This is a genomic window from Lentibacillus kapialis (assembly GCF_014646635.1).
In the GTDB taxonomy this organism is placed as follows: domain Bacteria; phylum Bacillota; class Bacilli; order Bacillales; family Amphibacillaceae; genus Lentibacillus; species Lentibacillus kapialis.
The window spans coordinates 1-55,123 of sequence record NZ_BMNQ01000014.1 but is presented as its reverse complement, the minus strand read 5'-3'; the positions used below and the strand labels follow the sequence as shown (position 1 = coordinate 55,123).

At 42.2% G+C, this 55,123-nt stretch carries 54 protein-coding genes; 2 read left to right on the top strand and 52 right to left on the bottom strand.

Annotated elements, in window-relative coordinates; all coding sequences use genetic code 11:
- Positions 1-185: 185 nt before the first annotated feature.
- The 3 genes from IEW67_RS07330 to IEW67_RS07320 are packed head-to-tail and all read right to left on the bottom strand — an operon-like array spanning position 186 to position 2,695.
- Complete coding sequence (locus IEW67_RS07330; protein ID WP_188632415.1) at positions 186-434, bottom strand: YlmC/YmxH family sporulation protein; 249 nt, start codon at positions 432-434, stop codon at positions 186-188.
- Positions 435-474: 40 nt separating this feature from the next.
- Positions 475-1,704 (bottom strand): M16 family metallopeptidase, encoded by a 1,230-nt coding sequence (locus tag IEW67_RS07325; protein WP_188632414.1) that lies wholly within the window; start codon positions 1,702-1,704, stop codon positions 475-477.
- 34 nt (positions 1,705-1,738) lie between these two features.
- Positions 1,739-2,695: a polysaccharide deacetylase family protein gene (locus IEW67_RS07320; RefSeq protein ID WP_188632413.1), complete on the bottom strand. Its 957-nt coding sequence runs from the start codon at positions 2,693-2,695 to the stop codon at positions 1,739-1,741.
- Between the two features lie 44 nt (positions 2,696-2,739).
- Between IEW67_RS07320 and IEW67_RS07315 the strand changes: the two genes are divergently transcribed.
- Positions 2,740-2,877: a hypothetical protein gene (locus tag IEW67_RS07315; RefSeq protein WP_188632412.1), complete on the top strand. Its 138-nt coding sequence runs from the start codon at positions 2,740-2,742 to the stop codon at positions 2,875-2,877.
- Positions 2,878-2,990: 113 nt separating this feature from the next.
- Here IEW67_RS07315 and IEW67_RS07310 read toward each other — a convergent pair whose 3' ends face one another.
- From IEW67_RS07310 to smc, 40 genes are all read right to left on the bottom strand, one after another.
- Complete coding sequence (locus IEW67_RS07310; protein WP_188632411.1) at positions 2,991-5,105, bottom strand: polyribonucleotide nucleotidyltransferase; 2,115 nt, start codon at positions 5,103-5,105, stop codon at positions 2,991-2,993.
- 439 nt (positions 5,106-5,544) lie between these two features.
- Complete coding sequence (gene rpsO / locus IEW67_RS07305) at positions 5,545-5,814, bottom strand: 30S ribosomal protein S15 (RefSeq protein ID WP_188632410.1); 270 nt, start codon at positions 5,812-5,814, stop codon at positions 5,545-5,547.
- Between the two features lie 133 nt (positions 5,815-5,947).
- Positions 5,948-6,892, bottom strand: coding sequence for a bifunctional riboflavin kinase/FAD synthetase (locus IEW67_RS07300; protein WP_188632409.1), 945 nt, complete (start codon positions 6,890-6,892; stop codon positions 5,948-5,950).
- Positions 6,893-6,913: 21 nt separating this feature from the next.
- A complete protein-coding gene (gene truB / locus IEW67_RS07295; protein WP_188632408.1) occupies positions 6,914-7,813 on the bottom strand; it encodes a tRNA pseudouridine(55) synthase TruB in 900 nt (299 codons plus the stop codon).
- 333 nt (positions 7,814-8,146) lie between these two features.
- Positions 8,147-8,488 (bottom strand): 30S ribosome-binding factor RbfA, encoded by a 342-nt coding sequence (rbfA, locus tag IEW67_RS07290; RefSeq protein ID WP_188632407.1) that lies wholly within the window; start codon positions 8,486-8,488, stop codon positions 8,147-8,149.
- Between the two features lie 38 nt (positions 8,489-8,526).
- Entirely contained in the window at positions 8,527-8,805 is a 279-nt protein-coding gene (locus IEW67_RS07285) for a DUF503 domain-containing protein (RefSeq protein ID WP_188632406.1), read from the bottom strand.
- Positions 8,802-10,958: a translation initiation factor IF-2 gene (gene infB / locus IEW67_RS07280; RefSeq protein WP_188632405.1), complete on the bottom strand. Its 2,157-nt coding sequence runs from the start codon at positions 10,956-10,958 to the stop codon at positions 8,802-8,804. The genes IEW67_RS07285 and infB overlap by 4 nt, the downstream gene beginning before the upstream one ends.
- Before the next feature lie 20 nt (positions 10,959-10,978).
- A complete protein-coding gene (locus tag IEW67_RS07275; RefSeq protein ID WP_188632404.1) occupies positions 10,979-11,278 on the bottom strand; it encodes a L7Ae/L30e/S12e/Gadd45 family ribosomal protein in 300 nt (99 codons plus the stop codon).
- Positions 11,268-11,552, bottom strand: coding sequence for an RNase P modulator RnpM (rnpM, locus tag IEW67_RS07270; RefSeq protein ID WP_188632403.1), 285 nt, complete (start codon positions 11,550-11,552; stop codon positions 11,268-11,270). Before rnpM ends, IEW67_RS07275 begins: the two co-directional genes overlap by 11 nt.
- A gap of 102 nt (positions 11,553-11,654) precedes the next feature.
- The gene (gene nusA, locus IEW67_RS07265; RefSeq protein ID WP_188632402.1) at positions 11,655-12,767 is read right to left on the bottom strand and encodes a transcription termination factor NusA; all 1,113 of its coding nucleotides are present in this window, start codon (positions 12,765-12,767) and stop codon (positions 11,655-11,657) included.
- Positions 12,768-12,782: 15 nt separating this feature from the next.
- Complete coding sequence (rimP, locus tag IEW67_RS07260) at positions 12,783-13,250, bottom strand: ribosome maturation factor RimP (protein ID WP_373288500.1); 468 nt, start codon at positions 13,248-13,250, stop codon at positions 12,783-12,785.
- 337 nt (positions 13,251-13,587) lie between these two features.
- Entirely contained in the window at positions 13,588-17,880 is a 4,293-nt protein-coding gene (locus IEW67_RS07255; protein WP_188632400.1) for a PolC-type DNA polymerase III, read from the bottom strand.
- Positions 17,881-18,111: 231 nt separating this feature from the next.
- A complete protein-coding gene (rseP, locus tag IEW67_RS07250) occupies positions 18,112-19,371 on the bottom strand; it encodes an RIP metalloprotease RseP (RefSeq protein ID WP_188632399.1) in 1,260 nt (419 codons plus the stop codon).
- A gap of 92 nt (positions 19,372-19,463) precedes the next feature.
- Entirely contained in the window at positions 19,464-20,261 is a 798-nt protein-coding gene (locus IEW67_RS07245) for a phosphatidate cytidylyltransferase (protein ID WP_188632398.1), read from the bottom strand.
- 15 nt (positions 20,262-20,276) lie between these two features.
- Positions 20,277-21,038: an undecaprenyl pyrophosphate synthase gene (gene uppS / locus IEW67_RS07240; RefSeq protein ID WP_188632397.1), complete on the bottom strand. Its 762-nt coding sequence runs from the start codon at positions 21,036-21,038 to the stop codon at positions 20,277-20,279.
- A 213-nt stretch (positions 21,039-21,251) separates the two neighbouring features.
- Positions 21,252-21,809 (bottom strand): ribosome recycling factor, encoded by a 558-nt coding sequence (frr, locus tag IEW67_RS07235; protein WP_188632396.1) that lies wholly within the window; start codon positions 21,807-21,809, stop codon positions 21,252-21,254.
- Positions 21,810-21,811: 2 nt separating this feature from the next.
- A complete protein-coding gene (gene pyrH, locus IEW67_RS07230) occupies positions 21,812-22,534 on the bottom strand; it encodes a UMP kinase (RefSeq protein ID WP_188632395.1) in 723 nt (240 codons plus the stop codon).
- Positions 22,535-22,655: 121 nt separating this feature from the next.
- Complete coding sequence (gene tsf, locus IEW67_RS07225) at positions 22,656-23,540, bottom strand: translation elongation factor Ts (protein ID WP_188632394.1); 885 nt, start codon at positions 23,538-23,540, stop codon at positions 22,656-22,658.
- Between the two features lie 94 nt (positions 23,541-23,634).
- Positions 23,635-24,402: a 30S ribosomal protein S2 gene (gene rpsB / locus IEW67_RS07220; RefSeq protein ID WP_188632393.1), complete on the bottom strand. Its 768-nt coding sequence runs from the start codon at positions 24,400-24,402 to the stop codon at positions 23,635-23,637.
- A gap of 349 nt (positions 24,403-24,751) precedes the next feature.
- Positions 24,752-25,531, bottom strand: coding sequence for a GTP-sensing pleiotropic transcriptional regulator CodY (gene codY, locus IEW67_RS07215; protein ID WP_188632392.1), 780 nt, complete (start codon positions 25,529-25,531; stop codon positions 24,752-24,754).
- Between the two features lie 16 nt (positions 25,532-25,547).
- Positions 25,548-26,948, bottom strand: a complete 1,401-nt coding sequence (hslU, locus tag IEW67_RS07210; RefSeq protein ID WP_188632391.1) for an ATP-dependent protease ATPase subunit HslU — start codon at positions 26,946-26,948, stop codon at positions 25,548-25,550.
- Between the two features lie 17 nt (positions 26,949-26,965).
- A complete protein-coding gene (gene hslV / locus IEW67_RS07205) occupies positions 26,966-27,499 on the bottom strand; it encodes an ATP-dependent protease subunit HslV (protein WP_188632416.1) in 534 nt (177 codons plus the stop codon).
- Between the two features lie 36 nt (positions 27,500-27,535).
- Positions 27,536-28,444, bottom strand: a complete 909-nt coding sequence (gene xerC, locus IEW67_RS07200) for a tyrosine recombinase XerC (RefSeq protein WP_188632390.1) — start codon at positions 28,442-28,444, stop codon at positions 27,536-27,538.
- 440 nt (positions 28,445-28,884) lie between these two features.
- Positions 28,885-30,963, bottom strand: a complete 2,079-nt coding sequence (topA, locus tag IEW67_RS07195) for a type I DNA topoisomerase (RefSeq protein WP_188632389.1) — start codon at positions 30,961-30,963, stop codon at positions 28,885-28,887.
- A 105-nt stretch (positions 30,964-31,068) separates the two neighbouring features.
- Complete coding sequence (gene dprA, locus IEW67_RS07190) at positions 31,069-31,962, bottom strand: DNA-processing protein DprA (protein ID WP_188632388.1); 894 nt, start codon at positions 31,960-31,962, stop codon at positions 31,069-31,071.
- A gap of 69 nt (positions 31,963-32,031) precedes the next feature.
- Positions 32,032-32,934 (bottom strand): succinate--CoA ligase subunit alpha, encoded by a 903-nt coding sequence (gene sucD / locus IEW67_RS07185; protein WP_188632387.1) that lies wholly within the window; start codon positions 32,932-32,934, stop codon positions 32,032-32,034.
- 128 nt (positions 32,935-33,062) lie between these two features.
- Positions 33,063-34,223 carry an ADP-forming succinate--CoA ligase subunit beta gene (gene sucC / locus IEW67_RS07180; protein ID WP_188632386.1) on the bottom strand — a complete coding sequence of 387 codons (1,161 nt, stop codon included), beginning with the start codon at positions 34,221-34,223 and terminating at the stop codon, positions 33,063-33,065.
- Between the two features lie 107 nt (positions 34,224-34,330).
- Complete coding sequence (gene rnhB / locus IEW67_RS07175) at positions 34,331-35,101, bottom strand: ribonuclease HII (protein ID WP_188632385.1); 771 nt, start codon at positions 35,099-35,101, stop codon at positions 34,331-34,333.
- Between the two features lie 195 nt (positions 35,102-35,296).
- Positions 35,297-36,151, bottom strand: coding sequence for a ribosome biogenesis GTPase YlqF (ylqF, locus tag IEW67_RS07170; protein WP_188632384.1), 855 nt, complete (start codon positions 36,149-36,151; stop codon positions 35,297-35,299).
- Between the two features lie 11 nt (positions 36,152-36,162).
- Positions 36,163-36,723 (bottom strand): signal peptidase I, encoded by a 561-nt coding sequence (gene lepB, locus IEW67_RS07165; RefSeq protein ID WP_188632383.1) that lies wholly within the window; start codon positions 36,721-36,723, stop codon positions 36,163-36,165.
- 152 nt (positions 36,724-36,875) lie between these two features.
- Entirely contained in the window at positions 36,876-37,220 is a 345-nt protein-coding gene (gene rplS / locus IEW67_RS07160; protein ID WP_188632382.1) for a 50S ribosomal protein L19, read from the bottom strand.
- 223 nt (positions 37,221-37,443) lie between these two features.
- A complete protein-coding gene (gene trmD, locus IEW67_RS07155; protein ID WP_188632381.1) occupies positions 37,444-38,124 on the bottom strand; it encodes a tRNA (guanosine(37)-N1)-methyltransferase TrmD in 681 nt (226 codons plus the stop codon).
- On the bottom strand, positions 38,124-38,636 hold the full coding sequence (gene rimM / locus IEW67_RS07150) for a ribosome maturation factor RimM (protein ID WP_188632380.1): 513 nt from the start codon (positions 38,634-38,636) through the stop codon (positions 38,124-38,126). The genes trmD and rimM overlap by 1 nt, the downstream gene beginning before the upstream one ends.
- Positions 38,637-38,647: 11 nt before the next feature.
- Complete coding sequence (locus IEW67_RS07145) at positions 38,648-39,037, bottom strand: YlqD family protein (RefSeq protein WP_188632379.1); 390 nt, start codon at positions 39,035-39,037, stop codon at positions 38,648-38,650.
- Positions 39,038-39,120: 83 nt separating this feature from the next.
- Positions 39,121-39,348: a KH domain-containing protein gene (locus IEW67_RS07140; RefSeq protein WP_188632378.1), complete on the bottom strand. Its 228-nt coding sequence runs from the start codon at positions 39,346-39,348 to the stop codon at positions 39,121-39,123.
- Positions 39,349-39,369: 21 nt separating this feature from the next.
- The gene (gene rpsP / locus IEW67_RS07135) at positions 39,370-39,636 is read right to left on the bottom strand and encodes a 30S ribosomal protein S16 (RefSeq protein ID WP_188632377.1); all 267 of its coding nucleotides are present in this window, start codon (positions 39,634-39,636) and stop codon (positions 39,370-39,372) included.
- A gap of 157 nt (positions 39,637-39,793) precedes the next feature.
- Positions 39,794-41,137 (bottom strand): signal recognition particle protein, encoded by a 1,344-nt coding sequence (gene ffh / locus IEW67_RS07130; protein ID WP_188632376.1) that lies wholly within the window; start codon positions 41,135-41,137, stop codon positions 39,794-39,796.
- 13 nt (positions 41,138-41,150) lie between these two features.
- Positions 41,151-41,468 carry a putative DNA-binding protein gene (locus tag IEW67_RS07125; RefSeq protein WP_188632375.1) on the bottom strand — a complete coding sequence of 106 codons (318 nt, stop codon included), beginning with the start codon at positions 41,466-41,468 and terminating at the stop codon, positions 41,151-41,153.
- Positions 41,469-41,537: 69 nt separating this feature from the next.
- Positions 41,538-42,539: a signal recognition particle-docking protein FtsY gene (gene ftsY, locus IEW67_RS07120; RefSeq protein ID WP_188632374.1), complete on the bottom strand. Its 1,002-nt coding sequence runs from the start codon at positions 42,537-42,539 to the stop codon at positions 41,538-41,540.
- A 15-nt stretch (positions 42,540-42,554) separates the two neighbouring features.
- Positions 42,555-46,121 carry a chromosome segregation protein SMC gene (gene smc, locus IEW67_RS07115; protein ID WP_188632373.1) on the bottom strand — a complete coding sequence of 1,189 codons (3,567 nt, stop codon included), beginning with the start codon at positions 46,119-46,121 and terminating at the stop codon, positions 42,555-42,557.
- Positions 46,122-46,276: 155 nt separating this feature from the next.
- Here smc and IEW67_RS07110 point away from each other — a divergent pair, with 155 nt between their 5' ends.
- Positions 46,277-46,501, top strand: a complete 225-nt coding sequence (locus IEW67_RS07110) for a DUF1128 domain-containing protein (RefSeq protein ID WP_188632372.1) — start codon at positions 46,277-46,279, stop codon at positions 46,499-46,501.
- 223 nt (positions 46,502-46,724) lie between these two features.
- Here the strand turns inward: IEW67_RS07110 and rnc are convergent, their stop codons facing one another.
- The 9 genes from rnc to sdaAB all read right to left on the bottom strand — a co-directional run bounded on the left by rnc (position 46,725) and on the right by sdaAB (position 54,890).
- Positions 46,725-47,408, bottom strand: coding sequence for a ribonuclease III (rnc, locus tag IEW67_RS07105; RefSeq protein ID WP_188632371.1), 684 nt, complete (start codon positions 47,406-47,408; stop codon positions 46,725-46,727).
- Positions 47,409-47,501: 93 nt separating this feature from the next.
- On the bottom strand, positions 47,502-47,738 hold the full coding sequence (gene acpP / locus IEW67_RS07100; protein WP_188632370.1) for an acyl carrier protein: 237 nt from the start codon (positions 47,736-47,738) through the stop codon (positions 47,502-47,504).
- A gap of 56 nt (positions 47,739-47,794) precedes the next feature.
- Complete coding sequence (fabG, locus tag IEW67_RS07095; protein ID WP_188632369.1) at positions 47,795-48,535, bottom strand: 3-oxoacyl-[acyl-carrier-protein] reductase; 741 nt, start codon at positions 48,533-48,535, stop codon at positions 47,795-47,797.
- Positions 48,535-49,476 (bottom strand): ACP S-malonyltransferase, encoded by a 942-nt coding sequence (gene fabD / locus IEW67_RS07090; RefSeq protein WP_188632368.1) that lies wholly within the window; start codon positions 49,474-49,476, stop codon positions 48,535-48,537. Before fabD ends, fabG begins: the two co-directional genes overlap by 1 nt.
- 1 nt (position 49,477) lies before the next feature.
- Positions 49,478-50,479, bottom strand: coding sequence for a phosphate acyltransferase PlsX (plsX, locus tag IEW67_RS07085; RefSeq protein ID WP_188632367.1), 1,002 nt, complete (start codon positions 50,477-50,479; stop codon positions 49,478-49,480).
- Positions 50,463-51,056 (bottom strand): transcription factor FapR, encoded by a 594-nt coding sequence (gene fapR / locus IEW67_RS07080; RefSeq protein WP_188632366.1) that lies wholly within the window; start codon positions 51,054-51,056, stop codon positions 50,463-50,465. Before fapR ends, plsX begins: the two co-directional genes overlap by 17 nt.
- Positions 51,057-51,231: 175 nt before the next feature.
- Positions 51,232-53,265 (bottom strand): ATP-dependent DNA helicase RecG, encoded by a 2,034-nt coding sequence (gene recG / locus IEW67_RS07075; RefSeq protein WP_188632365.1) that lies wholly within the window; start codon positions 53,263-53,265, stop codon positions 51,232-51,234.
- Positions 53,266-53,281: 16 nt separating this feature from the next.
- Positions 53,282-54,157, bottom strand: coding sequence for an L-serine ammonia-lyase, iron-sulfur-dependent, subunit alpha (gene sdaAA, locus IEW67_RS07070; protein WP_188632364.1), 876 nt, complete (start codon positions 54,155-54,157; stop codon positions 53,282-53,284).
- A 70-nt stretch (positions 54,158-54,227) separates the two neighbouring features.
- Positions 54,228-54,890: an L-serine ammonia-lyase, iron-sulfur-dependent subunit beta gene (gene sdaAB, locus IEW67_RS07065; RefSeq protein WP_188632363.1), complete on the bottom strand. Its 663-nt coding sequence runs from the start codon at positions 54,888-54,890 to the stop codon at positions 54,228-54,230.
- Between the last annotated feature and the right edge of the window lie 233 nt (positions 54,891-55,123).

The window sequence follows — 55,123 nt, the reverse complement described above, 5'->3', positions numbered from 1 at the left end:
TTGCCGCCGACTTCCTTCCGATTCCACCTCGCAGTGGACACCCTTGTCTTTGGCTAGCGGTTCCTACTACCAAGCCCGCAGGAGACTTTCACTCCCTAGACATAGCACATGCCCGGCGCACTAAAAGGGTCGGTGTCAATACTTTGACACCGACCCTTTGGTTAAAAGCTCTACTGTTTGATATTTCACTTTAATGTGTAATCATCCAGCTCAATCATAATCATATCTTCACCGATTTTCCGAATTGATCGCCAATTAATCTTCGTCTCAGCGCCCTCTTTCTTTAAACCGAACCATTTATAATTCGGTATGACGAAGGATTCGATCTGTCCTGTTTTCTCATCAATTTCAAGATCTGTTTGACCAAGAATGCCAAGACGTGCTCCTTGATTAATATCAACAATCTCTTTGGCACTCATATCCTTATACCGCATAAAACCGCCCCCTATACATATATACGTCGGTAGTTGAGAATTATGCCTGCGGTACCGTCTCAGGTGCAATTAGCGCACTTGATGGAGCGTGGTGGAAAGTGGAATCAATGACATGCTGCATCTTGTCGTGATTAACTGCATCTATTTCCGCGATCATATCGTCCAGCGAACGGTGTTTATTCAACAGTAATTCATTTCTTCCATTGCGGCTCATCCGGCTGCTGGTACTTTCCAGGCTCAGCATGAGATTACCTTTCAATTGTTCCTTGCTGTTTGTCAGCTCTTTATCGGTCAAACCGTTTTGAATTAAGTCATCTACCGTTCTATTGATTGTATCCTTTAAGCGGGGGAGCTGATCTTTACCGGTACCGGCATAAATCGTTAATAAACCGTTATCTAAGAATGACGCATGATACGAGAAAACGGCATACGCCAAACCCTGTTTCTCCCGGACCTCCTGAAAAAGACGTGAGCTCATGCTGCCGCCGAGTACGTTATTTAAAATAATCAGACTGTACGTATTTTCATCGTCAACTGGAAGGCCGTTATAGCCAAGACATAAATGCGCCTGCTCTGTATCCTTATGACGTTCAATCCGATTACCCAAAAATGCCGGTTGTATCATATCCGTATCGTTAGCATTAGATTGAAAACCGTCAAAATAGTCACTCACCGTTGTCATAAATGAATAATCCACATTTCCGGCAACCGATACAACGACATTCTCAGGAGTATAACGCTCGTTTATATATCCTCGCAAGGCATCCGGTGTAAAGGACCGCAATTGTTTTTCCGTACCCAGAATAGGATATCCTAAAGGATGGTCACCGAACGAAGCACGTGCCAATATATCGTGGACGATATCATCCGGTGTATCCTCATACATTTTAATTTCTTCTAAAACAACTTTTTTCTCGCGTTCTATCTCTTCTTCATCAAACGAAGAATTAAAGAACATATCCGCCAATACCTCCAAAGCCTTTTCCTTATGCGTATCCATCACTTTTGCATAAAAGCACGTATACTCTTTTGAAGTAAACGCATTAACCTGCCCCCCAATGGCATCAAAAGCCTCGGCAATATCTTGAGCGCTTCTTGTACGGGTACCTTTAAAAAACATATGCTCCAGGAAATGGGAAATACCGTTTATGTCTACCGTTTCATTGCGCGATCCGGTCTTCACCCATATCCCGATTGTAACAGATCTGACTGAAGGTATCGTTTCCAGAACTATCCGCAGCCCATTTTCACTTGTGTATTTTTCTACCAATGTATTTCCTCCTAAGCTTGTATCAGCTTTTGCTTTACCGTTCCGAACTTAATAATGTATTGAGTGTTCCAATTTTATAACCTTTTTTCTTGATGCTTCCGATCATTGAATCAAGACCTTCCTCTGCCGAAGGGGTCGGGTGCATTAACAACGTTGCACCAGGATGGATCTTGTCGTTCACTCGATTCATCATAACAGATACAGATGGATTCTTCCAATCAATCGTGTCGACCGTCCAAAGAATCGTTTCCATGTCCTGTTCAGCCGCCACTTTCACTACCTGATCATTAAAATCGCCGCTCGGCGGGGCAAACCATTTAGGTGTTTCTCCTGTAATAGCTTCTATTATTTGATTGGTCCTCTTGATTTGCTCCATCATATCCTGTTTGGACAAGCGCGACATGGCGGGATGATTATAGGCATGATTTCCGATAGCATGTCCCTGCTCATGAATCATCTTAACGGTATCAGTATTTTCCATCGCCCACTTCCCTTCTATAAAGAAAGTTGCCTTAACATGATGATCCTTCAAAATACTCAGGATAGACGGGATATATTCTGTTCCCCAAGACACGTTGATTAAAAATGCAACCATATCCTTACCGGGATTCCCGCGGTATATCGGAGCGGCAGGCAAATCATCCATCGTAACTTCGGGGGCATTTTGCTCATAGACAAGCAGCGTTTCATCGAATGTCTCATTCTTTTTCATTTGTTCATAAGACTTTTCAATATCCACTTCTAAACCATTGAGGCCGGGTGTTTTTTTCCACACTTTGTCAATGACGGCATTTTTGGGTTCTTTTTCATATTCTTCGCTTTTCTCCTTTATTTCTTTATAAAGCGGATCATCCGTTTTGGCAGTTTCATCAACCAAAGTAAAAAAAGTCTCGGTTTCATTTGGCTCAAACGGATTATACGAATAATCAAACGAAACAGCAACAATCAGAATAAACACACAAACATGTACAAATGACCGATACCGATACATTCATAACCCCCCTCCCTAATGATTATGAAAAAGGTGGACAGGTTATGAAAAAATCAAAAGAGGAAGCATGTGGTAAGGAAAACGCAGCATTGCCTCGTCTTATAGCGGCGGAAGGTCGCTTTTTCTGCGGGGTCTTCACACTGCGCATTCCCACAGGAGTCTCCGTGTTTTTCCTCCGCTAGCTAGTTTCACTACTATATTCACTCATTCATTTCAACCATAGATTTTGGTGTTGACCCTCTGATATCATAAAAAAAGAAACTGGTTCTCCAGCTTCTTATTTCAGTATCAGTAATTATGATTGTTGCTTTTCACGTTGTTCTCGTTCTTCTTTCAATACCGCTTTTCTGGAAAGATTGATGCGGCCCTGGTTATCAATTTCTTTGACTTTTACCATGATTTGATCACCGATAGATACCGCGTCTTCTACTTTTTTCGTTCGCTCTTCCTGTAATTCAGAGATATGGACCAAACCATCTTTTCCTTTAAATAATTCAACAAATGCACCAAATTTTTCAATCCGTTTAACCGTTCCAAGATAAACTTCACCCGATTCCACTTCCCGGATAAGGTCCTCAATGATTTGTTTTGCTTTTTGATTCATATCCGCATCAGGAGAAGAAATAAAGACACTGCCATCCTGTTCGATGTCGATTTTGACGCCAGTCTCATCTATGATTTGGTTGATTTGTTTTCCGCTTGGACCGATCACATCACGAATCTTATCCGGATTGATATTCATCGTTAAGATCTTAGGTGCATACTGTGACAGTTCAGTCCTTGGCTCTTTAATTGTTGCAAGCATCGATTCAAGAATCTGCATCCGGCCTTTTTTAGCCTGTGACAATGCTTCTTCCAGAATTTCTTTGGACAAGCCTTCAATCTTAATATCCATTTGCAGCGCGGTCACACCTTGCTCAGTACCAGCCACTTTAAAGTCCATGTCACCGAGTGCATCTTCCATACCCTGTATATCGGTTAGAATCGTGTAGTCATCGCCCGATTTAACAAGGCCCATTGCAATGCCGGCAACCGGGGCTTTGATCGGCACGCCCGCATCCATCATTGCCAGTGTGCTGCCGCAGATGCTTGCTTGTGAGGTGGAACCATTTGACTCCAGCACCTCGGACACAAGCCTGATCGTATAAGGAAAATCTTTTTCAGTTGGGACGACTTTTTCAAGTGCACGTTCACCTAATGCTCCATGCCCGATTTCTCTGCGTCCGGGACCTCTAATCGGGCCTGTTTCACCGACACTGTACTGAGGGAAATTATAATGATGCATAAATCGCTTGGATTCTTCCAAATCAAGCCCGTCCAATATTTGAACGTCTCCTAATGCTCCCAGGGTACAGATGCTTAATGCCTGAGTCTGGCCACGCGTAAACAGACCTGAACCGTGAGTCCTCGGCAGAATACCGATCCTTGATGATAATGGGCGGATTTCATCGTTTTTGCGCCCGTCAGGACGGATTTTTTCTTTTGTGATCAACCGGCGGACTTCTTCTTTAACCATGTCTTCCATAATTGATTTAACCTGGCCAATGACTTCTTCTTCTTCATCTTCAAACGATGCAAGAATCTCATCTTTTGTTTGGCTGATTGCTTCTTCCCGTTCTTTTTTGCCCTCGGTCTGGATTGCTTCAAGCAACTTGCCTCTGGCCTGGTCTTCAAGTTTGGTAATCAGCTCACTGTCTGCAGTCTCAGCTTTGAACTCTTTTTTCTGAACACCAACTGCTTCAATGATTGATTCTTGAAATTCAATTAGTCGAATGATCTCCCTATGCCCGAACATAATTGCCTCAAGCATAATATCTTCCGGTACTTCCTCAGCGCCTGCTTCAACCATGTTAATCGCACTTTTTGTTCCGGCAACAGTCAAATCTATATCGCTTTTCTCCTCTTGCTCAACACTTGGGTTGATAACGAATTCACCATTAATACGCCCTACATGAACACCTGCGATCGGTTCTGAAAATGGAATATCCGATATGGAAAGCGCAATAGACGAACCGATCATAGCTGCAATTTCTGTGGAGCAGTCTTGATCAACACTCATTACTGTACTGATAACCTGTACTTCATTTCGGTACCCATCAGGGAATAGCGGACGAATCGGGCGATCAATTAGGCGGGAGGTCAATGTCGCTTTTTCACTTGGACGTCCTTCCCGTTTAATAAAACCGCCTGGGATTTTTCCCACCGCATACAGCCGTTCCTCATAGTTAACAGTCAGCGGGAAAAACGGGAGGTCTTTTGGTTCATTGGAGGCAGTTGCCACTGACAATACAGAAGTATCGCCATAACGGATCATACATGCCCCGTTTGCCTGCTTTGCCAGTTCTCCGGTTTCGACTGTGAACGTCCTGCCGGCTATTTCCGTGGAGAACTCTTTTTTCTCTTGTGTCATTCGTAATAAAACTCCCTTCCAAAACACTTACTGTCTTCATTTTATAGTTAATGAGCGTAAATGTAAATTTTATGTATACATTAGAAAAACTCAGGCCTAGGAGCCTTGGACAAAAGTCATTTTATTAAGGAAAAATCCAAACTAGTTAGGGCGTATACACCGCTATGGAAATATACTTCGCACACTTTAGGGCGGCTGGTGAGCCTCCTCGTGCTGAAGCACTGCGGGGTATCACCTATATCAATCTTCCCGCAGGATTCTACGTATATTTTCTCCGCTTAAGCGGATTATTGTTCGTCTTTAGCATTTTATATCTTAATTATGTCTAAGACTCCTAGCCTCGTCTTATAGTGGATCTCGACGTTTTTCTAATAAGGTCATCTATCATTTATATTTTCTGATGTTACGAAGAAAAAAGCAGGATTTCTCCTGCTTTTTCTTATCGGCGTAGACCAAGATTTTTAATTAAGTCACGATAGCGTGTAACATCTTTATTACGCAGGTAGTTAAGCAAGTGACGGCGCCTTCCTACCATTTTCAAAAGACCCCGTCGTGAATGGTGATCTTTTTTATGAACGCGCAAATGTTCGTTTAATTTAGTGATTTCCTCAGTCAGTACAGCAATCTGCACTTCCGGGGATCCGGTATCATTTTCATGTACCTTATATTCATTGATAATTTCATTCTTACGTTCTTTTGTGATAGCCAATTCGGCCCACCTCCATTAATTATTAATATCCCCAATCCCCCAGCAATCGCCGGAGTTACGATTTGCCGAGCGATGGTTTATGTAATAAAGGGTACATCTTTTTTTAAAAAAATGCAAGAGGGAACAAGCAATTTTACGAATCCGCATAGAAATAATTTCTAATACGCTTCTCGTCTTCCTCAATTTGCTTAATCAATTCTTCCGCACTGTCGAATTTGATTTCTTCTCGAATGTAGCAATGCCATTCCAGCGCGAGTTCCTCACCATATAATTCAGTATTATAGTCAAAAATATTAACCTCGATTATCGGCTCATCCCGATTTGCTGTAAAGGTCGGGTTATAGCCAAGGCTCGCCATACCTTCATATACGTCATTCTTAACACGGACTTTGACAGCATAGATTCCGATTTTTGGCAGCAGTACTTCGGAATCCACTTCTAAATTAGCGGTTGGATAGCCGATTTCCCTGCCTCGCTTATCGCCTTCTTTTACGATGCCTCGGACAACCAAAGGTCTACCTAATAATTCATTGGCTTTCTCAATCTGACCTGACTTCAACAGTTCCCTTATCCTCGTCGAACTTATTTTTTGATTTTCAGACTGCATTTGATCAATGACGGTATAGTTAAATAAACCGCGCGAATGCTCATGGATCGTTTGCATATTTCCTTTGCCCTTGTGCCCATATGAAAAGTCAAACCCGGCCACAAGGGATTTAATATTTAAATTAATGATAAAATGGTCAATGAAAGCTTGCGGCTCAAGTGAAGATAATTCTTTATTAAATGTGATGATATAAAGTCGGTCAACGCCCAAATCCTGCAGTATTTCCTGCTTTTCCCTTAAAGGGGTGATATATTGGACATGCTGGACGTCTTTTTTTAATATAATGGACGGGTGTGGATGAAATGTGATAACAGCACTTTTCATGTTCTTAGACTTGGCTTCGTGTACCGCCGTTTCAATCACCTTTTGATGTCCTTTGTGGATGCCATCGAAAAATCCGATAGCGGCCACTGTATCAGGTAATTCATCCAATATTAAGGTATGAGGATAGTCTAATCTGATTGTCCGCAAATTACGTCACCTGCACTTTTATTATTCATGGTTAAACACCCGCACCGGTTTCATGACAGTGTTATTGTCCGGATGTGCCTGATAAACTGCTAAAGCTTGTTTCCCGAACATCACCAGAAAAGGACCGGTTTCAGGGGCTTGCTCGGGCTTGGGCAGTTTTTGTCCATACAGAACTCTTTTTCGCGTATTCTCGTCCACATCGATACGTTGCATATGTGTTAAACAGTTTCCGATTGGCAGGAGCAAATTTTCGTGCTTTTCAGCCTTAACTGCTTGCTCTATCTCACTGAACGTAACAGTATCCACCTTATTGATTGTACCTACTGCTGTTCTAAGCAATTCAGACATATGTGCAGGACAGCCAAGACGTTTGCCGATATCGACGCAAAGCGTTCGAATGTACGTCCCTTTTGAGCATCTCACTTCAAGCCAAAAACGGTCGCGCTCGCTATTGTCATGTTGCAACTGCTCAAGCTTGTAGATGAACACACTGCGTTCAGGACGTTCAACATATTTATTTTCCCTCGCATATTCGTACAATTTTTTCCCATTGACTTTTACAGCCGAGTACATAGGAGGGGTTTGCTTAATTTTCCCTCTGAACAATTGTAACACGTTTTCGATTTCGTGTTTAGATGGAGGGTATATCATCTCTTTGGTTTCGACTACTTGACCTTGTCTATCATCAGTTTCGGTCGATGTTCCGAGTTTCATCGCAGCTATATAAGTTTTGGTGGTATCAGTAAGAAAAGGTACAATTCTAGTTGCCTGACCGATACACAAAGGTAAAACACCTTCAACTTCAGGATCAAGTGTCCCTGTGTGACCAATTTTTTTAAAGCGAAGTAGCTTCCTTGTTTTCAGGACACAGTCGTGCGATGTCATTCCTTTTGGTTTCCATAAGGGTAAAATACCATTCATCGTATCAGCTCCAGCCTCTTTCTTAAAACATATGAAAAACATAGATTATATCAAATGTTGCGATGAAACCATCGAATTAAAGTGCCATACTTTCAGACATTGTTAGAAAACTTGGCTTATCGCCAAGCTTTAATGGCGAAAGCCTTAGTTGCACTTATGCAGTAAGAAATAATCTATACTTTCTTAACTGCTTAGAAAAACTCGGCATTCGCCTCGCCTTATAGCGAATGCCGAAGCGTTTCTTATAAGGTCACCCATAATGTATACTTTCTGACGTTGTAAGGAAAAATCTGACCGTTTAAGAAGTCAGATTAATCTACCGTATTAGGGGCTTCATTTATTTAAATCGCGTAATATTTCCTCAATACGATTGCCGTGTTCTAAGGCCTCATCAAATTCGAATGTTATTTCAGGTGTTTTTCGCAGTCGTATCCGCTGGCCAATTTCCGAACGGATAAAACCTTTTGCTTTGGCGAGGCCTACAAGTGTTTCGTGTTTCTCTTCTTCACTACCAAGGACTGAAATAAAAATTTTGGCCTGTTGCAGATCACCAGTGACTTCGACATCTGTAACCGTAACAAACCCCACACGCGGATCCTTGATTTTCTGTCCTATAAGCTCTCCCAATTCTTTTTTCATCTGCTCTGCAACCCGATTTGCACGAATATCACTCATCTTGAATCACCTCATTCTATCAACGGTCTTTCTTCGGTCTAAAGCCATTCCACATTCGTGGTTGTACGTTCAAACTCTGTAAAGGTGTCAATGATTTTCAATGCCGCCTGAATCACCTGTTCGGCATGTTTTTTTTCATTGGACAATGTGACTATACCCAATTTTGCCCGCTGCCACAAATCTTGGTATTCCAACTCTGTGACAGCGACATTTAATTCGTTCTGCAATTTAGCAATGACACGTTTTATAATGGAACGTTTTTGTTTAAGAGAACGACCTTCGTATAGCATGCATTCTACTTCAGCAAAGATAATCATGTCCGTTCGATTTCTTCCATAACGAATGCTTCAAGTATATCGCCTTCTTTGATATCATTAAAGTTTTTAATTGTTATCCCGCATTCGTAATGTTGTGCGACTTCTTTAACATCGTCTTTATAGCGTTTTAATGTGTCAATCTCACCCTCAAATTGAACGACACCATCACGGATCAGACGCACACCGGCGTCACGCGTTACTTTACCATCGGTTACATAGCTGCCGGCAATTGTCCCAATTTTAGAGACTTTGAACGTTTCACGGACTTCTGCCTGACCAATCACTTTCTCTGCATATTCAGGATCGAGCATCCCCTTCATAGCTGACTCGATTTCCTCAATCGCTTTGTAAATCACACGGTGCAGCCGCACATCAACTTTTTCAGATTCAGCGGCTTTTTTTGCATTAGCATCCGGTCGCACATTAAACCCAATCACAATAGCATTCGATGCTGACGCTAAAATGATATCGGATTCCTTAATGGCACCGACCCCAGTATGAATAATCTTGATATTGACACCTTCGACATCAATTTTTTCAAGTGACGAAGCCATCGCTTCGGCAGATCCCTGGACATCAGCTTTAATGACAACGTTGATTTCTTTCATTTCACCTTGTTTAATTTGTTCAAACAAATCATCAAGGCTTACCTTCGTTGATTCTGACCGGTTCTCCCGAATGTGCTTTTCCTGACGGGCGTCACCTACCTGACGCGCTTTTTTCTCATCTTTAAATACAAGAAATTGATCGCCGGCTTGCGGTACGCCGTTTAACCCGGTTATTTCAACAGGTGTTGATGGGTCTGCTTTCTGAACGCGTCTTCCTTCATCATTAACCATTGCACGTACACGACCAAATGTATTGCCGACAACCACTGAATCACTGACATGTAATGTACCGTTCTGTATAAGCAGGGATGCAACAGGTCCTTTGCCCTTGTCAAGTTGGGCTTCAATAACCGTGCCGAATGCGTCGGCATTTGGATTGGCTTTCAATTCTTCCATTTCTGATACAAGCACGAGCATTTCCAGCAGATCATCAATACCCTTATGTTTAATAGCAGACAAGTTAACGAAAATCGTCTTGCCTCCCCAATCTTCAGGGATCAGTTCATATTCCGTCAGTTCCTGCATAACCCGGTCAGGGTTGGCGCCTTCCTTATCCATTTTGTTGACAGCTACTATTATAGGAACGCCGGCTGCTTTTGCGTGATTAATGGCTTCTACAGTTTGAGGCATAACACCATCATCAGCAGCAACTACCAATACGGCAATATCTGTAACTTGAGCGCCACGGGAACGCATACTCGTGAAGGCAGCATGACCAGGTGTATCAAGAAACGTGATTTTCCTACCATCATTTTCAACTTGATAGGCCCCAATGTGCTGTGTGATACCACCGGCTTCACCTTCAGTCACTTTTGTATGGCGAATGGCGTCCAGCAAAGTGGTTTTACCATGATCAACATGACCCATAATCGTGACAACAGCGGGACGCTCCATCAAGTCAGCAGGATCGTCTTCTTGAAGGTACTTATCGAAATCGGTGTCTTCCAGGATAATTTCTTTTTCGACTTTAACCCCGAACTCATCACACAGCAGCTCAACTGTATCATCGTCCAGGTCCTGGTTTTTATTAGCCATGACTCCCAGGGACATCAGTTTTTTAATAATCTCTGAGGTATCTTTATTTAATTTCCCTGCTAAGTCATTTACAGTCAAGGTTTCACTATATGTGATGTTAGCAGGTATTTTTTTAGCCGGTTTCTGTTGCCTCGGTTTAGATGCAGAATGGGTGTGATCACGTTTATTATTGTTATTATGCTTTTTATTCTTGTTTTGGCGGTGTCCTTTTTTATGATGCTGGTTCGGATCATTTCGCTTTCCGTTCGGCTTATCGTGCTTACCCTGGTTTGCGTTATTTTTCGGTTGATTGGTTTTATTATTCGTTTTATTTTGCTGGCGATTGTTGGATTTATCATTACTGCCAGACTGTTTCGGTGCAAACTTTTCATCCAATTTTACAATGGTTTCAATTGAAACCGTCGACATGTGATTTTTAACATCAATATTTAAATCTTTTAAATGCTGAATGACTTCTTTGCTTGTTGTATTATTTTGTTTCGCATATTCATATATACGCATTTTGCTCATATGTCCACCCCCAAGTTTGATTACCCTAGCAGTGTAGTGATTTTGGCAGCAAATCCTTCATCCAAAATGGCTACAGCTACTCTTTGAGATTTTCCAATTGCATTCGACAGGGTCTTTCTATCGTCGATTATTTCAAAAGGTACTTCATAGGTTTTACATTTGTTTATAATTTTCTTTCGCGTCCGGGGTCCAATATCATTTGCCAGCAGAACAAGTTTCGCTCGTTTCTGCTGAATATCTTTTACTATTGTTTCTTCCCCCAGTGAACACTTTCTGGCTCGGTAGGCCAAACCTATCAGATTCAAATAATTACCCTTCATCAGCATTACCTTCAACGAAGCGTTTTAGTTCTTCATAAATCGACGGCTCGATCTCCGCATTCAGCTGCCGGCTTAAAATACCGGTTTTTTCCGCCTTTTCAATGACCGCCGGATCGTTTGAAACATATGCGCCACGTCCGTTCCTTTTGCCTGTAGGATCAACAAAAACGTCACCCTCTTTAGTACGGACGATGCGGATCAATTCTTTTTTTGGTTTCATTTCATTTGTTACAACACATTTTCGTTGTGGCACTTTACGCTTCTTCCTGGCCATCGGACTCCCCCCTATTCTTGAAAAAACTCAGGACCCATTCGTATATGGAAGCCAATTCTGATGTTTTTCTATAAGGTTTGATATACTTTATAACCTGTAATATTAAAACAAGTCCTCATTATCATCAAAATAAGAATCATCGTCTGACTCTTCTTCATCATCGTCCATTAAAAGTCCTTCTTCACGGGCTTGTGACTCGCTTTTTATATCAATTTTCCATCCTGTTAATTTAGCAGCCAGTCGGGCGTTTTGTCCGCGCTTTCCGATTGCCAATGACAGCTGATAGTCCGGAACGATGACAGTCGTTGCTTTATCCTCTTCATCGACCAACACATCAACCACTTTTGACGGACTTAATGCATTGGATACATAGACAATCGGATCCTCTGACCATTCGACAACGTCAATTTTTTCACCTTTTAACTCATCAACGATCACTTGAATCCGCTGCCCTTTTTGCCCAACGCAAGAACCGACTGCATCAATTTCAGGATTTTCTGCATGAACGGATATTTTGGAGCGGTCTCCTGCTTCACGCGCCACGGATTTGATTTCAACAGTGCCATCATAAATTTCCGGTACTTCCATTTCAAACAGGCGTTTCAACAGCCCGGGATGTGAACGTGAAATATAAATCTGCGGCCCCTTGCCTGTATTTTCCACTTTATTGACAAACACTTTCAACCGATCGTGAACATAGTAATTCTCTGTCGGCATTTGTTCTGATTCAGCGAGCTTTGCTTCAATTTTACCAAGATTCACGTAAACGAATCGCGAGTCTCTACGGGAAATGATACCTGTCATGATATCTTCTTCACGATCAATGTATTCACTGAAAATAACACCCCGTTCTGCTTCCCTCAAACGCTGCGTCACTACCTGTTTCGCGGCTTGAGCAGCAATTCGACCGAAATCTTTTGGAGTTACTTCGACCTCAATAACATCTTCCAGCTCATAGTTGGGATCGATTTCTCTTGCTTCCCCGAGCGATATCTCTTCCAGACTGTTTTCAACTTCTTCCACAATCGTTTTCCGGGACAATACATGCATTGTAGCTGATTCTTCATCAATATCCACTCGCACATTCGTTGCAGATTTGAAGTTTTTCTTATAGGCAGAGATTAGGGCTGCTTCCAATGCCTCCATCAGGACATCCTTGTCAATTCCTTTTTCCTTTTCCAAATAATCAATCGCATCAAACAACTGATTGCTCACTTTTTCGTTCCCCCTTTACAATGATACAGCTAATCTGGCTTTAGCTATTTTTTTATACGGTATTTCTGTCTGCTTTTCACGGGTTTTCACTTTATAAGCAATAATTGCCGTTTCGCCAGTAAACTCCGTTAATATTCCTTCATACTCTTTCACTCCATTTATTGGCTCATACAACTTTATATAAACATTGCTTCCTACATTCTTCCCGAAATCAGCTTTGGACTTCAAAGGTCGTTCGACGCCGGGTGAAGATACTTCCAAAAAATAGGCTCCCTTAATTGGATCCTGTTCATCGAGCTGCTCGCTTAATTGCTCTGATACAATGCCGCATTCATCAATATCGACACCGCCTTCTTTGTCGATGTAAACCCGAAGGAACCAATTTTTTCCTTCCTTTACATATTCAACGTCCACTAATTCCAGTCCTTTTGCTTGTAAGATTGGTTCAACCAGTTCCTCTGTTGTTTTCACAATTTCACTCAACACACATCCTCCTTATTTAATTGTCATTATGGCTTAGTATGAACGATCGCATATTATTTCATTTGCGTATAACTCTCCGTTAATATAAAACCCCTGCCGAATAAGGTGGCAAGGGAGACATGTGAAAAGATTCAAGTATGAAGAAGGAGCGGGTATCCCCACTCCTTTAATCATTCGTACCTTTGCTTACCAATAGAAATATATCATATTGCACATCATGTTGCAAGAAGATGACTGCTGGCGGTGTGCATACTGTCATCTTCACCTGATATGAATGGCATGGCTTTTCATAATTTCATGAACAACCATACCTTACTCGAATAGTTTCCAAACAAACCTAAAACAAAGATAACTGATTTTTTTCAGCCATTCCTTCTAAACATCCGTGATTATCAAGGTATTCCAACACAGTTTTGGAAATCTTACTACGTTGACGAAGATCCTCTTTTGACAAGAACTCTCCGTCTTCCCGTGCTTTAACAATATTAATCGCTGCGTTTGTACCAAGCCCATCCACTGCATCAAATGGCGGAATTAACGCATCGCCATCCACGATAAATTCAGACGCTTTAGATTGGTACAAATCAACCTTCTGGAATGAATAGCCACGTTCACACATTTCCAGCGCTACCTCCAGTACAGTGAGAAGGCTTTTTTCTTTTGGTGACGCATCAATGCCTTTGGCCGTAATGGATTCAACACGCTGTCTGATAGTATTGGATCCCTTTACCATTGTATCCAGTTCGAAATCACCTGCCCGCACTGAAAAGTAAGCTGCATAGAAATAAATAGGGTAATGCACTTTAAAATAAGCAATGCGTACAGCCATCAGAACATAGGCAGCAGCATGGGCTTTCGGGAACATATATTTAATCTTTTTGCATGATGCAATATACCAATCAGGCACCCCATGCTTTTTCATTTCATCGATCCATTCATCCTTCAATCCTCTACCTTTACGCACATATTCCATTATTGTAAAGGCAAGTGACGGTTCCAGCCCTTTGTGCAACAGATAAACCATGATATCATCACGACAGCCGATAACATCCGGCAAATCACATATACCATCATTTATCAGCTCCTCTGCATTACCAAGCCATACGTCAGTACCATGGGATAAGCCCGATATTATCACGAGCTCGGCAAAAGTGTTCGGTTTCGTATCTTCAAGCATTTGTCTTACAAATCTTGTGCCGAATTCCGGCACTCCCAATGTGCCCGTTTTACAATTGATTTGGTCAGGGTTAACCCCCAATGATTCCGGTCCGGAAAATATCTTCATAACCTCTTCATCATCAGTCGGAATTGTCTTGGGATCGATCCCGCTTAAATCCTGCAGCATTCGGATAACAGTCGGATCATCGTGACCGAGTATATCAAGCTTCAGCAGATTATCATCAATCGAATGGAAATCGAAATGGGTAGTCTGCCATTCGCTATTTCGGTCATCAGCGGGATATTGTATCGGTGTAAAATCAAAAATCTCCTTATCTTCAGGTACGACAATTATTCCGCCCGGATGCTGACCAGTTGTTCTTTTCACGCCAGTACAGCCTTGCACTAACCGGTCAACCTCCGCATTTTTATACACTAGCTGTTTGTCAGATGCATAGCCTTTCACATAACCATAAGCCGTTTTTTCTGCAATAGTACCGATTGTTCCAGCACGGAATACTTTTTCTTCACCGAAAAGATCCTTTGTATAATTATGAGCCTTCGGTTGATATTCGCCCGAGAAGTTCAAATCAATATCCGGCACTTTGTCACCCTTGAATCCAAGAAATGTCTCAAACGGGATATCTTGACCGTCTTTTGTCAGCGCTCTGCCACAATTCGGGCATGCTTTATCTTTTAAATCAAAACCGCTTCCGATTGACCCGTCCGTTATAAATTCATGGTAGTGACATTCTGTACAAACATAATGCGGAGGTAATGGATTGACTTCGGTTATCTCCGACATGGTGGCCGCAAGAGAGGACCCCACTGATCCGCGCGATCCAACCAGATAACCATCATCCAATGATTTTTTTACCAATTTATGCGAAATCAGATAAATAACTGAGAAACCGTGGCCTATAATGCTGGAAAGTTCCTTTTCAAGCCTGTCCGTTACAATCTCCGGAATCGGATCCCCATAAATTTCTTTGGCACGATTATAGCAAAGTTCACGCATTTCCTGTTCGGCACCTTCAATTGTCGGTGTAAACAGACCGTCCTGAACCGGTGAAACCTCCTCGATGTCATCTGCCAATGCTCTTGTATTATCCACCACGATTTCCTTGGCTTTATCTTCACCGAGAAAGCCAAAACCATCAATCATTTCATCGGTTGTCCGGAATGAGGTATCCGGTAGTGTCTGCCTGTTTAATGGGTTACCAGCCTGGGATGCGATTAAAATCTGTCGGTAAATTTTATCATGTACTTCAAGATGATGAACATTGCCTGTTGCCAGAACAGGTTTATTCATTCGTTCACCCATTTCGGTCAGTTTTGAAATAATATCCAGGAGCTGTGACTCATTTTGAACAAGTTCCTTCTCAATTAAGTGAACATAGTTAGAAGGCGGCTGCACTTCAATATAATCATAGAATTCGGCTGCTCTCTCTGCTTCGTCGGCCGATTTTTGCATCATCGCTTCAAAAACTTCGCCCTGATCGCAGGCAGAACCGACAAGAAGACCACTCCGGTGTCTTTGCAGAAGTGACCTGGGAATCCGCGGCACCCGGTAAAAGTAATTAACATGTGCATACGAGACGAGTTTATAAAGGTTTTTCATACCCTCCTGTGTACGTGCGATCAGTGTACAATGCGAGGGTCTTGAGCGCTTATAAGCATCCCCTTCACCCATGTGATTATTTAATTGGTTGTGATAGATAATTTCTCTTTCAAGCAAGCCTTGTACAAGTTTCCATAGTAAATATCCCGTAGCCTCAGCATCATAGATTGCACGATGATGCTGGGTCAATTCGATATCCAAGTGCTTACACATTGTATTCAATCGGTGATTTTTCAATTCAGGGTACAAAAAGCGGGAAAGTTCCAGCGTATCGATAACAGGATGGGTTGTTTTAGCATAGTCAATCCGTTGAAATCCCTGATCTAAAAAGCCGATGTCAAAACTCGCATTATGGGCTACCAGAATACTATCTTCCGTCCACTCATGAAAATCTTTTAATACGTCACCAATTTCGGGTGCATCTTTAACCATATCATCCGTAATCCCGGTCAAGTCTGTTGTTGTTTGTGACAGCGGCTGGTGCGGATTAGCGAATGACTCAAATCGATCAACGATCTCCCCTTGATGGATTTTTACAGCAGCAAGCTCAATAATAGTGTCATAAACGGCAGAAAGTCCCGTTGTTTCGACGTCAAACACGACATAAGTACCCCCGGCCAAGTCAACATCGCTTTCATTATATGCAATCGGAACCCCGTCATCAACCAGATTGGCTTCAACACCGTATATAACTTTTATGCCGTGTTTTTCCCCTGCGTTATGTGCTTCAGGAAACCCTTGAACACCGCCATGATCAGTGATCGCAATCGCTTTGTGACCCCAGTTTGCCGCTTGTGTAATGAGAGCTGACGGTGATACAACAGCATCCAGCTGGCTCATTGTTGTGTGGGCGTGGAATTCAACGCGTTTTTCGTCATCTAGTGCCTTATCTTGGCGTGTCGCTACTTTGACTTCGTGAATATCGCTTGCCATCATAGCCAATTCATTTGTGTACATATCGGTCTGAATACTGCCTCTGGCCTTAATCCACATTCCTTCCTTCAACTGTTCAAAAACGTGAGCATCGTCATCGCCTTTGGAAAACATTTTTATTTGCAAGGAGTCGGTGTAATCAGTCGCTTTTACAATCAGTAAACTTCTCCCTGAGCGCAACTGACGAACTTCCGAGGAAAAGACATAGCCTTGAATTGTGACACGCCGTTCTTCTTCCTGAATTTCTTCCATTTGCATCGGTTCATCCTGAATCTTATAACCTAGCATAAACGGCTTACTGTTTTCCGTTTTTTGCCGCTCTTGATCACGCTTTTCTTTTTGCTGCATGGTTTTCAGAACCAACTCCTGGTCCTCTAAAGCTTTTTGCTCTCTGAACTTTTGTAGTGCACCGGCTTCATTTTTAACTTCTACGTCCAATGTAAGTGCCGGTGCGCCGATTTTTCGGCAAAAATCCTGAAATGGCTTTTCGAGGCGTTTTTTAAGTGCACTGCCTTCAGCCTCATTTCTCGCGGTTAACATAATCTTGTTATTGTTAACCTCGGGCACTTGATCAAATATAAGATCTTTATATGCTGGTGATAGATTAGATACTGACTGGAGGAAATGCTGCCAATAAGCTAATACCGTTTCATCCGCACAGCTCTTGTCATCTGTGTATAATGTCCATTCAATCTGTGCAAATTGTTGAAACGTTTCCTGTAATTTGGAAGACAGCAGGGCATATAACTCTGTTGGCAACAGTTGGTTAAGACGTATATGAAAATGCCACGTTTTTGTTTGTTTATGTACTTCCAGTTTGACGAGTTCACTATCCATAAAATAACGACTTGTCTGCTCATTGGAAATCCCCAACTGTTCCAGCAACAAATTCATTTTTTCTTGTTTTGAAATATCCATTATAAGTTCCTCCTGATATTGATTCCTGCTGAGAAAGTCGTTTCCCCACTGAATGTCAGTTGCATGAACCGAGCATTCTCGGGGGGTTTCTCCCTATTTTACATGTCGCATATACACAAGGGTATTTAATGCCTATTAAAACAGGATAATAATGGAAAACCCCTGCCAAAATAAGACAAGGGTTTCACCATCACTTTAGCCGGTTTATATGATTGGTTTCAATTTCACAGCCTATAGGAACAATCGCTGAATATCATTCCATGTGACCACAATCATCAGCAGCATCAGCAGGGCAAACCCAATAAAATGAACGATTCCTTCTTTTTGCGGGTCTATCGGCTTGCCGCGTACTGCTTCAATCCCCACAAACAAAAGTCTTCCGCCGTCAAGTGCCGGAAGCGGCACTAAGTTAATTATCCCTAAATTGACGCTTAATATTGAGGTCCACATCAAAAACGTCATGAAACCGGACTGAACAACCTGGTCTGTTGCATCATAGATCCCCACAGGACCGGACAAAACTTCAATGGAATATTGGCCGGTTATCAGCTTAACGAGATTTGTCAATATAAGCTTTGTTGTATCATATGTCCGTTCAAATCCGTATTGAAAAGTCCCGACAAATGACTTTTCATATGCATGTCGAACACCTGCCTGTCCGATTGTAATGCCTTGTCCTTCTATTTTTGCAGGCGTTAATGTTAATGTTTCTGTTCCGCCTTCACGCTGCACTGTCATGCTCAGTTCTTCACCAGGATTATCCTTGACAATCTCATCAAATTTTTCCCAAGTAGAAATGGCATTTCCATTAATTTGCACAACTTCATCGCCTTTTTGAAAGCCTGCTTCTTCAGCAGGACTGTCATTCTGTACACCGGATATTTTCGCTTCATCAACCGGTATACCTTGAATAAAACCAACGATAATGAATATAACAATCGCCAATACGAAGTTCATCATAGGACCTGCAAACAATTGCATTGCCCGTTTGCCGACACTTTTGGAGGCAAACTGCCGATCATACGGAGCGATTTGTGTTTCTTCCTCATCCATCACAAAAAATGCTTTGCGATCCACCTGAAAGGTTAACTTTTCATCCTCTTCATCGGGATCATAACCCTGGATGAGCAGCTCGTGGTCTAAATCTGAATGTTCCACTTCAATAATACGCGCATTGGGATGTTTCGATTTATGGTTAACAATGATTTTTTTGATGTTACCTTCATCATTAAATTCCAAGCCTATATGCTGGCCAGGCTTTAATTCAATGATTTCCGGATCCTCACCGGCTACCCGTACATAACCACCGATCGGCAGCAGACGGATTGTATAAACTGTCTCATTTTTTGTAAAGGCAAAAACCTTTGGACCAAAGCCAATTGCAAACTCGCGCGCAAGCATGCCTGCCCTTTTTGCAAAAATTAAATGTCCGAATTCATGGATGAACACAAGCAGTCCAAACATGAATATAAATGCTATAACTGTGGTCAAATGAAGCACCATCCTTTATCTGATAAAGGTTATTTATAATCCGAACCAGTGTTTCCGGAGCGTTCATCCTATTCCCTGAGATCAGTATAACGTTAGGTGAAGAAGTTGATAAAATGCAAAAGCGGTAAAGCGAATAAAAGACTGTCCAGCCGATCCAGTATTCCGCCATGGCCCGGCAGCAACTTTCCTGAGTCTTTGACACCATAATTTCGTTTGAACGCCGATTCAACCAGGTCACCAACCTGACCGGCCACTGACACCAGAACCGTAACTAATATTACAACTATCATATCATATGAAAACGGAAAGGCGATATGAAAAAACATCCCAATAACAACCGCCAACAATATTCCGCCGAGAGCTCCTTCGACTGTTTTGTTCGGGCTGATTTCCGGCCATAATTTATGCTTGCCAAAAGCTTTGCCGCAAAAATATGCACCTGTGTCCGTCGCCCAAATCACAACCAGCACATAAAATATACGTGCTAAGCCGTCAGATGAGGACCTGGTTTCCATTAGATAAAAGAAGCCCATTCCAACATAAGTGATTGCCAACAGAATAAAACCGGCATCATCAAATGTAAACTTATTCTTTGCCATCACGGTATATGACAACAAAAATAAAACAAATATCATAAACACTTCTATTTTTTCGATTCCAAGTAAAAAACCGGCATATTTGGAAGATTCAGGGACCATTAGCAGCCATAATGGCAAAAGGGCAAATATTGCCGGCGTATAGTAATGACTTATTTGACGCATACGAATTAATTCAAACAGTGCTATCGAAGCCAGTAAGTAAACAAATAACTGAAAAATAGTACCGCCGATCACAACCGCAGGAATGAATATAAGAAACGCCACTAATGCTGTTATAATTCGTTCTTTCATAGTTCATCCAACACCTTATATGCCTCCATAGCGCCGTTTTCTCCGCTGATAATCATGCAGTGCCTCTTTAAATTTCTCGTCTGAAAAATCAGGCCATAATACATCAGTAAACCAAAATTCAGTATAAGCGAGCTGCCACAGCAAAAAATTGCTTAACCGCTGTTCCCCGCTTGTCCGAATTAATAAATCCGGATCTGATAAACCGGTCGTATAGAGGTATTCTGAAAATATATGCTCATCAAGTTTATCCAGCGTGAGCTTAGAGCTGTCGATATCTGTTATGATTTGTCTGATCGCTTGTACAATTTCAAATCTACTTCCATAGTTTAAAGCAAAATTTAATAATAATCCATCATTATCTTTTGTCTGTTCTTTAGCATAACGAATTGCTTTCTTTGTATGATTCGGAAGCACATCAAAATTGCCAATGGTATCAATTTTAACATTGTTTTCAATCATTTCCGGCAAGTAGATATGTAAGAATTCCTTAGGTAAACCCAGAAGATAATCGACTTCTGATTTCGGACGACTCCAATTTTCTGTTGAAAAAGCATATAATGTCAAAACTTTAACATGACAATTCACAGCCGTATTAACTATTTTTTTAACAACTTCCATGCCCTCTTTGTGACCGGCAATCCGGGGAAATCCCCGTTTTTTTGCCCAGCGGCCATTTCCGTCCATAATGATGGCTACATGTTCAGGTATATTATCCAGTTCTGTTTCTTCTTTCACCTTTGTTTTTTTATTTTTGAAAAAGGGAAGTTTCATTGGCATAACTTGTCCTCCGATATCGTTGATGAATCCGGTAAATAATCCGCAATATTATTATCCTATTATGTTGAATTACCATTATATCACTTTAATCCGCAAATTTTATGAAAACCCGGATTTAAGTTCTTCACAACCGGACGAATTTTTATGCCGGTGGAAACAAAAGCCCTCTTAGACAAGAGGGCCGCAGCAGCTTATTTGACTAAACCTTCATCTTCAGACTTCCAATATTTCCTTTTCTTTGTTTTTTACATTCTCATCAATTTTATTAATGTGTTTATCTGTTTCTTTTTGCACATTTTCTTGTTCTTTTTTTAAGTCATCTTCAGTCAAGTCACCATTTTTCTCAGCTTTCTTCAATTGATCATTGGATTCACGCCGGACATTTCGCACCTGTACACGTGCTTCCTCAGCGTATTTTCCAACAACCTTCACCAATTCTTTACGGCGCTCTTCTGTCAGTGCCGGAATGTTAATCCGGATCACATTGCCGTCGCTGGACGGGGATAGGCCTAAATCAGCCTTCTGGATTGCTTTCTCAATATTACTGACTGATGATTTGTCAAACGGTGTGATAACCAAAAGTCTTGCCTCCGGTGCCGAAATTGTCGCCAGCTGGTTCAGCGGTGTTGCGGCCCCATAATAATCGACAATAACACCATCCAGAATCGACGGATTTGCCCTGCCAGCGCGAATAGTTGCCAAATTTTTAGAAAAAGCCTGCACAGCCTGTTCCATTTTACTTCGTGTATCCTTGATGATTTGATCGGACATGATTAGTCCCCCTTTATTGTTGTACCAATTGGTTCGCCTTGAACGACACGTTTAATGTTGCCTTCTTCCATGATGGAGAAGACGATTAATTGAATATGATTATCCATACAAAGTGATGATGCGGTAGAATCCATGACCCCAAGGCCTTCGCTCAGCATTTCCATATATGAAATCTCCGTGTATTTTCTTGCATCGTCATTAACTTTTGGATCATCGGAATACACACCATCGACATTATTTTTAGCCATTAGTATGACCTCAGCCTCAATTTCAGCAGCCCGTAATGCTGCTGTTGTATCCGTTGAAAAATAAGGGTTCCCTGTTCCTGCAGCAAAAATGACAACCCGCTTCTTTTCAAGATGACGTATTGCTTTTCTTCTTATATAAGGTTCTGCCACCTGACGCATTTCAATAGATGTTTGAACACGGGTTGGGATGCCATTATTCTCCAAACTGTCCTGAAGCGCCAGGGAGTTCATAATAGTTGCCAGCATACCCATATAATCAGCCGTAGCACGATCCATGCCCATTTCACTTCCGACTTTGCCGCGCCAGATATTTCCGCCGCCAACGACTACAGCCACTTCCACACCCAATTCAGCAACTTCTTTTATCTGAGATGCAACCGATTGGATCACTTGTGGTTCAATGCCATAGCCTTGTTCACCGCTTAATGCTTCACCACTTAATTTTAACACAATTCTACGGTATCGAGCTGTTGTCATGATTACCTCCATCGGGATTATATAGTGTTTTAAGTATCAATAAAGATTTTGTCGCTGTATTTCTGATGTATTAGTGAAATAGGGAAGCATCATACTGCGTTCCCCATTTCGTCCTCATCCACTATTTTTTCATTTGATTCATAACTTCTTCAGCAAAATTTTCTTCGCGTTTTTCCATACCCTCTCCTACTGCATAGCGGGTGAACGCCTTAACGGTTGCTCCTTTGTCTGATACATATGTTTTCACTTTCTGATCCGGATCTTTTACAAAATCCTGCTCTAACAGACAAATTTCTTCAAAGAACTTGCCAAGACGACCTTCGACCATTTTCTCAACGATATGCTCCGGCTTTCCTTCATTCAATGCCTGAGTCTTCAGTACTTCACGTTCACTGTCGGCTTCCTGCTCTGGCACTTCATCCCTGGAAACATAACGCGGGCTTACTGCGGCAATATGCATCGCAATATCTTTTGCAAGCTCTTCATCCGTCGTACCTTCAAGCAGTGTCAGGACACCAATTGAACCACCCATATGAAGATACGCACCAAATGCATCATGATCCGTTTTATCCATCAACGCGAAACGGCGAAGTGAAATTTTCTCACCAATTTTACCGACAGTTGCGTTGATATATTTTTCGACTGTATCACCATCACCATGAAGTTTTTGGCTAAGAGCCTCTTCCACTGTTTCAGGCGTCTGCTTAACAATGTGCTTACCGAGTTCTGACAGCAGTTCTTTAAACTGGTCATTTTTAGTGACAAAGTCAGTTTCGCAATTAACCTCCAGCAGCACCGCTCTATTTTTGTCGATTTCTATATGCGTCAAGCCCTCAGCAGCAATACGGTCTGCTTTTTTCGCAGCTTTTGCCATCCCTTTTTCACGCAGGAATTCAATTGCCTTATCCATATCACCGTCAGTTTCCTGAAGAGCTTGTTTACAATCCATCATTCCGGCTCCGGTCGTCTCACGAAGTTCTTTAACTAATTTTGCCGTAATCGCCATAATGACTCCTCCTTTGGTTATTCCACTATATTTATTGCCTGAAAAAAAGGTGATAAAAGGCTCTATCCCCTTATCACCTGTCCTTTTAGCGTTACTACTCTTTATTTGTTTCAGCCTCCGCGGCAACTGCTTCCTCTTCTTCCGACTGTGATTCTTCAGTTTGCACTTCTTCGGTTTCTTCGCCTTGTTTAACTTCCAGAATAGCATCAGCCATTTTTGAAGTCAGCAGCTTCACAGCACGAATAGCATCATCATTTGCAGGAATCACATAATCAATTTCATCCGGATCGCAATTTGTATCGACCATTGCAATGATCGGGATATTCAGCTTATGCGCTTCAGCGATAGCAATGCGCTCTTTACGGGGATCGATGACAAACAAAGCATCCGGCAATTTATTCATTTCTTTAATTCCGCCCAAAAATTTAACGAGACGGTCTTTTTCTTTCAACAGACCGATAACTTCTTTTTTAGGAAGCACATCGAAAGTGCCATCCTCCTCCATATGCTCGATATCTTTCAAGCGATTGATACGTTTGCGGATCGTCTGGAAATTTGTCAGCGTTCCGCCCAACCAGCGCTGGTTTACATAAAACATTCCGGAACGGGTTGCTTCATCACGGACAGAGTCCTGTGCCTGTTTTTTTGTGCCTACGAAAAGAACCGAGCCACCGTTTGCAGCAATGTCTTTTACATAATTGTACGCTTCATCAACTTTCTTGACCGTTTTTTGCAGGTCAATGATATAAATGCCGTTACGTTCAGTAAAGATGTATTTTTTCATCTTCGGATTCCAACGGCGCGTCTGGTGTCCGAAATGCACACCGGCTTCCAGCAATTGTTTCATTGAAATTACTGACATATAAAATTCCTCCTAATGGTTTTTTCCTCCGCTTCAGATCATCTTCACATAAAGACCATTCCCTCAAATGGCACCCAGTATGCAAATAACTGAGCGTGTGTATTTATGCTCACAATCAATTGTGAGCACAGTATTACACCAAGAGTAAATATATCATAACAATCATGACCAATCAAGGATTAATATGCTTTCTGGACGATATAGATATAAAAAACCTTTAGAAAAACTCGACATTCGCCTCGCCTTATAGCGAATGCCGAAGCTTTTCTTATAACCCATCATTTATACTTTCTGACGTTATTAAAAACGGTTATCGCCCTGATAACCGTTTTAAAAGTGAGTGATCATCCTATCTGGAACGCAATTTTTCCAACTCAACTAGGAATTTATCATTTAATACTTTAATATATGTCCCTTTCATACCGAGTGAGCGGGATTCAATTACACCGGCGCTTTCCAGCTTTCTTAAAGCATTGACAATAACTGACCTGGTGATTCCCACTCTATCGGCTATTTTACTCGCTACAAGCAAGCCTTCCTGACCGTTCAGTTCTTCAAAGATATGGTCGATAGCTTCTAATTCACTATAGGAAAGCGAGCTGATTGCCATCTGTACAACCGCTTTGCTTCTGGCTTCAACCTCGATCTCTTCTGTTTTCTCATGCAGTATTTCCATACCAACAACAGTCGCACCATATTCTCCAAGCAGCAAATCATCTTCACCGAAACTGTCTGAAAGCCTGCTTAACACAAGTGTACCCAACCGGTCACCGCCACCGATAATCGGAACAACAGTTGTCAAACCATTCTTGAACAATTCGCGATTTTCTACAGGAAATGCTGTGAACGGGCTGTCAATGTCCATGTTCGCAGTTGTTTCATAGATATTAAATAATCCATGTGTGTACTCTTCAGGAAATTGTCTTTCTTCGAGCATTGTTTTCATCCGTTCATTTTCAATCTCTTGATTAATCGCATATCCCAACAGCTTTCCACGTCTACTTACAATGAATACATTGCCTTTGATAACATCTCTGAGTGTTGCAGACATATCGTTAAAATTCACTGATTTACCTGTTGCTTTCTGCAGCATTGCATTAATTTTTCTTGCGCGTTCTAATAGTTCCATTTTAAAATTCCTCCAATTAAAGAATATACTGACTTAAGTCTTTATTTTTGATGATATCACTTAATTTTTTGTCTACATATTCATCCGTGATTTCAATTGTTTCCATGTTCACATCCGGGGCTTCAAACGACAGGTCCTCAAGCAATTTTTCAAGTATCGTATGAAGTCTTCTTGCGCCAATGTTATCTGTTTCCTGATTAACGTGATAGGCAATTTCTGCCAATCTATTTACAGCTTGGTCTGTAAACACAACGTTTATACCTTCCGTTTTCAATAATGCTGAATATTGTTTCAATAAAGCGTTGGATGGTTCCATTAATATCCGCTTAAAGTCTTCTACAACCAATTTTTCCAGTTCCACCCTGATTGGGAATCTTCCTTGAAGCTCCGGTATCAAATCAGATGGCTTTGCTGTATGGAATGCGCCTGCTGCAATGAATAGCATATGGTCTGTTTTGACAGGACCATGTTTCGTAACGACTGTTGATCCTTCAACAATCGGCAGTATGTCACGCTGCACCCCTTCACGCGAAACATTTGCTGAATTGCCGCTCTGTTCCCCGGTAACTTTATCAATTTCATCAATAAATAACATTCCGGTCTGCTCGGCGCGATTGATTGCTTCTTGTGCTGCTTCTTCCATATCAACAAGCTTTTGGGCTTCCTGGGTTGTCAACACTTTCCTCGCCTCTGACACAGGCAGTTTACGTTTCTTTTTCTTTTTCGGCATGAACTGGCCAAGAGCATCTTGCATGTTCGTTCCCATTTGTTCCATTCCTGATCCCTGAAGCATATCAAACATTGAGGGGGGCATTTCCTCAATCTCAACAGTTACCATCTGATCTTCCAGCTCCCCCAAAGCCAGCTGATGTTCAACCCGCTTCCGCTTATTTTTGATTTCATCGTCCTTAGGTGCTTCATCAGAATCAGAATCATCATTGTCTTCCTGCGATGAAAACAGCATTTCAAATGGGTTCTTCACATTGTTCTGTTTTTTTGCCTGTGGCACAAGCAGCTCGACAAGTTTTTTATCAGCCTCTTGTTTCGCACGATCGTCCACTTCACTCATCTTTTCTTCCTTAACCATGCGCAAGGACATTTCAACCAGGTCACGCACCATCGATTCGACATCACGGCCGACGTAACCGACTTCGGTAAATTTGGTCGCTTCAACTTTTACGAAAGGTGCACTGACCAAATTGGCCAGCCGTCGCGCGATCTCAGTTTTACCGACACCAGTAGGGCCAATCATTAAAATATTTTTTGGTACAATCTCATCTTTGATTTTCTCGTCAAGCTTCATCCGGCGGTACCGGTTTCTCAATGCCACGGCAACTGATTTTTTTGCCTCCGACTGACCCACTATATACTGATCCAGCTGCTCTACAATCTGTTTTGGAGTATAATCAATCCCCATCAACCAAGGCCTCCTTATTAATCAAGTACCTCCAGTGTGATATGGTCATTTGTGTAAATACATATTTCACCGGCAATCTCAAGTGCTCTTTGGGCGATCTCCTCAGCGGATAGTCCGTCCCCGTGTCTGACCAATGCCCTGCCGGCACTCAATGCATAGTTCCCACCTGAACCGATTGCAAGAATGCCATCATCAGGCTCAATGACCTCACCGGTTCCCGACACCAGAAACATTTTCTCTTTGTTCATGACGATAAGCATAGCTTCCAATCTGCGAAGGACCTTATCACTCCGCCATTCTTTTGCTAATTCCACTGCAGATCTGGCAAGGTTGCCGTCAAAAGCTTCCAGTTTCGCTTCAAACTTTTCAAATAATGTAAATGCATCAGCTACAGATCCCGCAAATCCCGCAAGGACCTGACCCTTATACAATGTACGGACCTTCTGTGCTTTATGCTTCATGACAACAGCATTACCCAGTGTGACTTGCCCGTCGCCACTCATTGCGCATTGACCTTTATGCTGAACAGCAAAAATAGTAGTCGCATGCATCTCAGCTGCCACAATTATCACCTCTTCCTGAGAAGATTATTCTTTTGCTCTTGGGTGACTGTTCATATACACATGGCGCAAGCGGTCCTTGGTTACGTGTGTATATATTTGCGTTGACGATAAGTTTTCATGGCCGAGTAACTCCTGTACCGTTCGCATGTCGGCCCCCTCGTTCAACAAATGTGTTGCGAATGTATGCCGTAATTTATGCGGGTGTACATGAACAGTCATTGCAGCTTTTTCAACCATTTTATCCAAAATCGTATTGATTCCTCTGGCGGTTAACGAACCACCCCTGGCATTCAAAAAGACAGCATCTGAAGTAGAACCTGCCTTTTTCAGCAACGTTTCTCTACCATCATTGATGTATGTTTCCAAGGCAATTTCTGCAAAACGACCAAAAGGCATATAACGTTCTTTGTTGCCTTTGCCTTTAATGAACATAGTCCCGATGGCAAAATCAATATCAGATAGCGCCATTCCCTGACACTCACTCACTCGTATACCCGTAGCATAAAGCGTTTCAATCAAAGCCTGATTACGCTGTCCCAGAGGATCTGTTAAATCATTGACTTCAAACAGCTTTTCCAGTTCTTCCATGTATAAAAATCCCGGTATAGCTTTATCAGTTTTCGGCATACTTACATAAATGAAGGGATTATCCTTCACATGGTTATGACGTTCAAGGTAACGGTAAAAGCTTTTCAGACTGGATATTTTTCTGGACACAGATCTTCGCCCCAAATGTTGATCATGCAACCTTGTAAGGTATATGCGAATCAACTGGTGATCTACGTCTTCCAGGCGGCTGACAGCTTCTTCATCCAAGAAGGCAAAAAACCGTTTCAAATCCTCCATATAATGTTTAACGGTTAATGGTGAGGCATTTTTTTCGATTTGTAAATACTCTCTAAATGCTTCACTATACTCTGTAAAGTTATTCAAGTTCACACCCCGCTTTACAGCGAATAAAGCATACCACATAAATTATTTGAACGCAATGAATTTGACGAAATTATGATAAAATTCAGAAACAGATGCATACTTAATCATCAGCTGACTTATCTCCGAATTCAACAATCTCTACTGTCAAGTAAATCACCTTACCAATGCGCAATTATATCTGTTTGATTTTAAATAGTCAATCATTAAGAATAGAATTATCAAAAAACTTTCATGTCTATGAACAACATGTGAATGATCAACATAACACTGTATAATGAATTACCCCAAAATTGTTAGAAAAACTCGGCATTCGTCTTGTGAGTGCCGAAGTTTTTCTTATAAGGTCATCCATAATTTATATTTTCTGACGTTATTAGAAAAACTCGGCATTCGTTATATTTTCTGACGTTATCAAAAGAAAACTGCCTGACTGCAGGCAGTTAATTATCGGCGGTTTCCTTGTAATCACAGTTTGTGCATTGTACCCGGGTTTCTTTTTTTGTTTTTTTCTCCACCAGCAATGAATCACATTTCGGGCATGGCCTTGAAATCGGTTTATCCCAGGAAACGAAATCACATTCCGGATAACGATCACAACCGTAGAACTTTCGATTTTTCTTCGATTTTCGCTCCACTACGTCACCTTGTTTACATTTCGGGCATGTTACACCAATTTTTTTTAAAATTGGTTTGGTGTTACGGCATTCAGGAAAATTGGAACAGGCCAGAAATTTACCGTATCTACCCATTTTATAAACCATTTCATGTCCACAGTTTTCACATGTGATACCCGCCGGTTCATCACGGATTTCGATTTTTTCCATTTCCTGTTCCGCTTTTTCCAGACGCTCTCTAAACCCACTGTAGAAGTCATCAAGTACTTTAATCCACTCTGTTTTCCCTTCTTCAATGGAATCCAGATCTTCCTCCATCTTAGCGGTAAAATCAATATCGATGATTTTCGGGAAAAATTCTTTCAAAATATCATTGATAATTTTCCCAAGCTCAGTCGGAACAAACCGCTTATTGTCCAACTGAACATATCCGCGGCGCTGTACCGTATCAAGGGTCGGTGCATACGTGGAGGGCCGTCCGATTCCTTGCTCTTCCATCGTACGTACCAGTCTCGCCTCGGTATATCTTGGCGGCGGCTGGGTGAAATGCTGATTCGGCGTAATCTCTTTAGCATTCACTTCCATGCCCTCAGACAAGTCGGGCAAATATTTATTCTCATCTTTCTTCTTGTCATCGCTACCTTCTACATATACCTTCATGAAGCCTTTAAATTTCACTTTTGATCCTGTGGCACGAAATTCAATTCCGTTATTCAGTAGATGGACAGTCATTGTATCCATAACAGCCGGTGCCATCTGACTTGCGAGAAATCTTTCCCAGATGAGCTTATAAAGACGGTATTGATCCCGGGACAACAAATTCTTCAAAGATTTCGGATCCCGCATGACGGACGTCGGACGAATTGCTTCATGAGCATCTTGAGCCCCTTCTTTTTTGGCGCTTTTTTTGGCATAGCCTTTATAGCTTTTACCGTAATTATCCTCGACATAGCTGTTAGCTTCCTGTTTAGCGGTTTCGGAAATTCTCGTTGAATCTGTCCGCATATATGTGATTAACCCTGTGATACCTCCCGCTTTTTTACCCAGGTCAATACCTTCATACAGCTGCTGGGCAACCATCATGGTTTTCTTGGCCCGAAAATTAAGTTTGCGGGCCGCTTCCTGCTGTAATGATGACGTTGTAAATGGCTTTGCGGGATTGCGCTTGCGCTCGCGTTTGTTTACTTTATCAACCGAAAACATTTTTCCTTCAAGTTTCTCAGTAACCGCTTTTACATCTGTTTCAGTTTTTAATTCCTTTTTCTTACCGTCTATGCCATAAAAAGCACCCTCAAATGTTTCCTTGTCTTTTTGAAAAAGAGCATCAATGGACCAGTATTCTTCAGGCTTAAAATTGTCAATTTCCTCTTCGCGGTCAATAATCAGCTTGACAGCCACAGACTGAACTCTTCCGGCACTAAGACCTTTTTTGACCTTCTTCCATAACAGCGGGCTGATTTTATACCCTACAAGACGGTCGAGAATGCGCCTGGCTTGCTGGGCATCGACCAAATCACTGTCAATTGAACGCGGGTGTTTGAATGACTCTTTAATGGCATCTTTCGTGATTTCATTGAATACAACCCGGCACTCTGAATTTTCATCAACATTTAAAGCATAAGCCAAATGCCAGGCAATAGCTTCTCCTTCCCTGTCAGGGTCTGCAGCCAGATAAACTTTCTTGGCCTTTTTTGCAGCCGACCTTAATTCTTTCAGGATATCGCCTTTACCGCGGACTGTAATATATTTTGGTTTGAATGAATCATCCGGATCAACACCTGTTTGGCTTTTTGGCAGATCACGGACATGCCCCATTGAGGCTTTCACTTTATATTTTTTACCTAAATATCGTTCGATCGTCTTCGCTTTTGCTGGCGATTCCACGATCACGAGGTAGTCAGACATATCGTTTCCTCCCAGATTTGCATCCATAAGTTGAAATGAAAAATCTTCACTAAATATTAAATAGTTACACTGTGTTTGTCAAACATGCTATGAATTTCCATTGGTTCATATGCCCCAATTCGGTTCAATCCTCACCCAATCTTCCCGAATATCATTCACATTCCGAACGAGCTTTGCCCCATCCTGAATCATGATGTGGCACCCTTCCGTATGCGGTGTTAAGGGTGATCCGGGAAGTGCATAAACGTCTCTTCCCTGATCCAACGCTTGGTCAACAGTAATCAATGTACCGCTTTTTTTCGTTGCTTCAATAACAAACGTACCAAAGCTTAGACCGCTTATAATTCGATTACGTTCGGGAAAATGAAAGCGTTCCGGTGGGGTATCAGGGGGGTATTCAGATAGCAATAACCCTTTATCAGCTATTTGACTGAAAAGCCTTGTGTTTTGCTTTGGATAAATGTGATTAAAGCCGCTGCCCATCACAGCAATCGTCTTTCCATCATATTGAATGGCAAACTGATGAGCATAACTGTCAATTCCCGCTGCCATACCGCTAACAATTGTCCAGTTATCTTGAATCAGGGGCAGCACATATTGTTGCATTTTAGCTTTCGCGTCATTTGATGGCCGTCGTGTGCCAATCACACTCAGTAACGGATGCTGTTCCATTAATTGCATGTTGCCAATGGCATATAATACCAACGGCGCATCTTTAATAGTTTTTAACACAAAGGGATAGTTATCGTCAACTACTGTTATCACACTGACTGATTTCAGATCATGTTTGATTTGGGATATTAGTGTCGAACTTCGGAGATCTGTATAAAATAAGGAGGCCTTTTTCAAAGAGAGAGAAAAAAACTGGCTGATTTCAGAAGCAGATAGCTTGTAGACGCTTTTCAATGTAGGATCATACCGTACAAATTTCCTGATAGTCCGGCGCGAGACGCCCCGGCACCGATGAATATGGATTAAGCGTTTGCGAACCTTTTCCAATCAATCACGTCCTTTTGGTTAGATTGAAACCCAAAGATAGCGCATCTTTGGGTTCCCCGTCTATCATAATCAATGTGTTTTGCATTTTTCCTGCAAGCCATTTTCCTTGAGGACATTAATCATTGTTTCACCGATTTCAGCCGGTGTATCTGCTGTTTTAACACCGCATTCGTTCATAATGCGGATTTTTTCTTCCGCAGTTCCTTTGCCGCCGGAAATGATGGCCCCAGCATGTCCCATACGTTTTCCAGGAGGGGCTGTTGCCCCGCCGATGAATCCGACGACAGGTTTTGACATATTAGCTTTTATCCATTCGGAGGCATCTTCCTCAGCTGTACCGCCAATTTCACCGATCATTACAACAGCTTCCGTTTCAGGGTCTTCATTGAAAGCTGTCAAAGCATCGATAAAATCTGTTCCATTCACTGGATCACCGCCAATTCCAACAGCAGTGGTTTGACCATACCCGGCCTCAGACAGCTGATGCACTGCCTCGTACGTTAATGTACCCGAACGGGAAATAACGCCGATATGACCTTTCTTGTGAATATACCCCGGCATAATACCAATTTTACTTTCATCAGCAGTGATAACACCAGGGCAGTTTGGACCTACAAGGCGTGTCTTTTTGCCTTCCATTGCACGTTTTACTTTCACCATGTCCATGACTGGAATATGTTCTGTAATACAGATAACCAAATCTAATTCAGCATCTACCGCTTCCAGAATCGCGTCAGCCGCTGCTGGTGCCGGCACATAGACAACAGATGCGTTCGCGCCTGTTTCGTCAACAGCATCCTGCACCGTGTTAAATACAGGTACCCCTTCCACTTCGGTACCGCCTTTTTTCGGTGTGACACCGCCAACGATTTTGGTGCCATATTCAAGCATTTGCTTTGTATGGAATTTGGCTGTGCCGCCGGTGATTCCCTGGACAATCACTTTTGTATCTTTATTAACATATACACTCATTTCTGTCCGTCCTTTCATTGATAACCTGTTTGCTTTCAAAGATTATAGCAATTTTCACATTGTATGCTGCTACTGCTCTGCGACGCATAAGTTTCGGCTAAAAACAGTAATCTCTTAAAAAACCAACATCACTTAACTGCGGAAACGATTTTGTTTGCACCATCAGCCATCGATTCAGCTGAGGTAATATTCAAGCCTGATTCATCAAGAATCTTCTTACCGAGATCGACGTTCGTGCCTTCAAGGCGCACAACAAGCGGCATTTCCAGACCTACCTGTTTCGTCGCTTCCACAACGCCTTCAGCAATGACATCACACTTCATGATACCGCCGAAGATATTGACAAAAATACCTTTAACATGCGAATCGGACAAAATGATTTTAAATGCTTCAGTTACCTTTTCTGCCGTCGCGCCGCCGCCGACATCAAGGAAGTTTGCAGGCTCGCCGCCATAATGTTTAATAATGTCCATTGTAGACATTGCAAGACCTGCACCGTTGACCATACAGCCAATATTGCCGTCAAGTGCAACATAGCTTAAATCGTATTTGGAGGCTTCAATTTCTTTTTCATCCTCTTCTTCCAAATCGCGCAGCGCCATCACATCCTTTTGACGGAACATAGCATTATCGTCAAAATTCAATTTGGAGTCAAGTGCCATTACTTGTCCATCGCCCGTTGTAACAAGCGGATTAATTTCGGCAATGGAACAATCCTTTTTGACGAATACATTATACAAGCCAATCATGAATTTAGCTGCATTGCCAATCAACTCATGTGGAATATTAATATTAAATGCCAGTCTGCGAGCTTGATAGCCGGAAAGTCCGACTACCGGATCGATGACTTCTTTAAAGATTTTTTCCGGGGTTTCGGCAGCAACTTCTTCAATTTCTGTACCGCCTTCTTCTGAGCCCATCATAACAACTCGGGAAGTGGCACGATCAAGAACGAGACCGACATAATATTCGTTTTGAATATCGCAGCCTTCCTCAATCAGCAAACGTTTCACTTCTTTACCTTCAGGGCCCGTCTGATGTGTTACCAGGTTTTTGCCCAGAAGTTCGTCTGCATATGTACGAACATCATCAAGATTTTTAGCGATTTTGACACCGCCGGCTTTACCTCTCCCGCCAGCATGAATTTGTGCTTTTACAACAAAAACGTTGCTGCTCAATTTTTTGGCGGCTTCAACAGCTTCTTCAACCGTATATGCAACATGCCCATTTGGAACATTTACGCCGGATTCGCGCAAAATATCTTTACCTTGATACTCGTGAATGTTCATCTTTCATCCTCCCATCAAATTTCACTGCATTCCTATTGTATAAAAAAACTATGAATTTCACAAGAATTAGCGATTTATGGCAGATTTTGATGTGTTTGTTGCTGCAATTAGCTTATAGCATTCCGGACCGGTGCAAATGTTTTTCGATGATATGGCGTAATTCCATGTTCCGCAAGCATTGCTGTATGCTGTTTTGTTCCGTAGCCCATATTGGATGCAAAACCATATCCCGGATATTCTTCATCCAATTTTTTCATTAAGTGGTCTCGGGTCACTTTCGCCAATACACTCGCAGCTGCAACAGATATGCTTTCCTGATCACCTTTCGTAATTGAATCAGAAGGATAAGGAAGCTGCTCAAATGAAACAGCATCAATCAACACATGATCCGGTGCTGGGTCTAGCTGGTTGAGCGCCTTATACATTGCCAGTTTTGTAGCTTCATAGATATTGACTTGATCAATCGTGTGATTATCGATAATGGAGACGCCATAGCTCACAGCCTCATTTTTAATGATTGTAAAATACTCTTCACGGCTTGTTTCATTTAATTGCTTGGAGTCATTCAGCCCCAAAAGTTTAAAATTCCGTGGCAATATAACTGAAGCTGCAACAACAGGTCCTGCCAGCGGGCCGCGTCCGGCTTCATCCGTCCCGGCTACATAATGACAGCCATCAGCGAATTTTCTTTGTTCATATCGGGACATATGGAAGAAGTTTGCTTCTTGTGCTTTCTCGTTCAATTTTTTCCGTTCATAACGTTCAATCAGCTTTTGCACACCTTTTCGTTCGTCTGATTTTAACGCGTTTATGTATGTCTCATCCAGCTTTTCAGCTTCAAATAATTGCTTCAGTACGGCTATAGGTTGTTTCTCCAAATAAATCACCTGCCTTTTGTATGATTTGTCAATACATTCAACATTTTACATGGACTATCGTCGAATTGAAAGCAAACACGCAGAATTTTTCTGCTCCAGCAGTGAGCTCACGAAGCATTGCGAGCGTTTCATTCACCATATGCGATACATGCAGCACCAAAGCAAAACTGTCGCAACTAAAACACCTCCGTACAATTACGCATTATACGGAGGTGTTTCAAGTGTGATATTACCAAGTTTTCCCGTCCGCAGATCATGGATGATTACATCGGACACTTTATCAAAATTAACCGTCCCACCACTTTCCAATGCTCCGCGTTGTTTTCCAATTGTGACGAAAATATCCCACATATCCTTCATGTCACGATCGATTCCATATCGTTCTTCCAAGTACTTTGGATAGTGTTCCTGCATAAAGTGTATAACAAATACAACAACATCATCCAACGGCAATAGCTGATCCTTTATGGTACCGATGGCTGCCAAGCGGTAACCCACCAGTTCATCTTCAAACTTCGGCCATAAAATCCCTGGTGTATCAAGCAGTTCGAATTCATTTTTTACCTTAATCCATTGCTGTTTTTTCGTTACTCCTGGTTTATCACCTATTTGAGCAATCTTCTTATTCGCAAGACGGTTGATTAACGTCGACTTACCGACATTCGGCACACCAATAATCATGGCGCGGGGAGGCCGCGGGTTAACACCTTTTTCCTTGAGCTTATCCATTTTGGTCCGTCCGAGCTCTTTGGCTGTCTGAACAACGCGTTTAATATCGGCTTTATCATTGACATCGATAGCAACAGTTGATATGCCATGATCTTTAAAATACGCGAGCCATTTTTCTGTCACCCGGCTGTCTGCAAGGTCTTTTTTCATCATAACAATCATCTTGGGTTTTTGTTGCAAAACATTATGGAGCATTGGATTTTGTGATGATGACGGTGAGCGTGCATCCACGAGCTCAATTATAAAATCAGCCAATTTCAGTTTTTCTTCCACTTCCCGCTTGGCTTTCGCCATATGCCCCGGAAACCATTGTATCGTCATATTACATCATCCTAATCATGCAGAATCTGAATTCGGTCAAGCGGCCAGTAGATCAGACTGGTTTTCCCAACAATCTTATCCATTGAGACCACTCCAAGTATACGACTGTCTGTGGAGTTATTCCGATTATCACCAAGCACAAGCACATGATTTTCAGGAATTTTTTTGTATCCGCCTGGAAGGTCTTCCAGTTGAAAGTCACCTGTCAACGGCTGGTAAGACGGCATTTTTTCTTTCCTTTCCTGTAAAAAAGATTCTCCTACTTTTTCGCCATCAACGTATAATTGATCATCTTCCACTGCCACGTTCTCACCAGGCAATCCAACAATCCGCTTTATGAAATCTTTCCGGTCAGATGCGTGAAATACAACAATATCAAACCGCTCCGGATCTTGTATCTGGTAGATGAATTTATTGACAATCATTTGATCTCCATCCTGCAACGTTGGCATCATCGATGGACCATCGACAACGATCGGAGCAAAAAAGAATGTCCTGATCACGAAAAACAGTCCAAATGCTATCAACAAAGCCTTGACCCAATCAAACCATTCACTTTTTAACTTCTCCATTTGTCTGACACCGCCTGCATCAATATATGTATAGTCTATTTATTCATTCATTATAATATTATTATATCATGCTGTACTGAAAATATAGAAAGTAAAAAGGAGCTTGCATGAATGTGACAAGCCCCTTCCCAATAACAGTATTAATCGGCGGATTAGCGACGTTCCTTAATACGTGCTGCTTTTCCACGCAGATTACGAAGATAGTATAGTTTCGCACGGCGAACAATACCGCGGCGAGAGACTTCGATTTTTGCAATACGTGGTGAGTGCACTGGAAATGTACGCTCAACACCAACACCATAAGAAATCTTTCTTACAGTAAATGTCTCACTGATTCCGCCACCTTGACGTTTGATGACAACACCTTCGAATACCTGAATCCGTTCACGGCTTCCTTCGACAACTTTAACGTGAACTTTTACAGTGTCACCCGGGCGGAAATCAGGATGATCCGTACGAAGCTGATCTTTTGTCACTTGTTCAATGATATGCTGCATCTTGCTTCACTCCTTCCAAACCAATGCTCTTATCTCACTACGGGACAGCGGAACATCGTTTATACGCGCTACTTGAGCACAATCGTAAATATACCATACTAAAACTGTGAATTCAACATTATTTTTTACCTGATACCTTTTTGAACCTATTTGCAAAAGTGAAACGTTATTCGACATGATGCTTTCAGTAGGATCGAATCGGTCCGTTCTGGGCAAATAAATTCTAATCATCCATTAAATCTTTCCGGCGCTCATACGTCCGTTTAAGAGATTCTTCCCTGCGCCACTCGGCAATTTTGGCATGATCGCCCGACAGCAATACATCCGGAACTTTCATGCCGCGAAAATCTGCGGGACGCGTGTAGTGCGGATGTTCGAGCAATCCAGTGGAAAAAGAATCTTCTGATGCTGATTCTACATTCCCGAGCACATCCGGAAGCAGCCGCACGACACTGTCAATCACAACCGCGGCGGCTAGCTCGCCGCCGGTGAGGACATAATCACCGATTGAAATTTCGTCGGTCACAAGATGTTGTCTAATTCGTTCGTCGAAGCCTTCGTAGTGACCGCAAATGAATACAAGATGCTCTTCTGTTGCTAGTTCTTCTGCTTTCTGCTGATGGTAAGGTTCCCCCTGCGGACACATCAGAATGACCCGTGGCTTTGTTTTCTTCCTGCTTTTGACAGCTTCCACTGCATCAAAAACCGGTTGTGGAGTTAAAACCATACCTGCTCCGCCGCCATATGGATAATCGTCCACTTTTAAATGCTTGTTTTCTGAATAATCGCGGAAATTCACCAGATTATAATTGAATGTTCCTTTATCCTGTGCTTTTTTTAAAATAGAGGCATCAAGAACGCCTGAGATCATCTCCGGAAAAAGCGTCAAAATATCAATATGCATCAGTCGAGCAGTCCTTCCATCGGTTCAATCACAACTTTTTGCCCTGTTACGTCCACTTCTTTCACAATGTCCTCGATATAAGGGATAAGCACATCTTTTAACCCTTCACGTTCAGTAACCCATACATCATTTGCGCCAGGGGCAAGTATTTCCTTGATAGTCCCCAGTTTTTCACCACTTGTCAAGTAAACGCCACATCCGATGATTTCATGATAGTAGAATTCATTGTTGTCCAGTTCAGTCAGCTGATCTTCAAGAATTTTTAAGGGAAGACCCTTAAAATGCTCGACATCATTGATATGATCATAAGCCTTAAAATGAAGGAGGTCAAACCCCTTATGAATCCGATGACCATCAACTTCCAGATTTAGAGTCAGGCCATTTTCCTTTTCCAGTATTAGCTGATTTCCAGGCCTGAAACGCTCTTCAAAGTCTGTAATCCGCCGTACTTTAACTTCGCCTTTTATACCATGTGTATTAACGATTTTACCCACATTAAACATATTGGCCATGTCATCACCTGCTATTCATCAATTCGGGTAACCACATCATCTTCTATAACAATTGCCGACTCTTCCATAATTTTATCCCAATGCGAACCTTCTTTGACCTCAACAAGAGCTTCAACTTCTTTTTCTGTAATTTCACTGCCCGTTTCCAAGATATCCAATTGTTCGATTTTAAAATCGACCAGCTTCATTTTTTCTTTTCGATTTTTTATTTCCTGCTGAAATCGCTGAGACAGCTCCTGTTTTGACATGTTTCGTTTATTCTCCAGTTTTCGCTGTTCAAATCTTAATTGTTGACACTCTTGTTCAAGTCGCTTTTTGTGATCATTAAAGCTGTTTCGCAACTTTTCTTTGCTTTTTTCAGTGACAATTTGCTTAATAAGGACCTTCTTGATTATTTGCATACTGGTTCCCCGCTCTCTAAACGTTCTCGGTATAGAGATGAATTTAAATGGTTTGTAAAAAGGGAAAGGTGTATCCTCTCCCTCTACATAATATCCAAATAAATTCGCTTGTCAGTTTCCGTTCTGGAAGCATAAACAACAGTACGAATTGCTTTGGCGATTCGGCCGTTCTTCCCGATTACCTTGCCGACATCGTTTTCGTTCACAGTCAGATGGTAAACGATTTTTGAGTCTTCCTCTGTTTCCGTCACAACGATGTCGTCTGGATAATCAACAAGAGGTGTTACAATTGTTTCTATCAGGCCTTTCATGATTATCACACTACTTTACAATTAGTTTTTCTGTTCGTGAAATTTTTTCATGATGCCTTGTTTCGAGAAAAGATTACGGACTGTATCACTGGGCTTGGCACCGTTTGTCATCCAATCCAGTGCTTTATCCTCATCTATTTTAACTTCAATCGGGTTCACAACGGGATTATATGTGCCAATCTGCTCAATAAAACGTCCATCCCTTGGTGAACGAGAATCGGCCACGACAATACGGTAAAATGGATTACGCTTAGCTCCCATGCGTTTCATACGAATTTTAACTGCCATGATGTCACCTCCAATGTCTTTGTTTCACAATTTTAGATTCTAACAGATAGATCATAGTCTGTAAAGTGTTTTTCCATTACAGGCCATGTAAATTTTAAGCGCTTGAACTGGAAAATCAACCTTTCAAATGCTTTTCCGGACAAGCTTAAAATACTGCCTACATAAAAGGCAAATTCATGCCTTTGCCTTTTTTTCCTTTTGGCATGTTGGTCATTTGTTTCATCATTTTTTTCATTTCGTTAAATTGCTTCAAAAGTCTGTTCACTTGTGCAACGGACGTCCCGGAACCTTTTGCAATCCGTTTTTTACGGCTTGCATTCATTAAGTTGGGATCCTGTCTTTCATTCTTCGTCATCGACTGGATGATTGCTTCAACATAGACCAGCTGTTTTTCATCAATTTGCGCATTTTTCAAGCCTTTCATTTTATTGGCACCTGGGATCATATTCATCAAATCTTCCAGTGGTCCCATTTGTTTAACCTGACCCATTTGCTCTAGAAAATCATCGAATGTAAACGACATTGTTCGCATTTTTTCTTCAAGCTCTTTCGCCTGTTTCTCATTAACGTTTGTTTCCGCTTTGTCAATCAGGCTTAAAACGTCTCCCATGCCAAGAATCCGTGATGCCATACTTTCCGGGCGAAACGGTTCTAGTTGGTCAAGTTTTTCACCCATACCGGCGAATTTAATCGGTTTGCCAGTGACCGCCTTGATGGAAAGTGCTGCACCTCCACGCGTATCACCGTCAAGCTTTGTCAGGACAACACCGGAAAGTTCCAGCTGATCATTGAAACTCTCCGCCACATTGACAGCATCCTGTCCGGTCATGGCATCGACAACAAGGAAAATTTCATCCGGGATGACAGCGGCTTTAATCTGCTCCAGTTCACCCATCAGATCTTCATCAACATGCAGCCGGCCGGCCGTATCAATTATGACGTAATCATGGTGTTCTTCCTTTGCCTGTTCAATCGCCTCCTTTGCAATATCAACAGGACTTACATCAGTCCCTTTGGAGAACACAGGCATGTCAAGCTGTTGCCCGACTGTTTCGAGCTGATCAATCGCTGCCGGCCGGTATACGTCAGCGGCCACTAAAAGCGGTTTGCGATTGTGCTTTTTTCGCAAATGGTTGGCCAGCTTGCCGCTTGTTGTTGTTTTACCAGCACCTTGGAGACCTGTCATCATAATAACCGTCGGTGGACGGTCAGCAACTGCTATCTTGCTCTGCTCCCCGCCCATCAGCTCGGACAATTCTTCTTTAACAACTTTAATAACCTGCTGTCCAGGGGTTAAGCTTTCCATCACTTCCTGCCCGACAGCGCGTTCTTTAATCCGTTTAATCAGATCTTTAACAACCTTGAAATTTACATCGGCTTCGAGCAAAGCTAGACGGACTTCGCGGGTCATTTCCTTAACATCCTGTTCGGAAACCTTTCCTTTGCCGGTGATTTTTTTCATCGTACTTTGTAACCGATCGGCCAATCCTTCAAATGCCATAGAAGGTGTCCCCCTACTCTAATTCTTGTAATCGATGAACAAGTGCCTGCATCTCACTATTTTCTGCTGCGCAATCCATCCTGTCCAAAATATCGGAGCGCTTTTGGAATTTATCATATAGCCCGAGCTTGGTTTCATATGATTCGAGCATCGTTTCAGTTCTTCTGATATTATCATAAACGGCCTGCCGTGAAACTTGCAGCAGGTCGGAAATTTCACCAAGCGAGTAATCCTCGCGATAGTACATATCCATATAATTCTGTTGTTTCGGGGTCAGCAGCAGCTGATAAAAATCGAATAAATAATTAATTCGTGTTGTTTTTTCCAGCAATTCATCCACCCCTCATCAAACGTGACTTCTGCCCATTGTTAAGTGAATTCCCTTTACAAAATTCTATCATCATTCAGCTTCATCTTCAAGCAGATCTGCGAATAACCCATAGACAAATGCATGCGCATCAAACTCTTGCAAATCCTCGATCTTCTCACCCAGACCGGCAAATTTGACCGGTATCTGCAATTCATTGCGAATCGCCAGTACAATTCCACCTTTTGCCGTTCCGTCCAATTTAGTCAGTATAATACCGGATACATCAGTTGCATCGGAAAATGTTTTTGCCTGGCTCATTGCATTCTGCCCTGTCGTCGCATCCAACACAAGTAATACATCGTGCGGTGCATCTGGTACTTCCCTCTCAATCACTCTTTTGACTTTTGCAAGTTCGTTCATTAAGTTGACTTTGTTCTGCAGTCGGCCGGCAGTATCACAAATCAGCACATCCGCATTGCGAGAGTTTGCTGCCTTAATACCATCGAAAATGACCGCCGCCGGATCACTGCCTTCACCCTGTTTAATAACATCAACGCCGGCCCGCTTGCCCCATGCATCCAACTGCTCAATCGCGCCTGCGCGAAAAGTATCACCGGCAGCTAGCATAACCGACTTGCCTTCTTGCTTTAACTGATGGGCCAACTTTCCAATTGAGGTCGTTTTGCCGGCACCATTTACACCGACAACGAGTATGACAGAAAGCCCGTCTTCTTGTATATTCAGTTTTTCAACTTCTTCGTCATCATCACCGTAGTAAATTTCCACAAGCTTTTCGGAAATAACGTCTTTGATCTCCTTTGTGTCTTTAATATTTTGCCGTTTCACTTCCATTTTTAATTCATCGACAAGGTCCATTACCGTATTAACTCCAACATCAGCTCCGATTAGAAGCTCCTCAAGTTCTTCAAAAAATTCCTCATCTACTTTGCGATAACGAGCAATCAGGTCATTCAGTTTCCCGGAGAACGAATGACGGGTCTTTTCCATACCTTGTTTATATTTTTTTGAAATATCGTCTGTTTCTTCTTCATTCTGTTTAAATTTATTTTTTAGTTTATCCATGAATCCCATTAAGCGAATACCTCCTTAGGCCTTAATAAGTGCCTCAGTTTCTTCCAGCCGGACCGAAACAAGCCGTGATACCCCTGATTCTTGCATGGTAATACCATACAAAACGTCCGACTCTTCCATTGTACCCTTCCGGTGGGTAATGACAATGAATTGCGTATTTGCACTGAACGATTTCAGGAATGTGGCGAACCGTATGACATTTGCCTCATCCAGGGCAGCTTCAACCTCGTCCAGCACACAGAACGGCACAGGACGGACACGTAATATAGCAAATAACAACGCAATGGCGGTCAAAGCTCGCTCACCACCTGAAAGGAGTCCAAGGTGTTGCAATTTTTTACCGGGCGGTTGTGCAACAATTTCCACCCCCGTATCAAGCAGATTATTCGGATCAGTTAGTTTTAGCTCTGCTTTCCCACCGCCAAATAATTGCCTGAAGACATCAGAAAATTCATTCTTAATCAGTCCGAATGTTTCCCCAAACCGCTTTTCCATCTCGTCGTCCATTTCTGCAATCACTGAATGCAAAGTCTGTTTTGCCTCGACCAGATCGTTTTGCTGATGGGACAAAAAGTTATACCGTTCGGAAATGCGATCATATTCATCTATAGCTCCAAGGTTAACTGTCCCTAGTTGATCAATTGACTGCTTGATTTGTGCTACCATTGTCTTGGTTTCATCAATATTATCTGTCTTATCATAGTTCTGTTTGGCTTTTTCAAAAGTGATGGTATATTCTGTCTGGAGTTTGAATAGACGATTTTCCAATTCAACGTCGAGTCGGTTGGTTTTGACTTCTTTTTCCTGAATCTTTTCCTTAAATTCTTGATGTCTCTTGCTGTCTACTTTGATTTCGCGTTCCTTATCTTCCAGAAACCGGGTGCGTTTAGAACGATTGGATCGCATTGTTTTGATTTTCTCCGTAATGGCTTCTTTATTCATTTTAGCTGTTGCAATATTGGCTTCAATATCCCCTTCAGTTTCTTGTGAATCCTGTATATCCAATAGCTCGTTCAGATCATTGACAATAACCTCATACTGTTCCTTTAAATCACTCAATTGAGTTTGTAGGCTATTGGCTTTTTCACGTTGGTTCTTCAGACGTTCTTCTTGTTCAGCAAGGGTCACTTGTGCTTTCTGATAATCTTCTTTTAGCTGTTCCTGATTTTCCTGGAATGTCTCCTCTTGTTTAGACAGCTCATCAATTTTAATTCGGGTTGATTCAAGTTTATCAGAAATAGCGTCAAGTTCCTTGCTCAGTTTATCGTCACGTGTATTCAAATCGCTGGTATCCTGCTCAAACTGTTGTTTATCCTGATCATAAAATTGCAGATTATCATTTAATGTCGTAAGTTTCATTTCTGCTTCTTTACAGGAGGCGTGAAGTTCCTGTAGTTTTTGCTGTTCCTTATTGGCTGCCTCTTCCTCTGATGCCAGAGCATCTTCAAGTTGGCTGATTTGCTGCTTCTGTTTGTCAACCTGCTGTTCGAAAGTGTTTGCTTTTTGCTGGAAACTGGTAAGTTTTTCACTCACGTCCTGCAAATCCTTTTCTCTTGTAAATAATGATTGTTTTGATTTTTTTTGGGCGCCTCCGGACATGGAGCCGCCTGGATTGACCACATCTCCGTCAACTGAAACAACCCGATGCTTACGATTAACCAGTCCTGCAATTTCATTAGCATCTTTCAATGTTTTAGCAACCAGAATGTGGCCTATTAAATGGTTAATCACATCCTGAAATTCGGGGATTGACGAAACAAGATCACCGGCCACCCCGACAAAGCCCGGGTGATTCTCTGCTTTTGTCAACATACTTTTTGGCACAAATCGCGCCTGAATTGATTTGAGCGGCAAAAAGGTAGCCCGGCCGCTGTTGGATTTCTTCAACCAGTTGATTGCTCGACGGGCTGCCTGATCATCATTCACGACAACATGCTGTGCCTGAGGACCTAGCACTGTTTCAATAGCGGTGATATATTGTTTCGGGACATCAATCAACTCGATAACCGCACCGCGAACACCGTCTAGTTTCTTATTCTCTCTGGCTTTTAGTACAGCTTTAACACCGTGAAAAAATCCTTGATAATCTTCTTTCAAATCGTCCAGCATTTCTTTTTTGGATTTAAGCTTTTCAATATATTGGTAACCTTGGTAAAGTTTCGTTTGTGCTTCTTGAAAGCCTTCGCGCTTGTTCGTCAGGTCTTTTTTCATCTCTTGGACAGTCTGCGATTTTGAAGAAAAAAGCTTTTCCTGTTCGACGTAATCGATTTTAAGTTTTTCCTTTTTCGCGTTTAGTTTCTTTCGTTCCTTAAGCAAATCCTCAAATTTGTCCGCCTGATTGGCTTTCTTGCTCGAAATTTGCTGAATCTGCTGTTGGATGGATTGCCTTTCATTGCGCTTGGCTGCCTGTTCATTTAAATACTCAATATAATCTGATTTAAGTTCCTGGATTTGCTCGCCAAGGTTTTCACTGCCCGCAGTCAGTTTCTCTTTCAGTTGGTTGACCTGATCTTTCGTTTCATGACAGCTTTTTTGCAGCGAAGCCAGCTTTTCATTTTCCTGCCCAAGTTCGTATTCGATCATTTCAATACGTTCAACTGTTTCTTTTTTCTGTGCTTCCAATTTCTCCTTGTTCTCGGAAAAATGTTTCGTCCGTTCATTAAATACCTGTTTGTTACCTTCAAATTTTTCAAGCTGCTCAGTTGTCGAAAGCAAATCCGTCTGTAGCTGCTCGATTTCTTCATCAAGCTTCCGGAGTTCCTGCCGCTCTTCTTCAAGCTCGGCTTCTTTTGTTTGAATGGCTGTTTTCCGGTTCAACTCATGCGTCTTGTCATTCTCCAGTTCATCAAGCAATGCCTGCCACGCACTATGCAGCTGTTCAATCTCCGCAATCAGCAGAGAAATCTCATACTGTTTTAATTCCTCTTTTTTGTCCAGATAAGTCTGTGCTGTTTCCGCCTGTGCTTCGAGCGGCTCAATTTGTTGTTCAATCTCATGAATAATATCTTCTACACGATTTAAGTTTTCTTGTGTCTCTTCCAATTTATACTCGGATTTTTTTTTACGTTGCTTATACTTCAATACACCAGCTGCCTCTTCAAAGATCGTCCGGCGTTCATCCGCTTTGGAACTGAGTATTTCTTCAACCTTTCCCTGACTGATAATCGAAAATGCTTCACGGCCAAGACCCGAATCCATAAATAAGTCCACGATATCTTTTAAACGGCAGGACTGTTTATTGATATAAAATTCACTTTCACCCGAGCGATAAACACGTCTGGTAACACTCACTTCCTCATAGTCGAGCGGAAGTTCCTTGTCACTGTTTTCCAACACGAGCGTCACTTCGGCAACATTAAGAGCACGCCTCGTATCACTGCCCTGAAAAATAACATCCTCCATCGTCGAACCACGTAAAGAACGTGCTGATTGTTCACCCAGCACCCATCTGATCGCATCGGTAATATTACTTTTTCCACTGCCGTTCGGACCCACTACTGATGTCACGCCCGGAACAAAATCGACACTGATTCGTTCGGCAAATGACTTAAAGCCCACACTTTCAAGTCGTTTCAAATACATAGAACATTCTCCTACTTATTCAAGGGGGGCCGGCAAAATATGTATCCAGCCTGGTTGGCATTTTAACGCATTTATTTTATCATAAAGAGAAGCACAAAAGAAGGCTAATCCAGTACATAAGCTTTATGGGAGTAATTTTAAAGGGAGGTGGTTACATGAATCTGGAAACTCCGACGCAGGAAAACCTGAAATTTATGCTGGACGAACTAGCAGAACAGCTAGAGGTGGTCAATCGCGAGGTTATGGATGCGGAAGACTACAATTTAGAAAAATATGACGATATTAAATTCATGTACGAGATGGTCAAACAAAAAGGTCAATTAAGCCTATCCGAAACAAAGGCTTTTATTGATGAGTTGAGATCTGTAAGAAAAGCATAAACTAGCAGACAAACTAATAAAACCGGTACGGGCATATCGCTCGGACCGGTTTTATTTATAACGGCAGAAAATATAAACTATGGATGAGCTTATATGAAAACCTCAGCGCACGCTATAAGACGACACTCGCATGACGCGTTTTCTAATCAAGTCAGCCGGCATTACCTGGACTGTTTGATTATTTCATGACTTTTTCTATAAGCTCTGAATATATGCTCCATAACTACGTTTCATACGTATCCAGTGCGTGTTTGGCAGCACGCTGTTCAGCTTCTTTCTTAGTGTGACCGGTGCCCTCACCGGATATATGCCCATTGATCATGACGTGTGCGATAAACTCTTTATCATGTGAGGGGCCCTTTTCCTCAGCAATCACGTACTCTATACTATGATGACGATTCTGCTGCACTTTTTCTTGCAAGTTGCTTTTATAATCCATCGCATGCGAAAAAGCACCTGTGGTTATTTTCGGATAAACATATTGCCTTAGAAATTGAATGACGACATCATAACCCTGATCCAGGTATAATGCACCCAGGAACGCTTCAAACACATCTGCAAGAATCGCTGATCGTTCACGCCCGCCTGATTGCTCTTCGCCTTTACCCAGCAGCAAGTAATCACCAAATTTTAAATCCCGGGAAAATTCGACCAGCGACGGCTCACATACAATCGACGCACGCAATTTGGTCAAATCACCTTCTGCCAGACGGTCTTTTTGTTTGTATAAGTATTGGGATACACCGAGTTCAAGGACAGCATCACCCAAAAATTCCAGCCGCTCATTATCCGAAAAATCTTCTTCCCGACGCTCATTCACATAAGATGAATGTGTAAATGCCTGTTTCAGCAGCCTTTGATCATTGAATGTTATATCCAGTTGTTTTTCCAATTGAGATAGGTTCATGCCGGTAGTCACCACTCCGCATTAAAATTAGATTCCTCTGAAATAGACCGAAAGCCCTGCAGGGTGCAGGACTTTCTCCTAAGGTATATAGATTCAGGATTGAGTGCTGTTTATGTAATTGACAGCATCCCCAACCGTATTGATTTTTTCAGCTTCCTCATCAGCAATTTCCATGTCAAACTCATCTTCAAGTTCCATAACAAGTTCAACCACATCAAGTGAATCAGCCTCAAGGTCATCTTTGAAAGATGCTTCCATTGTCACTTGTGATTCTTCCACTTCCAATTTATCAACAATAATATCTTTGACTTTATCGAATACATCCGCCACGGTACGTCACCCCCTTTCAAGAAGTTATATAGTAATAATCAGCACCCCGGGTTCAATTACATCACCATGCCGCCATCAATATGAATTGTCTGTCCGGTGATGTATTTTGCATCCTCTGAGGCCAGGAAGCGGACAACCCGGGCCACATCTTCAGGTTCTCCCAGTTTTTCAAGGGGTATCATGGAAAGCATCCCCTCTTTTTGCTCCTCAGTCAAGGCATCGGTCATATCCGTTGAAATGAAGCCAGGTGCAACCGCGTTAACCAGAATATTGCGTGATGCAAATTCCTTGGCGGTAGATTTTGTCAATCCAATTACACCTGCTTTAGCAGCTGTATAGTTTGCCTGACCTGCATTGCCGCTGATCCCGACGATCGAGGATACGTTAATGATACGACCACCTTTTTGTTTCATCATTTGTCTTGAGACAGCTTTTGTACACTGAAAGACGCCTTTTAGATTTACATCAATAACCTGATCAAACTCGTCTTCTTTCATCCGCATTAATAAATTGTCCCGGTTAATACCCGCATTATTCACTAAAATATCGAGGCTGTCAAATTCATTGACAACTTCTTTTATCATAGCTTTTACGTCTTTTTCATCTGCAACATTCGCCTTTATCTTAAATGATTGTACACCCATCTGCCTAATTTCTTCAACAACGGCTTGGGCTTTTTCCTCACTTCCGGCGTAGTTGACGGCAACCTTTGCTCCTTGTCTTGCAAGTTCCAAGGCAATCGCACGTCCAATACCGCGTGCAGCACCTGTCACTAATGCACTCTTACCTTCCAGCATTAGGATTCCTCCCTATACCATGTCAAAAATTCCTTCAGCGAGTCCGGATCTTGCACAGCAAACGTTTTAGTTTTGCGATCTATTTTCCGGACAAGTCCGCTTAAGACTTTCCCTGTTCCCAGCTCAACAAAAACATCAACACCGTCATTCATCATGTTGTGGATCGATTCCTCAAACCGGACAGGTGAATACAATTGCCTGATTAGTAGGTCTTTGACGCTGTCCTTGTCTGTGACGGGTTCAGCCGTGACATTGGCATAAACCGGAATATCCGTATCACTGAATGTTATATGTTCCAGCTCGGTTGCAAATTGTTCATTGGCCGGTTTCATCAATCTCGAATGAAATGGCCCGCTGACATTCAGGGGCAGGACCCGTTTGGCACCTTTTTCTTTCAAATGATCTTTAGCTGCATCAATGCCTTCTTTTGATCCGGAAATAACAATCTGTCCCGGACAGTTTAGATTAGCGATATCAACAACGTGATCATCATGTAACGATTCAAGCGTCTGTTCGATGTAATCTTGCGACATGCCCAGCACTGCCGCCATCGACCCCTGGCCTTTTGGAAAAGCTTCTTCCATCAGTTTTCCTCTTTTGGACACAAGTGGCAGTGCCTCCTCAAACGAAAGCGAACCGGCAGCCACAAGAGCACTGTACTCACCAAGACTATGTCCTGCAGCCATTATTGGCTGAATGTTTTCTTTTATAAACAGCTTCTGAACAGCAATACCTGCCAGCAATAGTGCCGGCTGAGCGTTTTCCGTCTCGGTCAATTCTTCTTTTGGACCTTCAAACATCAGCCGCGTGAGTTTCTCTCCCAAAAGATCATCTGCTTGTTCGAACAATTCTCGTATCTCCGCATATTCATCATAAAATGCTTTTGCCATACCGACCGCTTGTGAACCCTGGCCGGGAAATAAAAACGCCACCCGTTTCACATTAATCCCCCTTATTCCATTCAACTGATTCGACTGTTTTTTTTATCGTATCCGTTACATTGTTATCAACCATATGCGCTGCCTGCTGAATGGCATTGAAGACTGCACGGCCGTTCGACGATCCATGCGCTTTGATAACCGGTGAAGCCAGTCCGAACAATCCTGCTCCGCCGTACTCCGAATAATCCAATTGGCTCTTCAGTCCCTTTAAATCATTTTTGACCATACCAGCAGCTATTTTTGTTTTCACCGACGACATGAACGTCTCTTTCAGCATAGAAAACATGGTCATCGCTGTGCCTTCAATCGTCTTAAGTGCAATATTTCCGCTGAATCCATCGGTTACTACAACATCGGCGGCACCTGACAGGATATCTCGCGCCTCAACGTTTCCAATGAAATTAACAGGTGCTTCTTTCAGCTGAATATACGCCTTTTTTGTCAACTCATTGCCTTTACCCTCTTCAGTTCCAATATTCATAAGACCGATAGTCGGATTGGAAATAGATCTTACTTTTTCTGAATATATGGAACCCATCATAGCATATTGGACAAGATTATGAGCTTTCGCATCCACATTTGCACCAACATCCAGCAATAAAAATCCCTTCCCGTTCATTGTTGGAAGCGTTGGACTTAGTGCTGGCCGGTCAATTCCGCGAATCCTTCCGACAACAAATAACCCTGCGCTCATCAATGCGCCGGTATTTCCTGCTGAAATACATGCATCCGCACGTTTTTCTTTCACTTCTTTAGCCATCAATACCAGTGATGAATTTTTTTTGCTTCTGACGGCTCTGACAGGTTCATCTTCTGCCGTAATGACCTCGTCAGTATGAATTATGTCAATTCGATCTGATTCAGATAAATACGATTTAATTTTGTTTTCATCGCCAATAAGCGTTATGTTCAGATGTTCAATACTGGCTACGGCTTCTTCTGCACCTTTGACAATCGCTTCAGGTGCGTGATCGCCACCCATTGCGTCAATCGCTATCTTCATTTCCAATGTCCCCTTTTGGATCGTTTGAACGATACATATGAAATAATCCGGTGAACACTTTTTCATTGTCGACAAAGCTCTCAACACGTACGACTGTCATCCCTTTGGCATCGACTTCGTCAACGAAGGCCTTGGCAACAACACGCTCACCTGCTTTCACCTGCCTAGTGAACTTGATCTCCGATTTCGCAGTCAGTGCAAGCTCATCATTAATGACCGCAACTGCCAGCGAATTTGCCTGTGCAAACAAGTGGTGGCCGCGGGCAATTTCATTTCGTGAAAAAACGTGTTCTTTTTTGATTTCCAATATTGAAATAGCCCGTCTGTCAAGCTCAAGATCGATTATTTCACCAATCACTTCATCCAGAGAAAGTGCTTTTACTGTCTCATTCCATTGGGATGCAGCAACAGACTTTATTCGTTCGCGGAGTTCGGGAATGGCAAGTTCCATCCGGTCTAACCTTATCGTTTGTATACTGACATTGAATTTTACCGCCAATTTTTCATCAGTTATAAAGGGTGTTGCCTCAATCGTTTCACCTAAAAGTCGCTGACGTTCTCTTTTACTGATTTTCATTTGCAGCCCCGTCCAATAGGAAAACATGGTCTTCACCGACAGCAAGGTGATCGATATCTGTTTTCCTTTTCATTAATATGTTCATGCGTCTATCCTATGACTTGGTACTAATAGTAATATATAATACCACATCCGAATATGCAAGTTATATTGAAACAAATCTCTTTAACTTACGTTAATCCAACTTTTCATGCAATATAGTATTATCTTCCAGGTAGACTTGCAATTGCCGGAAAGAAGAGTCACTTTCGAGCAGACCATGTTCAATAATCTGCTCAGCATCTTGACGCGCTGTTTCCAACGCCCTATAGTCATGAATCATATCAGCTACTTTAAATTCAGGTAGTCCACTTTGCTTTTTTCCGAAAAAGTCGCCGGGACCACGAAGTTTTAAATCTTGCTCAGATAACTCGAATCCGTTATTGGTCTCGGTCATGATACGCATTCGTTCTTTTCCGGTTTCGCCCTTCGGATCAGCGATCAGAATGCAATAACTTTGCTTCTCCCCGCGTCCGACACGTCCTCTTAACTGATGCAGCTGGGATAGACCAAAGCGTTCTGCATCATAAATAACCATGACTGTTGCATTGGTGACATTTACTCCGACTTCCACGACAGTTGTGGAGACAAGGACATCCACATCACCATTTGCAAACTGTTTCATAATCTCATCTTTCTCGTCGGTGGTGAGCCTCCCGTGCATAAGTCCGACCTGCAGTGAGCCTGAATAAAACGCTTCAAGCTGCTGATATAAATCGACTGCATTCTGAATATCCAGCTTGTCCGATTCTTCAATTAAAGGACAAACAACGTATGTCTGTTCACCCTCCTCGGCTCGTTTTGCAATGAACTGCAATATCCGCTCAAATGTATTTTCTTTAGCCCAATAGGTCTCGATTGCTTTGCGGCCTGACGGCATTTCATCAATTACTGAAACATCCATATCTCCAAATGCCGTAATGGCCAAAGTTCGTGGAATGGGGGTTGCAGTCATGAATAGCACATCCGGATTAAGCCCTTTTTCACGTAAAGCCCGCCGTTGTCCGACCCCGAACCGATGCTGTTCATCAACGATTACAAAGCCCAGGTCGTCAAAGAACACATCGTCCTGTATTAAAGCATGCGTTCCAACTACAATATTGACTTCATGATGTTGAACAGCAGCAAGGATTTCTTTTCGTTTTTTGCCTTTAACTGACCCGGTCAACAAAACAATGGAAGCCCTTTCTCCAAATGTTTCACTCAGTGACTGAAAATGCTGTTCAGCCAATATTTCAGTTGGCACCATTAAGGCCCCTTGCTTGCCTGCGGTAATTGAGGCATACAGACATACTTCGGCAACGGCTGTTTTACCTGATCCGACATCCCCCTGCAGGAGCCGGCTCATTCTGTACGGCGATTTCATATCAGCTAAAATCTGATTCAGTGCTTTCTGCTGTGCTGTTGTCAGAGAGAAGGAAAAACTGTCAATAAATTCTCTTAGATTTGCAGGTTCATAATGCTGTGCATTTCCGCTCGTTGATTCCCGTTTTATTTTTCTGAGCAACTGCATTTTAAGCTGAAACAGCAAAAATTCTTCATATATAAAACGACGCCTGGCATGTTTTAAATCGACTCGGCTTTCGGGAAAATGCATCGTTGAGACAGCACTGGCCCGATCCGGCAGTTTATAGGACACCAGATACCGTTCAGGCAACAGTTCCGGCATGTTATTTTGGTATGTTTCAACGGCATTTTTGACAGCCTTCTTCACTTTATAATTGGTGACATCACCCTTTAATGAATACATCGGCTGAATGGCTGTCTGTTCATTTGCCGGACCCATTTTGTAATGGCTGACCGTTATTTGCAGCCTGTGGGCATCCCATTTGCCGGTCAGTGTCACAGTGGCTCCTGGATTAAGCTGCTTTTTGGCAAATCCTCTGTTAAACATGACTGCCTTTACTGCAACCCCCTCCACTTCAACATTAAAGGACAGTCTGGATTTTTTTTTGCCATAAAAATTAAGGGAAGGCTCATGGATGACCCTTCCCTCAATGGTGACCTTATCCTCATGAATCAATTCACTAAGTGGTTTAATGTCGAATACATCATAGCGGTAGGGAAAATAGTATAACAAATCTTTTACAGTATGAATGTCCATTGTCTCTAAATCGGCCGCAAATTTTTCTCCGATGCCTTTAATAACGGTTACCGGATCACTCAGCATGTTTGATCACTTCTTTCTAAACTGACATTCCGAATATTTTCTCCTTTAAAAGCCGACCGGTTGGTGTGTCTGCCAATCCGCCTTCACCTGTTTCACGCAGGCTTGAGGGCATTTGTTTGCCTATCCGGTACATAGCACCAATGACTTCATCACACGGGATTGTACTTGTAACACCTGCAAGAGCAAGGTCAGCGGAAACAATAGCAAGCGATGAACCACCGGCATTACGTTTTACACATGGCACTTCAACCAGACCCGCAACCGGATCACAAACAAGCCCGAGCATGTTCTTCAATGTCATAGCAAATGCTTCAGCTGATTGCTGTGGGGTGCCGCCCGCCATTTCCACAATGGCTGCTGAAGCCATGGCACCGGCCGAACCAACTTCAGCCTGACATCCACCGGCAGCGCCTGAAATAAACGCGTTGTTGGCAACAACAAAACCAAATGCTCCGGATGTAAACAAGTAGCGCACCATTTGTTCACGTGTTGGGTTCAACTGATTCTTAACCGCAAATAATGTTCCGGGCACACAGCCGGCACTGCCTGCTGTTGGCGTTGCACAAATTGTCCCCATAGCAGCGTTTACCTCATTGGTACCCATCGCCTTACTGACCGCATCCATCACAATATTGCCGGATAACGGTGCTTTTTCTTTCATATATTCCTGTACTTTAACCGCATCGCCGCCTGTGAGCCCCGTCACGGATTGAACCCCTTTCAGACTGTCTTCTACAGCCTTTTCCATAACATCGAGATTCTTTTCCATTTCGGCAAAAACGTCCTCCCGCGACTTTTCTTTCGCATCCATCTCTTGACGGACCATAACTTCTGAGATTAAGATATTTTCTTTTTCGGCTATTTCCACTAACTCAGCAACTGTACGAAACATAAACTTTCTCCTCTCCTAAAAGCGGGACTAAACAAAAATGACTCCATGATTTTTCTTTGCTGTATAAGTGTCAGCCTACAATTTTAGCAATTTGATCAATATGATCGGCGTTTTCCATTTCTTTTAAAACATGGTCATCAACATTCTGGTCTGCTTCAATAACCATCAATGCTTCTTTACCAACGTCTTTTCGGTTCACTTCCATATGACCGATATTGATCTGATGTTTTGCCAGAATTTCCGTAACTGAAGCGATCGCTCCGAAACGGTCATTATGCATAATCAAGATGGCTGGGTGATTTCCGGACAGACGCAATTCAAATCCATTCAGTTCGGTGATTTCAATTTTCCCACCACCGATCGAAATACCAACAAGTTCCATCTGCTCTGAATCATCGCCGATTATCAGCCTCGCTGTATTGGGATGTTGGACGCCTGCGCTATCTTCAATAAATTCTATGTCGATGCCTCGTTCGTTGGCAATTGTAAGTGCCTGGTTCATACGGGGATCATCTGTTTCAAATCCGAGCAGACCGCCTGCTAATGCAAAATCGGTCCCATGACCTTTGTATGTTTTGGCAAAAGATTCATATAAATGAATCTTTGCCCATTTCGGTTCGCTTCCCAATAAATTACGTGCTGCTTTTCCAATTCGTGCTGCCCCTGCTGTATGTGAACTTGACGGACCGATCATGACCGGTCCGATAATGTCAAATACTGAGTTAAATTTCACGATTAAACACCGCCTGTGTATCAGAATGACGTCGCCTTCCTTTGCTAAGTATAACAAAAAACGCTATAATAATCACTTATATAATGGTGGTATTTATATGTATTAAAATGGTTAGCCCCCAAAAACGGGGGAATTTCATAAATCAATAAAAAAATCATAAGCGTCTATTTTCCGAGAAAATGTTGCTTCATAACCTGAAGTTTTCTAAAAATACGCTGTTCGGACGAAAATAA

Coding starts and splice junctions, on each gene's coding strand:
- IEW67_RS07245 (WP_188632398.1), bottom strand. CDS start 20,261: ATGAAAGAACGAATTATAACAGCATTAGTGGCGTTTCTTATATTCATT.
- rpsB (WP_188632393.1), bottom strand. CDS start 24,402: ATGTCAGTAATTTCAATGAAACAATTGCTGGAAGCCGGTGTGCATTTC.
- recG (WP_188632365.1), bottom strand. CDS start 53,265: ATGCTGAGTGATCCGGTAACCGTTATTAAAGGCATCGGAGAAAAATTT.
- plsX (WP_188632367.1), bottom strand. CDS start 50,479: ATGAAGATAGCGATTGACGCAATGGGTGGCGATCACGCACCTGAAGCG.
- IEW67_RS07285 (WP_188632406.1), bottom strand. CDS start 8,805: ATGATTATCTTTGCTGAAGTAGAATGCATGCTATACGAAGGTCGTTCT.
- fapR (WP_188632366.1), bottom strand. CDS start 51,056: ATGAAAATCAGTAAAAGAGAACGTCAGCGACTTTTAGGTGAAACGATT.
- sdaAA (WP_188632364.1), bottom strand. CDS start 54,157: ATGTTTCGTACAGTTGCTGAGTTAGTGGAAATAGCCGAAAAAGAAAAT.
- IEW67_RS07255 (WP_188632400.1), bottom strand. CDS start 17,880: ATGGATATTTCAAAACAAGAAAAAATGAATTTGTTGCTGGAACAGTTG.
- IEW67_RS07275 (WP_188632404.1), bottom strand. CDS start 11,278: ATGAAGGGTAATTATTTGAATCTGATAGGTTTGGCCTACCGAGCCAGA.
- rnpM (WP_188632403.1), bottom strand. CDS start 11,552: ATGGCCAGGAAGAAGCGTAAAGTGCCACAACGAAAATGTGTTGTAACA.
- IEW67_RS07110 (WP_188632372.1), top strand. CDS start 46,277: ATGAATCTGGAAACTCCGACGCAGGAAAACCTGAAATTTATGCTGGAC.
- ffh (WP_188632376.1), bottom strand. CDS start 41,137: ATGGCATTTGAAGGATTGGCCGATCGGTTACAAAGTACGATGAAAAAA.
- rpsP (WP_188632377.1), bottom strand. CDS start 39,636: ATGGCAGTTAAAATTCGTATGAAACGCATGGGAGCTAAGCGTAATCCA.
- IEW67_RS07315 (WP_188632412.1), top strand. CDS start 2,740: ATGAAAAAATCAAAAGAGGAAGCATGTGGTAAGGAAAACGCAGCATTG.
- rbfA (WP_188632407.1), bottom strand. CDS start 8,488: ATGAGTGATATTCGTGCAAATCGGGTTGCAGAGCAGATGAAAAAAGAA.
- rnc (WP_188632371.1), bottom strand. CDS start 47,408: ATGAACCTATCTCAATTGGAAAAACAACTGGATATAACATTCAATGAT.
- IEW67_RS07320 (WP_188632413.1), bottom strand. CDS start 2,695: ATGTATCGGTATCGGTCATTTGTACATGTTTGTGTGTTTATTCTGATT.
- smc (WP_188632373.1), bottom strand. CDS start 46,121: ATGTATTTGAAACGACTTGAAAGTGTGGGCTTTAAGTCATTTGCCGAA.
- sucD (WP_188632387.1), bottom strand. CDS start 32,934: ATGAGTGTATATGTTAATAAAGATACAAAAGTGATTGTCCAGGGAATC.
- uppS (WP_188632397.1), bottom strand. CDS start 21,038: ATGCCAATGAAACTTCCCTTTTTCAAAAATAAAAAAACAAAGGTGAAA.
- lepB (WP_188632383.1), bottom strand. CDS start 36,723: ATGGAGAAGTTAAAAAGTGAATGGTTTGATTGGGTCAAGGCTTTGTTG.
- infB (WP_188632405.1), bottom strand. CDS start 10,958: ATGAGCAAAATGCGTATATATGAATATGCGAAACAAAATAATACAACA.
- truB (WP_188632408.1), bottom strand. CDS start 7,813: ATGAATGGTATTTTACCCTTATGGAAACCAAAAGGAATGACATCGCAC.
- sucC (WP_188632386.1), bottom strand. CDS start 34,223: ATGAACATTCACGAGTATCAAGGTAAAGATATTTTGCGCGAATCCGGC.
- hslV (WP_188632416.1), bottom strand. CDS start 27,499: ATGCATGCGACTACTATTTTTGCTGTTCAGCATAAAGGTCAATGCGCA.
- frr (WP_188632396.1), bottom strand. CDS start 21,809: ATGTCCGATCAAATCATCAAGGATACACGAAGTAAAATGGAACAGGCT.
- IEW67_RS07330 (WP_188632415.1), bottom strand. CDS start 434: ATGCGGTATAAGGATATGAGTGCCAAAGAGATTGTTGATATTAATCAA.
- hslU (WP_188632391.1), bottom strand. CDS start 26,948: ATGGGGATTGATTATACTCCAAAACAGATTGTAGAGCAGCTGGATCAG.
- pyrH (WP_188632395.1), bottom strand. CDS start 22,534: ATGACAACAGCTCGATACCGTAGAATTGTGTTAAAATTAAGTGGTGAA.
- fabG (WP_188632369.1), bottom strand. CDS start 48,535: ATGCTGGAAGGTAAGAGTGCATTAGTGACAGGTGCTGCACGCGGTATT.
- trmD (WP_188632381.1), bottom strand. CDS start 38,124: ATGCATATTGATATTTTGACGCTTTTTCCGGAGATGATCTCAGGCGTT.
- IEW67_RS07310 (WP_188632411.1), bottom strand. CDS start 5,105: ATGACACAAGAGAAAAAAGAGTTCTCCACGGAAATAGCCGGCAGGACG.
- topA (WP_188632389.1), bottom strand. CDS start 30,963: ATGTCTGACTACCTCGTGATCGTGGAATCGCCAGCAAAAGCGAAGACG.
- codY (WP_188632392.1), bottom strand. CDS start 25,531: ATGGAACTATTAGAACGCGCAAGAAAAATTAATGCAATGCTGCAGAAA.
- rplS (WP_188632382.1), bottom strand. CDS start 37,220: ATGCAGCATATCATTGAACAAGTGACAAAAGATCAGCTTCGTACGGAT.
- IEW67_RS07145 (WP_188632379.1), bottom strand. CDS start 39,037: ATGCAAATAATCAAGAAGGTCCTTATTAAGCAAATTGTCACTGAAAAA.
- IEW67_RS07140 (WP_188632378.1), bottom strand. CDS start 39,348: ATGAAAGGCCTGATAGAAACAATTGTAACACCTCTTGTTGATTATCCA.
- ftsY (WP_188632374.1), bottom strand. CDS start 42,539: ATGGGATTCATGGATAAACTAAAAAATAAATTTAAACAGAATGAAGAA.
- tsf (WP_188632394.1), bottom strand. CDS start 23,540: ATGGCGATTACGGCAAAATTAGTTAAAGAACTTCGTGAGACGACCGGA.
- ylqF (WP_188632384.1), bottom strand. CDS start 36,151: ATGACGATACAATGGTTTCCGGGGCATATGGCGAAAGCCAAGCGGGAA.
- rimM (WP_188632380.1), bottom strand. CDS start 38,636: ATGGCCAATATGTTTAATGTGGGTAAAATCGTTAATACACATGGTATA.